The organism is Mesorhizobium sp. CNPSo 4661 (assembly GCF_057784215.1).
In genome coordinates this window covers 219,878-275,516 of record NZ_JBWGIO010000007.1, presented here as the reverse complement: position 1 = coordinate 275,516, position 55,639 = coordinate 219,878, and the positions used below count along the sequence as shown (strand labels likewise).

Genomic DNA, 55,639 nt, shown 5'->3' with positions numbered 1-55,639 from the left:
GGCCGACGTCGCCGAGCATCTCGGCTCTGTCAGTTATGTCTACGCCAATGCCGGACCCGAGGAGCTGATCGTCGAGCGCGAGGCCTCGCGCCAGCGCGCCAGCGGCGATCATTTCACGGTTTCGATCAAGGCGGAACGGGCGCTTCTCTTCGACAAGGCGGGCGCACGGATCCGCTGATCCGCAAGTTTCTTTGCCGGCACGCCAGGCGTGGCGGCGATCCATGGAGAATTCGACATGACATCCAAGAAAATCCGCTGGGGCATCCTTGGGCCCGGCAGCATCGCCAAATCCTTTGCCGGTGGCGTGGCGCAGTCGCGCACCGGCGAGCTGGCGGCGCTCGGCGCCCGCAATCCCGCCAAGCCGGGGCTTGCCGAGACCTTTCCGGGCGCGCGCATCCTCAACGGCTATGACGCGCTGCTCGCCGACAAGGACGTAGACGCCGTCTACATTTCGATTCCCCATCCCGGCCACGCCGAGTGGGCAATCAAGGCGGCGGAAGCCGGCAAGCATGTCCTATGCGAAAAGCCTCTGGCGCTGACCGCCTTCGAGGCCGACGCCATGATGCATGCGGCGCGCAAGGCCGGCACCTTTCTCGGCGAGGCCTTCATGTACCGGCTGCACCCGCAGACCATGCAGCTGGTCGAGCTGATCAGGTCCGGCGCCATCGGCGAGGTGCGCATGATCAAGTCGAGCTTCGGCTTCGCCATGCCGGGCTTCATGCCGGAGCACCGGCTCTATGCCAACGACATGGCCGGCGGCGGCATCCTCGATGTCGGCGGCTATCCGGTGTCGATGGCGCGGCTGATCGCGGGCGCAGCCGCGGGGCAGCCCTTCCTCGAGCCGGACAAGGTGGTGGGCGCCGCCCATCTCGGCCAGTCCGGCGTCGACGAATGGGCTTCCGCCTTGCTGCACTTCCCCGGTGGCATCGTCGCCGAAGTCTCCTGCAGCATCTCGCTCAATCAGGACAATGTGCTGCGCATTTTCGGCACCAAGGGTCAGATCGAGGTGCCCGATTTCTGGTTCGCCGGTGGCAACCGCGATGTCGGACCGGGCCGGATCGAGGTGATCCGGTCCGGGGCGGCTCGGGAGGTGATCAGCCTCGACGAGACCCGCCACCTCTATTCCTTCGAGGTCGATGCCGCCGGTGAGGCGATCCTCGCCGGACGGCAGGAATTCGCCTGGCCGGGCATGTCATGGGCCGACAGCCTCGGCACGCTGCGCGTGCTCGACAAATGGCGCGCCGCGGTCGGGCTGGAATATGAGATCGAGAAGCCGGCTAAGCGGGTCAACACGCTCTCCGGCCGGCCGCTGCGCATCGATGGCAAGGCCATTCCCAAGCGCGCCATTCCGGGCCTGCCGCGACAGGCCTCGGTTCTGGCGCTCGGCTTCGAGGATTTCCGCAGCTTCTCCTCCGGCTCGATCCTGCTCGACGCCTATTTCGAGGCCGGCGGCAATCTGTTCGACACCGGCTTTGTCTATGGCGCCGGCTACACCGAGACGCTGCTCGGCCAGTGGCTCAGGAACCGCGGCGTGCGCGAGCAGTCGGTGATCATCGGCAAGGGCGCGCATTCGCCGCTCTGCTATCCTGACGTCATCGGCAGGCAGCTGGCCCAATCGCTCGACCGGCTGCAGACCGACCATGTCGACATCTATTTCATGCATCGCGACAATCCGGGCGTGCCGGTCGGCGAATTTGTCGACGCCATGGACGCGGAGGCCAAGGCCGGCCGCATTCGCGGCCTGTTCGGCGGCTCCAACTGGACGATGGAGCGCATGGACGCGGCCATCGCCTATGCCGAGAAGAACGGCAGGCAGAAGCCCGGCGCGCTCTCCAACAATTTCTCGCTTGCCGAGATGCTGGAGCCGATCTGGGCCGGTTGCGTCACCTCGTCCACCGATGCGTGGAAGGCCTGGCTGGCGGCCAGGCAGATGCCCAACTTCGCCTGGTCGAGCCAGGGCCGCGGCTTCTTCACCGAGCGCGCCGGCCGCGACAAGCATGACAGCGAGGAGCTTGTGCGTGTCTGGTATTCGGAGAAGAATTTCGGTCGCCGCGACCGCGCGATCGAGCTGGCGCGCAAGCTCGACAAGAGCCCAATCCATGTCGCGCTGGCTTACGTGCTGGCCCAGCCCTTCCCCTCGGTGCCGCTGATCGGCCCGCGCACCCTGGACGAGCTGGAGGACAGCCTGAAGGCGCTGGATATCAAGCTGACACCGGAGGATGTGGCGTGGCTGGATGAGGGGCCGGAGAGGAGAAGGGCCTAGGGGGAGAAAACCATAGGCGTCGCGTTCCTTCGCCCCCCTCTCTGCCCTGCCGGGCATCTCCCCCTCAAGGGGGGAGATTGGCAGCTTCGATGCCGCCGCCTTTTCCGCAACATTGGTGATTGGCGAAAGCCGGCGTGACATCTGATCTCCCCCCTTGAGGGGGAGATGTCCGGTAGGACAGAGAGGGGGGCCTCGCGCCGACGTCTCGAACTGAGCAGCACCCCTCTACCGATCCACCCGCGTCGACAAAATAATCGACGACGAGGTCCGCTCCACCCCGTCCATCGCCCCGATCCGATCGAGCAGCGCGTCGAGATCGCGGATCGACGGCGCGTCGACGATGACGATCATGTCGAAATTGCCGCTCACCGAATGCACCGTCCGCACCGGCGGCATCGCCTCCAGGCTGCGCACCACCTTGTCGGCGAGTTTCGGCGTGACGGTGAGCAGCACATGCGCCTTGACCAGGCCCTGCTCATAGTCGGCCGACAGCCTCACCCCATAGCCGGCAATGATGCCGCGCTGCTCCAGCCGCTCGATGCGGCTCTGCACGGTCGTGCGCGACACGCCGAGCTGGCGCGCGAGCTCGGCGGTCGAGGCGCGTGCGTCGGCGCGCAGCAGGGTCAGCAGGGCTTGTTCGGCTTCAGTGATCATTTCGACGAAACCTTTCGGCAGATCGCTTAAAGTTGAGCTTCATATTGCCAGATTCCACGCTTCCTTTCGACAGGCAAGCTGCGAAGATTCCCGCCAAATCGAATTGACCCAAATCAGGATTGGCAGGGGAATTGATCATGAAGAACATCGTTGTCGTCGGCGCCGGCAAGATCGGCTCGACCATCGCCGAAATGCTGAGCGCCACGGGCGACTATCGCGTCACGTTGGTCGACCGCTCGGCCGCCCAGCTTGCGGCGGGCGAACTGCCGGCCGGCGTCGCGACCCAGGAGCTCGACATCGCCGCCACGGGTGAGCTCGAAAAAGTGCTCGCCGGCAAGTTCGCCGTGCTCAGCGCGGCGCCCTTCCACCTCACCACCCGCATCGCCGAGGCGGCCGCCGCCACCGGCGTGCATTATCTCGACCTCACCGAGGACGTCGTCTCGACCCGCCGCGTCAAGGAGCTGGCGCGTGACGCCGACAACGCCTTCATCCCGCAATGCGGCCTGGCGCCGGGCTTCATCTCGATCGTCGCCAACGACCTCGCCAGCCGTTTCGACACGCTGGAAAGCGTGCGCATGCGCGTCGGCGCGCTGCCGCAATATCCGTCCAACGCGCTGAACTATAACCTCACCTGGAGCACCGACGGCGTCATCAACGAATATTGCGAGCCCTGCGAGGCGATCGTCGAGGGCGAGCTGATCGAAGTGCCGCCGCTGGAAGAGCGCGAGGAATTCTCGCTCGACGGCGTCACCTATGAGGCCTTCAACACGTCAGGCGGCCTGGGCACCTTGGCCGAGACGCTCAAGGGCAAGGTGCGCACGCTGAACTACCGCACCATCCGCTATCCCGGCCACGCCGCGATCATGAAGGCGCTGCTCAACGACCTCGGCCTGCGCCACCGCCGCGACGTGCTGAAGGACATTTTCGAGAGCGCCCTGCCCTCGACGTTGCAGGACGTGGTCATCGTCTTCGTCACCGTCTCGGGCCGCCGCAACGGCCGCCTGCTGCAGGAGACCTACGCCAACAAGATCTATTCGCAGCGCGTCGGCAGCCTGGTGCGCAGCGCCATCCAGATCACCACCGCCTCCGGCATCTGCGCCGTGCTCGACATGCTGGCCGACGGCTCAATTCCGGCGAACGGCTTCGTGCGCCAGGAAGACATCGCGCTCGACGCCTTCCTCGCCAACCGCTTCGGCCGCGCCTACGCGCAGCACGAGATGGCGAGCCGCCTGGCGGGGTGAGGTGCGCCAGGCTCCCCCTTCCCCCCTTGTGGGGGAAGGTGTCGCCGAAGGCGACGGATGAGGGGTGCTCCAGGAAAAGCCGACGTCTCACTCCGCTGGAACACCCCTCATCCGTCTCGGCGCTTCGCGCCGATCCACCTTCTCCCACAAGGGGAGAAGGAAAGGCGCTCCCCTCAAATATGCAGCGCGTGGCCCAGCGCCTTCAGCGCCGCTTCCTGGAACCCTTCGCCTTGCGTCGGATGCGCATGGATGGTGCCGGCGATATCCTCCAGCCGCGCGCCCATCTCCAGCGCCAGGCCAAACGCGGCCGCCAGCTCCGACACGCCCTGCCCGACCGCCTGGATGCCCAGCACCAGGTGATTGTCCGCGCGTGCTACGACCCGCACGAACCCATCCTCGCCCTGCTTGGTCATGGCGCGGCCATTGGCGGCGAACGGGAACTGGCCGATCTTGATCTCGCCGGCGAGCGCCTTGGCCTCCTCCGGCGACAGGCCGGCGGTGACCAGCTCCGGATCGGTGAAGCAGATCGCCGGAATGGCGCGCTTGTCCCAGCTTCTCTTATGGCCGGCGGCGATCTCGGCCACCATCTCGCCCTGCGCCATGGCGCGATGCGCCAGCATCGGCTCGCCGGTGACGTCGCCGATGGCAAAGATGCCACGCATCGAGCTGCGGCACTGGTCGTCGATGCGGATGAATTTTCCGACACGGTCGAGGTCGATCTGCTCCAGTCCCCAACCCTCGGTGAGCGGCTTGCGGCCGACCGTCACCAGGATCTTGTCGGCGGCGACCTTGGCGTTCTTGCCGTCGGCCGTCTCGACCAGCAGCGCATCGCCCTTGCTCGACAATCCCTTGGCCTTGGCACCTAGCATCACTTCGACTCCAAGCTCGCCGAGCCGTTTGAGCACCGGCCTCGTCAGCTCGGCATCATATTGCGCCAGAATGCGCGGCAGCGCTTCGACCACAATGACTTCCGAACCCATCTTGGCGAAGGCCATGCCGAGCTCGAGCCCGATATAGCCGCCGCCGACGACCGCGAGCTTCTTCGGCACGTCGCTGAGCGCCAGCGCTTCGGTCGACGAGATGACCGGCCCGCCGAAGGGCAGGAACGGCAGCTCGACCGGCGCCGACCCGGTGGCGATCACGACGGTCTCGGCGCGGATGACCTGCGTGCCGGTCTCGGTTTCGACCTCGACGGTCTTGCCGTACCGGAATGTCGCCCAGCCGTGCACGGTCTTGACTTTAGCCTTCTTCAGCAATCCGGCGACACCGCTATTGAGCCGGCTAACAATAGCGTCCTTCCAGGCGACGGTGCGGGCCAGGTCGAGCGTCGGCGCGGCGATGTTGATGCCGAGCGGGCTCTTCCCGCCAGCCATATGCGCTACTTTCTCGAACTCGTCCGCGGCATGGATCAGCGCCTTGGAGGGGATACAGCCGACATTGAGGCAGGTGCCGCCCGGCTTGCCCGCCTCGACGATCACCGTGTCGACGCCGAGCTGGCCGGCGCGGATGGCACAGACATAACCGCCCGGACCGGCGCCGATGACGAGCAGCTTGCAGGAGATTTCTTTCATGGGCTTACGCTCTTCTTGATAGCGAAGGTCGCGGCGCGCCTTCTCCTTCTCCCCTTGTGGGAGAAGGTGGATCGGCGCGATAGCGCCGAGACGGATGAGGGGTGTTCCAGCGGAGTGAGGCGCTGACGTTCCAGCGGAGTGAGGCGCCGGCGTTCCCTGGAGCACCCCTCATCCGTCGCCTTCGGCGACACCTCCTCCCACAAGGGGAGAAGGGGGAGCGCGTATCCCGGCGCCGCGACGTTCGAGATCAACTCCATCCCTCTCTAATCCACGAAAATCAGCGCCGGCGTTTCCAGCAGCGCCTTGATCCGCTGGACGAAAACCGCGGCATCCCAGCCGTCGATGACGCGGTGGTCGAAGCTGGACGACAGGTTCATCATCTTGCGCGGGATAAACTGCGTGCCGTCCCACACCGGCCGCACCATGATCTTGTTGACGCCGACGATCGCCACTTCCGGGTAGTTGATGACCGGCGTGGTCGCCACGCCGCCCATGGCGCCGAGCGAGGTAATGGTGATGGTCGAGCCGGACAGCTCCTCGCGGCTCGCCGTGCCGGCCTTCGCCGCATCGGCCAGCCGGTTGACTTCGACCGCGCAGTCCCACAGGTCGCGCGCCTCGGCATGCTTCACCACCGGCACGACCAGCCCGTTCGGCGTCTGCGCGGCGATGCCGATATGGATGCCTTCATGCTGGTGGATGATGCCGGCATCGTCGTCGAACAGCGCGTTGAGATTGGGCTGCTCGCCGATCGCCTTGACCATCGCCCGCATCAGGAAAGGCAGCAGCGTCAGCTTCGGGCGATCGGTCCGCTTCTCCTTGTTCAGCGTCGCGCGCAATTCCTCCAATGCCGTGACGTCGATCTCCTCGACATAGGTGATGTGAGGGATGCGCGATTTGGCGAGCGACATCTTCTCGGCGATCTTGCGCCTGAGACCGACGACCTTGATGTCCTCGACGCCGTCCTTCTGCGCAAGCCCGGTGGCGCGGGCAAGTTGCGGACCGCGCGCGACGAACGCATCGATGTCCTCATGACTGATGCGCCCGGCCGGCCCGCTGCCCACGACCTGACGGAGATCGATGCCGGCCTCCCTGGCGCGCAGCCGCACGGCGGGCGAGGCCAGCGGCTTTTCGCCTTCCGCGCGCGGCGCGCCGGAAACGGAGGCAGGACGCGCGGCCTTCGGCGCGGCGGCAATCGTCTTCGGCGTCTCGGTCGGCTTTGGCGAGGCTTTCGGGGCAGCGGCCGGCGCCGGTTTTGCCTCGGCCGGCGCAGCCGGTGCTTTCACCTCGGGCGCTGCAGCGGCAGCGGCCTTCACATTGCCTTCGCCGGCCACCTTCAGCCGCACGATCGGCGAGCCGATCGCCACCGTGTCGCCGATCTCGGCGCCGAGCCAAAGAATCTCGCCGTCGACCGGCGAGGGGATCTCGACGGTTGCCTTGTCGGTCATAACGGCAGCGAGAACCGTATCCTCGCGCACGAGGTCGCCGACCTTGACGTGCCATTCGACGAGCTCGGCCTCGGCGACGCCTTCGCCGACATCGGGCAGCTTGATGACGTGCTCACCCATCTCAGGCCTCCCCCATTATGCTTCCAATGTCTCAATAAGCGCGCGCCCGACGCGCGCCGGGCCGGGGAAATAATCCCATTCCTGCGCGTGCGGGTAGGGCGTGTCCCAGCCGGCCACCCGCGCCACCGGCGCCTCCAGGTGGTAGAAGCAGTTCTCCTGCACCAGCGAGACCAGCTCGGCGCCGAAGCCGGAAGTGAGCGTCGCCTCATGCACGACGACGCAGCGCCCGGTCTTCGTCACCGAGGCGACGATGGTGTCGAGGTCGAGCGGCAGCAGCGTTCTGAGATCGATCACCTCGGCGTCGATGCCGGTCTCCTCGGCCGCGGCCTGCGCGACATAGACCATCGTGCCATAGGCAAGCACCGTGACCGCCGCGCCCGGCCGGCGGATCGCCGCCTTGCCGAGCGGGATCGTGTAGTGGCCGTCGGCGACTTCGCCCAGCGCATGCTTCGACCAGGGCGTCACCGGACGGTCGTGATGACCGTCGAACGGGCCGTTGTAGAGCCGCTTCGGTTCCAGGAAGATCACCGGGTCCGGATCCTCGATCGCCGCGATCAGCAGGCCCTTGGCGTCATGCGGGTTGGACGGCACCACCGTCTTCAGACCGGAGACATGGGTGAACAGCGCTTCCGGGCTCTGGCTGTGCGTCTGGCCGCCGAAGATGCCGCCGCCGGTCGGCATGCGCACCACGATCGGGCAGGTGAAATCGCCGTTCGAACGGTAGCGCAGCCGCGACGCTTCCTGCGTCAGCTGGTCGTAGGCCGGATACATGTAGTCGGCAAACTGTATCTCGACGCAGGGTTTCAGCCCGTATGCGGCCATGCCGATGGCCGAGCCGACGATGCCGGATTCGTTGATCGGCGCGTCGAAGCAGCGGCTCCTGCCGTATTTGGCCTGCAGGCCTTGCGTGGCGCGGAAGACGCCGCCGAAGAAACCGACATCCTCGCCATAGACGATGACGCGCTCGTCGCGCCCCATCGAGACGTCGAGCGCATCGCGGATCGCCTCGATCATGGTCTTCCTGGGCATGGTCAGACTCCCGCCTGCTGGCGCTGGCGCCTCAGATGCGGCGGCATTTCTTCATAGAGCCCCTCAAACATGTCGCGGGTCGACGGCTTGCCGCCGGCATGCAGCGTGCCGTGGCCCTCGGCCTCCTTCTGCGCCGCGATCACCGTCTCCAGGATCTCGGCTTCCGCCTGGGTGTGGCGGTCCTCGGACCAGATGCCTTTCTGGATGAGATGGTTCTTCAGCCGGATGACAGGATCGCCGAGCGGCCAGGCGTCCGACTCGGCCTTGGGACGGTAAGCGGACGGGTCGTCCGAACTCGAATGCGCGCCTGCGCGGTAGGTGACATATTCGACCAGCGTCGGCCCGAGATTGGCGCGCGCGCGTTCGGCCGCCCATTTGGCCACCGCGTGGACGGCGAGATAGTCATTGCCGTCGACGCGCAGCGCCGGAATGCCGAAGCCGAGGCCCCGCGCCGCGAACGTGCCGGAACCGCCGCGCGCAATGCCCTGGAAGGTCGAGATCGCCCATTGGTTGTTGACGACGTTGAGGATGACCGGCGCCTTGTAGGTCGAGGCAAACACCAGGGCGGAATGGAAATCGGACTCCGCCGTCGAGCCGTCGCCGATCCAGGCGGCGGCGATGCGGGAATCGTTTGAGATCGCCGAGGCCATCGCCCAGCCGACCGCCTGGATATATTGCGTCGCCAGATTGCCCGAGATCGAGAAGAAGCCGTGCTCCTTAGAAGAATACATCACCGGCAGCTGCCGACCCTTCAGCGGGTCGGCCTCGTTGGAATAGATCTGGTTCATCATCGTGACCATCGGATAGCCGTCGGCGATCAAAAGACCGGCTTGCCGGTAGGTCGGGAAATTCATGTCGCCCGGCTTGAGCGCCTTGCGGAAAGCGCAGCTCACCGCCTCTTCGCCCAGATGCTGCATGTAGAAGGAGGTCTTGCCCTGGCGCTGCGCCATCTGCATGCGCGCGTCGAAGGTCCTGAGCGTCATCATGTTGCGCAGGCCTTCGAGCAGCTCTTCGTCGGTCAGTAGCCCGGCCCATGGCCCGACGGCTTCACCGGCGCGGTTCAGCACCCGGATGATGGAAAAGGCCATGTCGCGGATGGTGCGCGGATCGACGTCGATCTCGGGACGCGGCACCGAGCCCGCCTTGGGAATGGTCACATTCGAGAAGTCGGGCGTGCCGCCGGGCCGCACCTCCGGCTCGGGCACATGAAAGCGCAACATTCCAGCATCGGCCATGAGCTCACATCCTCCAATGTTGCCGGTGCGATCTTTGCACATCCGCGCCGCCAGACCAGTGCCATTTCGCCGAGTCTCGGCGCGGCCGTCCTCCCCGGTCGTCGGCCTTTGGGAGCCGATGCGGCACGTAGGCGCCAAGATGCAGATATGGCGGCGAAATTTCTTGTCGATGTTTTTGGCTCACGAGCAATTTGGCGGAAGTTTGCGCGGCGATTGCCGCCAGATAATGCAATTAACGGGTAGCGAGGGCGCAGCGCAGTCTTCCCTTCTCCCCTTGTGGGAGAAGGTGGCCGCGAAGCGGTCGGATGAGGGGTGCTCCAGGAAAAGCCAGCGTCTCACTCCGCTGGAACACTCCTCATCCGTCTCGGCGCTGCGCGCCGATCCACCTTCTCCCACAAGGGGAGAAGGAAAGGACGCTGGCGCCGCTTCGCCGTTCACTCGGCCCCCGCCTCATGCTAACTCACCCCGCATGGCACAGAAGAAAGGATACGAGGTCGATTCGTGGCTGGCGAGGCCCGATCCCTCCATGGCAATCGTCCTGCTTTACGGCCCCGACCGCGGCCTTGTCGCCGAGCGTGCAAAAGCCTTCGCGGCGAAAACCGGCCTGCCGCTCGACGACCCCTTCTCCGTGGTGAAGCTGGACGGCGCGGAAGTCGACCGCGACGACGGCCGGCTGCTCGACGAAGCCCGCACCGTGCCGATGTTTTCCGACCGGCGGCTGCTTTGGGTACGCAATGCCAGCGGCCAGAAAGCGCTGGCCGACGACATCAAGGCGCTGACTGCCGAGCCCGCGCGCGACGCCATCATCCTCATCGAGGCGGGCGACCTGAAGAAAGGCACAGGCCTCAGGGCCATCGTCGAGGCCGCCGGCAACGCCATCGCCCTGCCCTGCTATGCCGACGAGGCGCGCGACCTGGATACGGTGATCGACGACGAGCTGCGCAAGGCCGGCATGTCGATGACCTTGGACGCCAGGCAGGCATTGCGCCGCAATCTCGGCGGCGACCGCCTCGCCTCGCGCGGCGAGATCGAGAAGCTGGTGCTTTATGCGCATGGCCGCAACGAGATCGACGTCGACGACGTCAACGCCCTGTCGGGCGATGTCTCCGGCGCGTCGTTCGACGCCGCGGTCGACGCCATGCTGGAGGGCAAGGTCGGCGACTTCGACATCGCCTTCAACCGCCACTGCCAGTCCGGCGGCCATCCCTTCCTGGTGCTGTCATCGGCGATGCGTCAGTTGCAGGCGATCCAGGTGATGCGCGGCCAGATGGAGAGCGGCGGCCGAAACGCCGCCTCGGTCGTCGCCGGCGCCCGCCCGCCCGTCTTTTTCTCACGCCGCAAGCTGGTGGAAAAGACGCTGGAGCGCTGGAACGTCGAGGCGCTTGGACGTGCCCTCGGCCGGCTGCAGACGGCGGTGCTGCAGACCCGCAAGCGGCCTGACCTGTCGGAGGCGCTGGCCAGGCAGGCGCTGCTCGGCATCGCGATCGAGAGCGCGCGGCTGGGGCAGCGGTAGGCTGATCTCCCCTCGAGGGGGATGTCGCGGCAGAGGGGCCTCGCGCGCGAAGTGGCGGCTTCGTCATTCTAGGGCGGAGCAAGGAGCGAAGCGACGCGCGCAGACCCTAGAATCCATGCCGTGACATTGGCCGTAGAATGCAACGGTCGAGAATAGCCGTTGGCAATGGTGCCAACTGAGATCGCCACATGACAGGCTACGTCTACATGACCGCGAGCCAGAAAGGCGGCACGATCTATATCGGTGTCACCAACGACCTTGCTCGCCGGATGCCCGAGAACAAGACAGGCCAAGCGTCTCGTCTGGTACGAGGAGTATTTCGACATCACCGACGCCATCCAGCGTGAGACGTCATTGAAGCGCTGGCCGCGGCAATGGAAGATTGATTTGATCGAGAAGACCAATCCGGAATGGTTCGAACTGTTTCGCGGCATCGGCTGGTGAGCGTTCTTCACCGTGGCGGCTCTCAACCATCGCGGCATGGATTCTAGGGTCTGTGCGCGTCGCTTCGCTCCTTGCTCCGCCCTAGAATGACGAAGAATAGGAGCGCGTCCGGATGCCTTCATCGCTCAATTCATCATCATTCCACCCACCGCTTGGAAGGTCGGCAGCGCCTGTGGAAAGACCAGCACCGCCGCGCCGTAAAGCAGCAGAGCCACTCCCGACACCTTGGCTATCCGATCTCCGGCCGGGAGGGTCTTTTCCGCAAAGATCAGCAGGGTGACCACGGCCATCGCGGCGACATTCATCAACCCGAGAGGAAAAAGGGCGAGAAACAGCAGCCAGCAGCAGCCAAGACAAAAGGCTCCATGCTGGATGCCCATGCGTGCCGCGCCCCAGCGACCGTCGCGCCATGAGGTCAGGATGAACCCGACCGGCGTGCGGCATTTGGCCAGGCAAAGATCCTTCAACGGGGAGAGCTGGTAAGCGCCCGCAACGATCAGCAGCGCACCGCCGATACGCGCGGCGGTGGCGGTGGACATTCCCATCCGCTCGCCGAGCATCTCCGCGCCTGCCGCGCCGGCAAAGGCGAGAACGCCGATCGCGCTCCAGACCAGCATGTAGCCGGCCACGAACACCCAGGTGGAGACGAAGGTCCCGCCGCGCCCTCGCTTGGCCGCTTGGACCTGGTGAAACGTCAGGATCATGGGCGCGGCCGTCGGAAACATCATGGCAATCATCATGATTATCCAGACGGCAAGAAAGAGCGGCGCCGTCATGCCCATGGTGGGTGAGTGCATTTCCATGCCCGGATCTATGCCGACCTGCTGCCGGATGAGCACGGTCCACGACACCGCGGCGCTCGCAAACAGCAGCGCGAGAATGATGTTTCGCTGTAGTGTCAGCGTCATGGACGAGCCCGTCCGGCCATGCGGGCAGGGACTATTGCTGCCCGGACCAATTGATCGGAGCGTAGTGCGCGTTTCGACGGGAATTATCCCAACTCATGCCATGGTCGCTGAAAGTGTTGCCTTCCACCCCCACCGCCAGGCCGAGCCAGTCGGGATTGACGGGATGGCCGGTGGCCGCCCACATCTCGCCGTCCTCGCGCATGGTCGGCAACGGTTCGACCGCCAGCTTCATCACGCCGGCAACCTCCGCCGACCGCTTCTTGTCGTTGACCTGGTATCTGATCGGTACCTTCTTGGCCCCGAGATTGGTGCTGATCATCGGCGCGAAGGCAGCCATCGGCCCACCCGCGGCGCCGGTGAAGATGGCGCCTAGCGCTTCCGTTTGCGGGTCATCCGCACGGTCGTCGATATAGGCGGCCGCCGTCCAATTGCCTTCCGCCATCGGACCTGGCGTCTGAGCGACCATCGCGACGCTTAGGCCATCCAGGCGAACGTCGCCGAAATTGCCCTTATCGATATGAAAAACCAAAGCGACGTCGCAAATGCCTTTCGTCGGCTTCGATGTCAGCTGCGGATTGGTGGACAGCAGACAGGGACATACGACATCGCAGCTGCAATTCTCGAAGTAACTGCCGGATAACTGCCAACGGACTGCCATTTGCGCCTCCCATTGTGTCGGACGCGTCGGCATGTCGCTTTGGCGAGGTAGCGCCGTTCGCATCATACAAACGGCATATAGCCCGACATTGCGACTGCTCGGCACGCCAGGGCATATATAGTTTAGCTGTATCTAATGCAGGTTACGCCGATGCCCGGCACTGTCAAGTTGCAGGCATCGCGTGAAGGAATGCCGACCTATCCTTCGTCATTCTAGGGTCTGCGCGCGTCGCTTCGCTCCTTGCTCCGCCCTAGAATGACGAAGGAAATGTTGGCCTTCGCAACCACTATGCCTTGCCGGCATCTTTCCCGAGAGAGAAGTCGCCACCTTCACCATCGCCAAACAAAAAAAGGCCGGCGCATCGCCAGCCCTTCATTGTCTATCACCGATATATCAGGCGTATCCAACCTTAAGCCGAAACCTCATATACCAGCCGAATACCGTTACCCCAACCGCCTACCGCTCGTCCTTCAATCGCCGGCAGAGCTCATCGAGCTGGTCGAGCGAGCGATAGCTAACCTTCAGCGAGCCGCCCTTGGCCTTATGCTCGATGCTGACGATCATGCCGAGCGTGTCGGTCATCAGCTTCTCGAGCGCCAGCGTGTCGGGGTCCTTGTCCGGCGCGCCTGCCGCGGTCTTGGTCTTGGCCGGCGTCGGGCCGGCGGGCATCTGCGCCAGCGCTTCCGCCTGGCGCACCGAAAGCCCTTCCTTGACGATACGCTTGGCTAGCCCGGCCGGGTCTTGCGCCGTCACCAGCGTGCGGGCATGACCGGCCGACAGATCGCCGTCGACCAGCATGTCGTGGATGACATTGGGCAGCTTCAACAGCCGCAGCGTGTTGGCGACATGGCTGCGGCTCTTGCCGATCACCTGGCCGAGATCGGCCTGCGTGTAGCCATGCTCGTCGATCAGCTGCTGATAGCCTTGCGCTTCCTCGACCGGATTGAGATCGGCGCGCTGCACGTTTTCGATGATCGCCAGTTCCAGCGCGGTGCGGTCGTTGACGTCGCGCACGATCAGCGGGATCTCGGTCAGGCCGGCGCGCTGCGCCGCCCGCCAGCGCCGCTCGCCGGCGATGATCTCGTAGCGGCCGGGTTGCGACGGCGAGGGGCGCGCCACCACCGGCTGCACCACGCCATGCTCGCGGATCGACTGCGCGAGATCGGTGAGCTCGGCATCGCCGAAATGCCGGCGCGGGTTCTTCGGGTTCGGGCTGACGAACTCGATCGGCACCTTGCCGTCCGCCGCTACCACGGCGCTCGGCTTTTCCGGCGCCGCCGGACGGTCGATTTCCCCGATCAGCGCCGCGAGGCCGCGGCCCAGTCTTTTTCTTGATTGGTCTTCGCTCATTATATTGTCCAGATCGTTTCGGAATCGAATCGGCTAGTTAACCAGGCTGCCGCAAAGGGCGTGGCTCAGGCGGCGCGCAGCTTGCGCTCGCGGCGGATCACCTCGGAGGCGAGCTGCAGATAGGCCTGGCTGCCCGAGCACTTCAGGTCATAGAGGATCGCCGGCTTGCCATAGGACGGCGCCTCGGAAACCCGCACATTGCGCGGGATGATCGTCTCGTACACCTTGTCGCCCATATGGGTGCGCACATCCTGCACCACCTGGTTGGCGAGGTTGTTGCGTCCGTCATACATGGTGAGCACGATGCCCTGGATGGTGAGATCCGGATTGATCGTATTGCGCACCTGCTCGACCGTCTCGAGCAACTGGCTGAGGCCTTCGAGCGCGAAGAACTCGCATTGCAGCGGCACGAGAACGGAATCGGCCGCCGCCATTGAATTCAAAGTCAAAAGGTTGAGCGAGGGCGGGCAGTCGATCAGCACATAGCCGAACGGCGCCGAACGCTCGGCCGCGGCGCGCAGCGCGTTGCGCAGCTTGAGCACGCGGTCGGGCGCCGAGGCGATTTCCATCTCGATGCCGAGCAGGTCGAGCGTCGAGGGTATGATGGACAAGCCCGGCACCGCCGTCGGCACCGCGGCCTGCTCCAACTCAAGCTCGCCGGTCAGCACGTCATAGGACGAGACGGTGCGGTCCTTGCGATCGATTCCCAGCCCGGTGCTGGCATTGCCTTGCGGGTCGAGGTCGACGATCAGCACGCGCTCGCCAATGGCCGCCAATGCCGTAGCCAGGTTGATGGCCGTCGTCGTCTTGCCGACACCGCCTTTCTGGTTGGCAACAGTGATGATACGCGGTGCTGTGCTCATGGGCCTATGCCAGTAATTCATTTGCGGGTCGCCGGGCGCAATTCGGTGATTTCGAGGATGACGCCTTCGGCGTCGGTCACGCTCGAATGTTCTACCAGATCGAAACCCCAGCGGTGAGTGCTTTCTTCCACTTCGGCACGGTAATCCCGGCCTTTGTGGAACAGCGCGCGCGCCCCCTCGGTCAGCCAGGGCGCCGATAGATCGAGCAGGTCCGGCAGCGCCGCCAGCGCCCTCGCCGTGACGATTTCCGGTGTGGAAACAAGCCCATAGCTGTCATCGATGCGCTTGGCTACGACACGCGCCGGTAAATCGAACTGGCCTATGATGGATTGCAGGAACGAAGCCTTCTTGCGGTTGCTTTCAACCAGGGCAATCGACGCGCCCGGACGCTCCGCCAGCAGGAAACCCAGCACCAATCCGGGAAAACCGCCGCCCGAGCCGAGGTCGACCCAGCGTGTTGCCGCAGGCGCGATTCGCGCAAGCTGGGCGCTGTCCAGGATGTGGCGGCGCCAGACGTCGTCCAGCGTCGACGGCGCCGCCAGATTGATGCTGCGATTCCATTTCAGGAACAGCTGTTCGAAGGCCTGCAGCCGCTCGAATGTTTCACGTGAAACCGGACCCGCCGCCTTTTGCAGATCTTCCCAGGTGCTCACGCCACGTCCCTTCGCGCGGCGAGCTCGGCATTGCGGACATGTGCCACGATGATGGCAAGCGCCGCCGGCGTCATGCCTTCCATGCGCTGCGCATCGGCGATCGAACGCGGCTGGCGCGTCTTCATCTTCTGCTTCAACTCGTTCGAAAGTCCCGGGACATCCGAAAAATCGATGGTCTGGGGTATGAGCCGCGACTCCTCGTGCCTGATCTGCGCGACGTCGGCTTGCTGGCGATCGAGGTAAACCGAATATTTCGCTTCCGTTTCGAGCCGCTCCGCCGTCTTGGCGTCGAGCCCAGCAAAACGCGGCTCGACACGTGCCAGCCAAGCCATGTCGACGCCAGGGTGCGCGAGCAGCTCGTAAGCCGAGCGGCGCACGCCGTCCTTGTTGATCTCCAACCCATGCCGCCCCGCTTCGTTCGGCGTCAGCGTCACCGATTTTGCCAGCGCGCGGGCCTGATCGAGTTTCAGTGCGATCTCGCCGAACCGCTGCATCCGCGTTGAGGCCACGATGCCGAGCCAGTCGGCCAAGGGTGTGAGCCGCTCGTCGGCATTGTCGGCGCGTAGCGACAGCCGGAACTCGGCACGCGAGGTGAACATCCGGTACGGCTCGGCGATGCCCCGACTGGTCAGGTCGTCGACCATCACACCGATATAGGCTTCCGTGCGGCTGAGCACGACTTCTTCACCGGCTGAGGCCTTCCGCGCCGCGTTGATGCCGGCGAGCAGGCCTTGCGCGCCGGCCTCTTCATAACCGGTGGTGCCGTTGATCTGCCCGGCCAGGAACAGGCCGGCGACGCGCTTCGTCTCCAGTGTCGTCTTCAATTCGCGCGGATCGACATGGTCATATTCGATGGCGTAACCAGGCTGCAGCATGGTCGCTTTTTCCAGCCCGGGAATGGTCTTCAGAATGTCGAGCTGCACGTCTTCCGGCAGCGAGGTCGAGATCCCGTTCGGATAGACGGTGTCGTCGTCGAGACCTTCCGGCTCGAGGAAGATCTGATGGCCCTCGCGATCGCCAAACTTGACGATCTTGTCCTCGATCGACGGGCAGTAGCGTGGCCCGACGCCTTCGATCGAGCCCGAATACATGGCCGAGCGGCCGAGATTGGCGCGGATCAACTCATGCGTCGCCGGCATGGTGCGGGTGATGCCGCAATGGATCTGCGGATTGACGATGGCGTCCGTCATCAGCGAGAACGGCACCGGATCTTCGTCGGCCGCCTGGCTTTCCAGGGAGGCCCAGTCGATGGTGCGGCCATCGAGGCGAGGGGGGGTGCCGGTCTTCAGGCGTCCGAGCTTGAAACCCGCGCGGCTCATAGTCGCCGACAACCCCATGCTTGCCTGCTCGTTCATGCGGCCGGCGACGATCCTCCTCTCGCCGATATGGATGAGACCGCGCAGAAAGGTGCCGGTGGTCAGCACCACCGCGCCGCAGGCCAGCCGCCGATCGCCGGAAACCAGCACGGCGGCCACGCGGCCGTCTTCGATCTCGAGATCGAGAACCTCACCCTCGACCACGTCGAGATTGTTCTGCTGCCGAATCGCTTCCTGCATGGCCAAGCGATAAAGCTTGCGATCGGCTTGGGTGCGGGGACCGCGCACGGCCGGGCCCTTGCGGCGGTTGAGCAGCCGGAACTGGATGCCGGCGGCATCGGCGATGCGGCCCATCAGCCCGTCCATGGCGTCGATCTCGCGCACGAGGTGTCCCTTGCCGAGACCGCCGATCGCCGGATTGCAGGACATGACGCCGATCGTGTCGAAGCGCAGCGTGACCAGCGCGGTCCTGGCGCCGGCCCGCGCGGCCGCACTTGCCGCCTCGCAGCCGGCATGGCCGCCGCCCACCACCACCACGTCATAGTGATTGGTCATTTTCCAAGAATCCGCTTTCAGAGATGCCGACACATGTCCCCGCGACATCTCTCTGTCAAGGACGAAGACCCGGCTCGTTTCACGTGAAACATAAATCGCGCATCCGTGGGTGTTTCACGTGAGTCACTCCCCGGGCAGGGGACAGCTGTGTTTCACGTGAATCATTTACCGATGCAGAACTGCGAAAAGATGACGTCGAGCAGATCCTCGACGTCGACCGCGCCGATGATCCGGCCGAGCCGGTCCGCGGCCAGCCGCAACTCCTCGGCCCGCAATTCCTGGCTACGCCCGGCCAGCGCCGCTCGCAGGAAGCCCGTCGCCTCCTTGAGAAGCTCGACGTGGCGGAGCCTTGACGGAAGGACTTCACTTGCATCGCCGGCTGCCGCGGCGGCGCGCTGGCCGATCTCGGCGAGCAGGGAACCTATCCCCGTACCGTCCCTGGAAGAGATCACCAGGTCATATTCGCCAGCCCCGGCTCTGGCGATATCCGACTTCGTCCCGACCCTGAGCAGCGGAGCCCCGCTCGAAACCTCGCCGACGGGGACCGGGTCGGCCATGTCCTCCAAAAGCAGGATCAGGTCCGTTTCACCGGCCTTGGCCCTGGCCCGTTCGATACCGATCGACTCGACCTTGCCCGCGGCCTCCCGCAACCCAGCCGTATCGACGATCCGAACCTTCAGCCCGTTGAGGTCCATGACGACCTCGAGCAGATCGCGCGTCGTGCCCGGTTCGTCGGTAACGATTGCCGCCTCGCGCCTAGCCAGCGTGTTGAACAGGCTGGACTTGCCGGCATTCGGCGCACCGAGGATGACGACCTCAAAGCCGTCGCGGATGATCTCCGCCGCCTTGAACCCTTCGACATGCCGCTCGATCTCGCCGATCATCACCGCCACGTCCGACCAGACCGCATCCGAAACGGAGCCTGGCACATCCTCTTCGTCGGCGAAGTCGATCTCCGCCTCGATCATGGCGCGCGCATGGATCAGCCGGCGGCGCCAGCTTGAATAAAGCTTGCTCTGCGCGCCTTCCGCGTTGCGCAAGGCAAAGCGGCGCTGCGCTTCCGTCTCGGCATTGACCAGATCGGCCAATGCCTCCGTCTCCACGAGGTCGAGCTTGCCGTTGAGAAAGGCACGACGCGTGAACTCGCCGGGCTCGGCATGCCTGACGCCCTCAAAACGGGTGATTGTCTCCAGCATCCTTGCCGCGACGGCCCGGCTGCCGTGAACATGGAATTCGGCAACATCCTCGCCGGTGAAGCTGCCGGGCCCTGGAAAGAACAGGACAAGGCCATGGTCGATCGTCGAACCGTCGGCCGCCCTGAGCCTCCGCAACGTGGTAAACCGATCCTTAACGGCACCTGCAATCGTTTCGACCACGAATCGAGTCTTCGAACCGGAAATACGGATGACGGCAAGGCCGGCGGGCAGCCTGCCGCTTGACAGCGCAACAATTGAATCCTTGGAAATCATTTGCCGGACCTACCGAACCGCCCTAGCCTTTAACTTGCCAAACCCGAGAGCCGAGCCCGCCCATCTTGACCCTGCCCGCGCGAAACCTGCTTGCCGAAGAGGCCAGCCCCTATCTGCAGCAGCACAGCGACAATCCCGTGCATTGGCGCGGCTGGTCGCCCGCGGCCCTTGCCGAAGCGAAGGAGCTCCAGCGGCCGATCCTGCTCTCCATCGGTTACGCCGCCTGCCACTGGTGCCATGTCATGGCGCATGAAAGCTTCGAGAACGATGCCGTGGCGGCCGTCATGAACCGGCTCTACGTGAATATCAAGGTCGATCGCGAGGAGCGGCCGGACATCGACCAGATCTATATGGCCGCGCTGCACGCCATGGGCGAGCAGGGCGGCTGGCCATTGACCATGTTCCTGACGCCCGACGGCAAGCCTTTCTGGGGCGGGACCTATTTCCCGCGCGAGGCGCGTTACGGGAGGCCTGGCTTCATCCAGGTGCTTGAGGCGATCGACAAGGCCTGGCGCGAAAAGCAGCAGAGCCTCGCGGAAAGCGCCGACGGGCTGACCGCCCATGTCGAGCAGCGGCTGGCCGGCACGAAGGGCAAGGCTGTTCTCGACCGCGACGGGCCCGCCGATCTTGCCAGCCGGATCGACGGCATGATCGACCGCGATCTCGGCGGCTTGAAGGGCGCGCCAAAGTTTCCCAACGCGCCGTTCATGCACGCGCTTTGGCTGTCCTGGCTGCGCGACGGCCAGGCCGCGCATCGCGACGCGGTGCTCCTCAGCCTTGAAAAAATGCTCGCCGGCGGCATCTACGATCATGTCGGTGGCGGCCTCAGCCGCTACTCGACCGACGCCGAATGGCTGGTGCCGCATTTCGAGAAAATGCTTTACGACAACGCCCAGCTCATCCGCCTGTGCAACTGGGCCTATGCCGCCACGGGCAACGACTTGTTCCGGGTGCGAATCGAAGAGACCGTCGGCTGGCTGCTGCGCGAGATGCTGGTCGAAGGCGGCGCCTTCGCCGCCAGCCTCGACGCCGACAGCGACGGCGAAGAGGGGCTTTTTTACACCTGGAGCCGCGAGGAGATCGAAACCGCGCTCGGCGGCGATGCCCCCATCTTCTTCCGCTATTTCGAGCTCGCCGCGCCGCACGGCTGGGAAGGCAAGCCGATCATTCGCCAGAGCGCGGCGCAGCAAAGCCAAGGCATCGCCGACTATGGTCAGCTCGCGCCGCTGAAGGCAAGGCTGCTGGCCGTCCGCGAACAGCGCGTCAGGCCGGGCCGCGACGGCAAGGCGCTTACCGACTGGAACGGGCTGACGATCGCCGCACTTGCCGAGGCGGGCCGCGCGCTTGGCAGGCGCGACTGGATCGACGCCGCCGCAAGAGCCTTCGCCTATATTGTTGGGGCGAGCCAGGGCGGCCGCTTGCCGCATTCCATGCTTGGCGCCAAGAAACTCTTTCCGGCGCTGTCGAGCGATTACGCCGCCATGACCAACGCGGCGATCGCGCTGTTCGAGGCGACCGGCGATCCGGCCTATTCCGATCGCGCCCTGGAGTTCATCGGCGAACTCGACCGCTGGCACCAGGACGGCGACAAGACCGGCTACTGGCTGACGGCGTCGGACAGCGGCGACGTTCCGATCCGCATCCGCGGCGATGTCGATGAGGCAATTCCCTCGGCGACCGGCCAGATCGTCGAGGCGCTGGTGCGGCTGTCGTCCCTCACCGGCGACCTCGATCTCTGGGAAAAAGCCTGGACGACCGCCGAGCATGCGATGGGCCGCGCATCACAGCAGGCCTATGGCCAGGCCGGCATCGTCAATGCCTGCGCGCTGGCGCTCGAACCACTGAAGCTCGTCATTGTCGACAAACCAGAGTTGTCAAGCCTCGTTCCGGTTGCGAATCGGAATCCGGACCCGCGCCGTGTCGATATTGTCGTGGCGATCGGTACGGAAGCGAATCGACCGCTGTTGCCGGGCGGCGTGCTGCCGCCGACGGACAAGCCAGGCGCCTGGTTCTGCAGCGGGCAGGTATGCCTGCCGGTGGTGACGGAACCGAAGGAATTGGAAAAGCTGTTGCGGCGGGAATGACAGCTTCGTCATCCTCGGGCTTGACCCGAGGATCCATGCCGGGACGCTTGCCGTAGAAAGCACGGTGCAGAATTCTGGACCGCTGCAAAGCTCAAAGGTAACGGCATGGATTCTAGGGTCTGCGCGCGTCGCTCCGCTCCTTGCTTCGCCCTAGAATGACGACCGAACGGCTACCGCGGCAAGTCGCCAAGGTCGTGAAAACAAAAAGCCTGTGGCTGAAGATGGCGATGGGTCGAGCGGCCGCTTCTGGCGCCGAGGCTGGAAATTAGCCGAGGCCTCCCGCGACGTCGTCATACTCGGGCTTGACCCGAGTATCCATGCCGTGACCTTTGTCTCAGAATGAGACGGTGCAGAATTCTGCACCGCAGCAACGCCCTGGCCTAACCGCATAGATTCCGCGCGTCGCTACGCTCTTTGCTCCGTCCTGGAATGACGAAGAGGAGGGGCGCTTGGCCCCTCCAATCACGTATTCATCGAATCGAAGAAATCCGCGTTGGTCTTGGTCTGCTTGAGCTTGTCGATGAGGAACTCGATCGCGTCGGTCGTGCCCATCGGCGCGAGGATGCGGCGCAGCACGAAGATCTTCTGCAGGTCCGCGCGCGGCACCAGCAGGTCTTCCTTGCGGGTGCCCGACTTGAGGATGTCCATCGCCGGGTAGATGCGCTTGTCGGCCACCTTGCGGTCGAGCTGGATTTCACAGTTGCCGGTGCCCTTGAACTCTTCGAAGATGACTTCGTCCATGCGGCTGCCGGTATCGATCAGCGCGGTTGCGATGATGGTCAGCGAACCGCCTTCCTCGATGTTGCGGGCGGCGCCGAAGAAGCGCTTCGGGCGCTGCAGCGCGTTGGCGTCGACACCGCCGGTCAGCACCTTGCCGGATGACGGCACCACGGTGTTGTAGGCGCGGCCGAGGCGCGTGATCGAATCGAGCAGGATGACGACGTCGCGGCCATGCTCGACCAGGCGCTTGGCTTTCTCGATCACCATTTCGGCGACCTGCACGTGGCGCGCCGCCGGCTCGTCGAAGGTCGAGGAGATCACCTCGCCCTTCACCGAGCGCTGCATGTCGGTCACTTCCTCCGGACGCTCATCGATCAGGAGCACGATTAGGTAGCATTCCGGATGGTTGGCGGTGATCGAATGGGCGATGTTCTGCATCAGCACCGTCTTGCCGGTGCGTGGCTGCGCGTTGATCAGCGCGCGCTGTCCCTTGCCGATCGGCGCGACCAGATCGATCACGCGCGGCGAGATGTCCTTGGAGGTCGAATTGTCGATCTCCATCTTCAGCCGCTTGGTCGGGTAGAGCGGCGTCAGATTGTCGAAGTGGATCTTGTGACGGATCTTTTCGGGATCGTCGAAATTGATGGTGTTGACCTTGAGCAGCGCAAAATAGCGCTCGCCCTCTTTCGGGCTGCGGATCGGTCCTTCGACCGTATCGCCGGTCTTGAGCGAAAAGCGCCTGATCTGCGACGGCGAGATATAGATGTCGTCGGGACCCGGCAGGTAGTTGGCGTTGGCCGAGCGCAGGAAGCCGAAGCCGTCCTGCAGCACCTCGACCACACCGTCGCCGATGATTTCGATGTCCTGGGCGGCGAGCTTCTTCAGGATCGCGAACATCAGCTCCTGCTTGCGCATGACGCTGGCGTTCTCCACCTCGAGCGTCTCGGCATAAGCGATCAGCTCTGGCGGCTTCTTGTTCTTGAACTCTGCGAGTTTCATTTCTTGCATTAGATAGACTCTGGGTAGGCTTTGGGGAGAAAATCGGCTGAATACGACAAATGCCGGGCGCGGCCGAAAGCGAGTAAAGGGGCGGCGCATGACGGGAAGGAAGACCCGTCTTTTATCGTCGGTCGTCTGAAAGAGCAAGCCGCCTTTTGCGGGGTCCCAGCCTGACGGGGAAGCCTAAAGCATGATCCCGAACCGAAGGTCAGCGTAAGCAAAAAGTGGGAACCGGTTTTCGGAAAAGATCATGCTCGCGATCTAGAACGGCTTCACGACGACCAGGATGACGATGGCGATCATCAGCAATGTGGGGATCTCGTTGATGATCCGCCAGTGCCGCGCCGGTTTTTCATTCTTGTCCTCGGCAAATTTCCTGACCGCGGCGGCGAGATAGCCGTGCAGACCCGACAAGACGAGCACCAGGGCGATCTTGGCATGCAGCCAGCCGCCTTCGAAATGGAAGATCTTCCAGGCCATCCACAGGCCGAACACCCAGGTCACGATCATCGCCGGATTGATGATGCCCCTGAGCAGCCGGCGCTCCATCACCTTGAAGGTCTCGGATTGCACCGAGCCTTTCACGGCATCGACGTGATAGACGAAGAGCCGCGGCAGATAGAGCATGCCGGCCATCCAGGCGATGACGGCAATCACATGGATCGCCTTGGCCCAGGGATAGAAGCCGTCACCCGCCACGAAATAGAGCAGCGCCGTCAGCACGACGAGCACGACAATGCCGACCACCATGCGCATCATCGCCTGGCCGGTGCTATTCTCGTTGCCCACATTGCTCATCGCCGGCTCCTCACCATTTTCACGATCGCCTCGACATGCGCCACCGGCGTTTCCGGCGTGATGCCGTGGCCGAGGTTGAAGATCAGCGGCCCACCACCCAAAGTCCTCAAGATCGCATCGACGCCGTCGGCCAGCGCCTTGCCGCCGGCAACCAGGCGCAGCGGATCGAGATTGCCTTGCACCGCTCCGTCGCGCTGCAGTTCCTTCGCCATCGACAGCGGCACGGTCCAGTCGAGGCCGAGGCCGGTGATGCCGGTCTTTGCCCTATAGTCGCGATAACGCTCACCGGCGCCCTTCGGAAAACCGATCACCGGCACGCCGGGGTGAACCGCCTTCACCTGCCGCACGATCTCGGCCACCGGCTCGACGCAGAAGGCCTCGAAGGACGGCTGGTCCAGCACGCCCGACCAGGAATCGAAAATCTGCACCGCATCGGCGCCGGCTTCGATCTGGCGGATGAGATAGGCAGCCGAATGGTCGGCCAGAATCTTCAGAAGCTGTCCGAAGGCCTCGGGCTCGCGATAGGCGAAAAGCCGGGCAGGGCCCTGGTCGGGCGTGCCGTGCCCAGCAATCATATAGGTCGCCACTGTCCAGGGCGCACCGCAGAAGCCGAGCAGCGTGGTCTCGTCGGGCAGTTTGGCGCGCAGCCGGCGCACGGTCTCGTAGACCGGTTGGAGATTCACGTGAAACATGTCGCCGTTCAGCGCCGGAATCTCCGATGCCGAGATCGGCTTCAGGATCGGTCCGCGGCCCTCTTCGAAGCGAACATCCCGCCCCAAGGCATTGGGCACGACAAGGATATCGGAAAACAGGATCGAGGCGTCGAAGCCGAAGCGCTCGATCGGCTGCAGCGTCACCTCGACCGCGAGGTCCGGATCGTAGCAGAGATCGAGGAAGGATCCCGCTCGCTTCCTTGTCTCACGATATTCCGGAAGATAGCGGCCCGCCTGGCGCATCATCCAGAGCGGCGGCGGTGAAACCGCTTCGCCCTTGAGGACGTCCAGCATGATCCGTTTCCCAGCCATCCAGCGCTGCCCTCTCCAGTCCCTCTAAATCAAATATCTATTTTAAAAGAGTCTTCTGATTCTAAGAGTCTGTTGGTTGTGATGATTGCGACCTGTCCAGCCTGCGGGCCGAAAAGGCCAGTCAGCATATTGTCGCGTACTCGCTTTCGCAATTTGGAGGGATCTGGGGACGAAGCGGATTCTAGCTTTGGAGTCAAAAGCTTGAGCTTTTCGTTCCAAACTCCGTGCTGTGGATGAAACCGGCCAGGAAAAGTTGATCCCCAGTTTTGTCCCCAGCGCCGCGACAAAGCCTACAGCGGGTCGAATTGTGGACAAGCGGCCATCTGATACAGTCGCCTCCCGACCCAAGGCCTGCTCACCCAGCCTTGTCCACAATTGCCCACAGCCTGGACCCATCCCCTGTGAACAAACCTCAGAGCTTCTTCCATCTGCATCTGATCTCCGACGCTACCGGCGAGACGCTGCTGGCGGCCGGCCGCGCTGCATCCGCCCAGTACAAGGATGCACGTGCCATCGAGCACATCTATCCGCTGATCCGCACGGAAAAGCAGATCGCCAAGGTCTTCGAGGATATCGAGGAGGAGCCCGGCATTATTCTCTATACGGTGGTCGACCAGAAGCTGGCGCGCTCGATCGACGAGCGCTGCGCGGCGATGGGCCTGCCTTGCGTCTCGGTGCTGGAACCGGTGCTTACCGTCTTCCAGTCCTATCTCGGCACGCCGGCCGGCCGCCGCGTCGGCGCCCAGCACGTGCTCGACGCCGAATATTTCCGCCGCATCGATGCGTTGAACTTCACCATGGAGCATGATGACGGCCAACTGCCGGCCAATATGGACGATGCCGACATCGTGCTGATCGGCATTTCGCGCACCTCGAAGACGCCGACCTCAATCTATCTCGCCAATCGCGGCATCAAGACCGCCAACATCCCGATCGTGCTCGGCGTGCCGCTGCCCGAAAGCCTGATCGCCGCCAAGACGCCCTTGGTCGTCGGCCTGATCGCCACGGCCGAGCGCATCTCTCATGTGAGGCAAAACCGCATCCTCGGCAACACCGCCCCCTATGTGTCGACCGACTATGTCGATCGTGCCGCGATCAACGAGGAGCTCGCCTATGCGCGCCAACTCTGCACGAGACATGGCTGGCCGATGATCGACGTCAGCCGCCGCTCCATCGAGGAAACGGCGGCCGCGATCGTTGCCCTGCGGGGAAAGACACGGTAACTGGGATTGGCCGAGACGCCAGCCACTTCGTCATCCTAGGGCGGAGCAAGGAGCGAAGCGACGCGGCATAGACCCTAGGATCCATGCCGTGACGTCGAAGTGTTGCGACGGTGTAGAATTCTGCTCCGCTGCGCCCCTCGGTTGAGGTTATGGCATGGATCCTAGGGTCTTCGCGACGGAGCTTCGCTCCTGCTTTGCCCTAGGATGACGAAGTTCGTAAGGCTTTGGCCATTCTTCAAAGTTTGTGCTGGACCCCCGGAGAAACGATAGGTCAACAGCGTCAGGGAGCTAGTTGGGCGAAGAACATGCCGGAAAAAATCATCCTCGCTTCGGGCAGTCCCTACCGCAACGCGATGCTCGTCAATGCCGGCCTCGACATCGAGGCGGTGCCGGCAAATGTCGATGAGCGCGCGCTCGAGGCTCCGCTGAAGGACAGCGGCGTCTCGCCGGAGGATGTCGCGTCGATCCTGGCGGAGGCCAAGGCGACCGAGGTCAGCGAGCGCAGGCCGGGCGCGCTGGTGCTCGGCTGCGACCAGACGCTGTCGTTGGGCGACGAGATCTTCCATAAGCCCGCCGACATGGAAGGCGCGCGTCGCCATCTGCTCGCGCTTTCGGGCAAGACGCATCAGCTGAACAGCGCCGCCGTGCTTTGCCGCGACGGCGCAGTGCTGTGGCGCCATGTCGGCGTCGTGAGCCTCACCATGCGCAAGCTCGATCCCGCTTTCATCGGCCGGTATCTGGCGCTGGTCGGCGCCAAGGCGCTGACCAGCGTCGGCGCCTACCAGATCGAGGGCGAAGGTATCCAGCTGTTCGAGAAGATCGAGGGCGACTACTTCACCATCGTCGGCCTGCCGCTCCTCGCGGTGCTTAAGGAGCTGCGCGAACTGGGGGCCATCGATGGCTGAGAAAAAGGCCTTCGTGACCGGACATCCGATCGCCCATTCGCGCTCGCCTCAGATCCACGGCTACTGGTTGGCGCAATACGGCATCGATGGCAGCTATGAAGCGATCGACGTCGCGCCGGATGATTTCGCGTCCTTCCTGAAGGCGCTTGGCGATAATGGTTTTCGCGGCGGCAATGTCACCATCCCGCACAAGGAGGCGGCCTTCGCCGGCGTCGCCCGTCGCGATCACGCGGCCGACGCGATCGGCGCGGTCAACACATTGTGGTTCGAGGATGGGGTCCTGTGGGGTGGCAACACCGACGGCTACGGCTTTGCCGCCAACCTCGACCAATATGCGCCGGGCTGGGCGGCCAACGGTCCGGCCGTGGTGCTCGGCGCCGGCGGCGCTTCCCGCGCGGTCATCCATGCGCTGAAGGAGCGCGCGGTGAGGGACATCCGCATCGTCAACCGGACGCTCGGCCGCGCCGAAGAACTCGGGCGCCATTTTGGCGCCTCGGCGCATGGCGGAGATGCGCTCGGTGAGCTGCTCGGCGATGCCGGCCTGCTCATCAACACCACCTCGCTCGGCATGCATGGCAATGAGACCCTGTCCGCCGATCCGGGCGCGTTGCCGGACCACGCCATCGTCACCGACATTGTCTATGTGCCGTTGGAGACGCCTTTGCTCGCCGCCGCCAGGGCGCGGGGCCTAAAAACGGTCGACGGGCTCGGCATGCTGCTGCATCAGGCGGTGCCTGGCTTCGAGCGCTGGTTCGGCAGGAAGCCCGACGTCACGCCCGAGCTGCGAAGCATGATCGTCGCCGACATCGAGGGCCGTTGATGATCGTCCTCGGCCTAACCGGATCGATCGGCATGGGCAAGTCGGCGACGGCCAAGATGTTCGCCGAGGCTGGCGTGCCGGTGCATGATTCCGACGAGACCGTGCACCGCCTCTATTCGGGCGAGGCAGCCCCCTTGGTCGAGGCGGCATTCCCGGGCACGACGCTGGCGGGTGTGGTCGATCGCGTCAAGCTCGCCGGAAAAGTGCTCGGCGATCCCGCCGCGCTGAGAAAGCTCGAGGCCATCATTCACCCGTTGGTACGCGCCGATGCCGATGCGTTCCTGGCCAAGCACCGCGCCGCCGGCGCGCGGCTCGCCGTGCTCGACATCCCGCTGCTGTTCGAAACGGGAGGGCGCAGCCGCGTCGACAAGGTCGTGGTCGTCACCGCGTCGCCCGACATCCAGCGGGAGCGCGTGCTCGCCAGGCCGGGCATGAGTGAGGAGAAGTTTTCGTCGATCCTCGCCAAGCAGGTACCCGACGCTGAAAAGCGCCGCCAGGCCGATTTCATCATCGACACCGGAAATGGCTTCGAGGCGGCGCGGAAGTCGGTCGAGGCCGTCATTGGCGAATTGTTAGTACGCTAACACAGAAGTTCTGACCGGTTGGTTCGTGTGCGTTGGTAGATACCATGGCTTGGCGATTGGCCGAGACGCCTATCGCGGTCGTCATCCACGGGCGGAGCAAGGAGCGAAGCGACGCGCGTAGACCCGAGGATCCATGCCGTGACTTGGAAGCGCCGCGGCGGTCCAGAATTCTGTGCCGTTGCACACTTCGGTCCAGGTCACGGCATGGATTCCAGGGTCTGCGCGCGTCGCTTCGCTCCTTGCTCCGCCCTGGAATGACGAGGTTCAGAGCCTTCAGCTCATCGCCAGCGTTTGCGCTGACTACCCCAAACCGACGTTGATGGCCTAACCCGACAAGTCTGCAATCTTTCAAAATCACTGTGTTGAGGAAGCATGATGTTGTCCGAAAACCGCTTCACACTTTTCGGCATCATGCTCTGGGGATAAGGCGGACACACCGTCCTCCTGACTCTTGCTGTCAGCAGCCGGCATTGCCATTTTTCGCCGAAGCACGATGCTACCCGTGCCAAAAACAACTGATTCGCCAAGACCTGCTGATTCGAATGCGTGAGATCATCTTCGATACGGAAACCACCGGCCTTGATTTGCGCGACGACCGCATCATCGAGCTCGGCGGCGTCGAACTGGTCAACCGCTTCCCGACCGGCCGCACCTTCCACAAATTCATCAATCCGCAGGGGCGCGCCATCCACGCCGAGGCGCAGGCCGTGCACGGCATCAGCGCCGCCGACCTTGTCGGCAAGCCGACCTTCGCCGAAATCGCCCAGGAATGGCTGGACTTCACCGACGGCGCCAAGCTGATCGCCCACAACGCCACTTTCGATATCGGCTTCCTCAACCTCGAATTCAGCCGGCTCGAGCAGGCCGCCATCGATCCCGGCCGCGTGGTCGACACGCTGGCGCTGGCGCGCCGCAAGCATCCGATGGGGCCGAATTCGCTGGACGCGCTCTGCCGGCGCTACGGCATCGACAACACCCGCCGCACCAAGCACGGCGCGCTGCTCGACTCCGAACTGCTGGCCGAGGTCTATATCGAGCTCATCGGCGGCAAGCAGGCGGCGCTGGTGCTGGAGGCCGTGGCGGTGCAAATGAACGGCAACGGCGAGGTGGCCGATATCGACATCTCGATCGGCGCAAGGCCGATCGCCCTGCCGCCACGGTTGAGCGAAACGGACCGCGCGGCGCATGCCGGGCTGGTTACGACGCTGGGCGAAAAGGCGCTGTGGCTGAAGGTGGCGACCGCGGGCTGAGCGGGGTGCTGAAGCGCCGACGTTGGAGAATGGCAGAACCCCTCGTGACGTCGTCATACTCGGGCTTGACCGAGTATCCATGCCGCGACCTCTGCCATAGAGCGCAGCGGTACAGAATTCTGTAACCGTTGCAACGCCTTGGCATCACGGCATGGATTCTAGGGTCTGCGCGCGTCGCTTCGCTCCTTGCTCCGCCCTAGAATGACTACGGCACGGAGGCCTTCACTAATCTCAGACGTCGCCAACAAAAAAGCCCGGCGCGAAGCCGGGCTCTCGATGCGTAGCGGTGCGCCCTCTCAGCTCACCTGGACCTTGCCAGCCGCCGCCTGGTCCTCGGCGATGCGCTGCTGGAACATCTGCGCGAAATCGATCGGGTCGAGCATCAGCGGCGGGAAGCCGCCATTGCGGGTGGCGTCGGCGATGATCTGGCGGGCGAAGGGGAACAGGAGCCGCGGGCATTCGATGAAGAGCAGCGGCAGCATGTGCTCCTGCGGGAAGCCCGAGATGGCGAAGACGCCGCCATAGACCAGCTCGACATTGAACAGCACTTCCTGGTCGAAGGAGGCTTTGGCGTTCAGCGTCAGATTGACATCGAACTGCTTGTCCGAGAGCGGATTGGCGTTGACGTTGACGTTGATGGCGATGCCCGGCGCCTTGTCGCGGCCGCGCAGCGAATTCGGCGCGCCAGGGCTCTCGAAGGACAGGTCCTTCACATACTGGGCAAGCACATTGAGCGAGGGCTGGTTCTGGGTGCCGTTGCCGTTGGCGGCGCCGGTCGCCGCGTCGTCGTTGCTGGCCATGAGCCTTAAAGTCCTTTTGCCTGGGCAGCATTGCTGACCGGATTGAAATCGCGGGTTCGCTACCATGGTCGGCCGGACAAAACAAGTTTTGCCGCCTGTGCGGGACAGTGGGCTGCGATTAGTCGTTCTTCAGCCGCCGCCAGGGTGAATTGTGGTCCGGCCGGTTCGGATAGTCGTCGCGCGAATAGTCTGTGTCGTCGAGGTCGATGACGTTGTCGCGCCGGCGGGCCGAAAAGCCGCTCGAGAAGCTTGTCGCCATGACGATGCGGTTCTTGAGCAGGCGCCAGGCGAGGTCGCGCACCGGCGGCAGCAACAGAAGAATGGCGAAGATGTCGGTGATGAAGCCCGGGATGATCAAAAGGATCGCCGCGAGCACGATCATCGCGCCATGCGCGAGCTGTCGGCTGGGGTCGCGCCCGGCATCCATCTCCGTCCGCACCCGCGTCATGACGCCAAAACCCTGATGCCGGAGCAGCAGGCTGCCCGCGACGCTGGACAGGATCACCAGCCCGACCGTCGCCAAAGCGCCGATTTCGCGGCCGACGACGACGAAGCCGGCGATCTCCAGCAGCGGCAGCAGGAGCAGGAACAACGGGATGAACGAGATGCGCAAGTCTTTGACCGATCGCTTTCTTCTTTTGCGGCGCTCGCGGCAATCGCCGCTGGCCTTGGCGCCCTTAGATAGGTATGGCTGCCTTTGATTTGAATGATTGCGCCTGCCGTTCTATATGCTTTGAGTGTTGAACGCTATGCGACCGCGGTCCCCCGAGGGGGCTATGCCGGTCCGGCAAGGACAGGATCGGGTTGGCGGAAAATATGGGTTTCTTCGACTTCGGCACGATTTTCTTCCTGATTGCGGCGGTTGTGATCTTTTTCCAGCTGCGCAACGTGCTTGGTCGTCGCACCGGAAACGAGCGTCCGCCCTTCGATCCCTATTCGGCGAGCCGTACCCGCGAGGCCGATGCGGCGCAGAAGCCTGAAAATGTCGTGTCGCTGCCGCGCAAGCGCGCGCCGGGCGAAACAGCGCCCGAGACCTACGCCGACATCGACGCCTTCGCCAAGCCCGACACCGATCTCAACAAGGGCCTGCGCACCATCAAGGACAATGACGCGTCCTTCGAGCCGAAGGGCTTCGTCGACGGCGCCAAGATGGCCTATGAGATGATCGTCATGGCCTATGCCGACGGCGACCGTAAGACGCTGAAGAACCTGTTGTCGCGCGAAGTCTATGACGGTTTTGTCGCCGCGATCGGCGAACGCGAGGCCAAATCGGAGAAGATCCAGTCGTCCTTCGTCGGCATCGACAAGGCCGACATCGTCGCCGCCGAAATGAAGGGCTCGGAAGCGCACATCACGCTGCGCGTCGTCTCCGAGCTGATCTCGGCGACCCGCGACAAGGCCGGCGCCGTCATCGACGGCGACCCGGAGACGGTGGCCGAGGTCAAGGATGTCTGGACCTTCGCCCGCGACACCCGCTCGCGCGACCCGAACTGGAAGCTCGTCGCCACCGAAGAAGAAGATTGATCTAGAGCATGATGCCGAAAAGTGTGGGGCGGTTTTCGGATCACATCATGCTCCATCTCTTTGAATTAGAGGCGGATTCAGATTTCAGGTCGGTTCGACCTGAAATCATCCGGCTCTAAGCGGCGGGGCTCGGTCGTGCCGCTCTCTCCCACATTCAGCCAAAAGTCGTTCAGGGACCTGCCCGGATGGGCCGGGGATGACCACCGCGCGGCTTTTGCGGCGTTCCGCCGCTCGGCCTTTCACGCCCCGATAAAGCCTTACCGCACAGGATCGCTCGGCGTCGATTTCAACGCTTTTGCCGAGGCCTATGCCGAGGCGCGTGCCATTTCGGAGCCGAATCGGTTGGAAGCGCGCTCCTTCTTCGAACGGCATTTCGTTCCGATGCTGGTGAAAGGTGAAGGTGGCAGCGCCGGTCTCGTTACCGGTTTTTACGAGCCGGAGGTCGAGGCCTCGCCGGTCAGGACGGAGCGGTTCACCGTGCCGCTGCTGTCCCGCCCCGCCGACCTGATCGACATTGACGACGGCAACCGGCCGGCCGGCATGGACCCCTATCTGGCCTTCGCCCGCCGGACGAATGCTGCTCCCGTCGAATATTTCGACCGCGGCGAAATCGAGCGCGGCGCGCTTGCCGGCCGGAACCTGGAAATCGCCTGGCTCGCCGAAAAGGTCGATGCCTTCTTCATCCATGTGCAGGGTGCGGCGCGGCTGAAGATGACCGATGGCAGGCTCGCCCGCGTCACTTACGCCGCCAAGTCCGGCCAACGCTTCACCGGCCCGGGCAAGACCTTGAGCGAGCTCGGCGAGATACCGCTCGAAAAGGTGACGATGCAGTCGATCCGTGCCTGGTTCAAGGCGCATCCCGACCGCGTCGACGAGATCCTGTGGCAAAACCGCTCCTACATATTCTTCCGCGAAGCCGAAGTCGACGATGTCAGGCTCGGTCCGATCGCCGCCGCCAAGGTGCCGCTGACGCCGGGACGCTCCGTCGCGGTCGACCGCCTGCTGCATACATTCGGCACGCCCTTCTATATCGACGCGCCGACGCTCACCGCCTTCGACCAAAAACCGTTCCGGCGGCTGATGATCGCCCAGGACACCGGCTCGGCCATCACCGGACCCGCGCGCGGCGATCTCTTCGCCGGCTCGGGCGACGCCGCCGGCGAGATCGCCGGCGTGGTCCGCAACGCGGCGGATTTTTATGCCCTGGTCCCCCGCGGCCTGTTCGGCAGAGCGCGCCGGTGAGCCGCCGCGACGATCATCTCAGCGATGACGACCGCATCCTGTGGAACCTGGTGGCGCGTTCGGCCCGGCCGCTGAAAGGCAAGGCCGCCGTCGAGCCCCCCGACATCGTCGAGCCCAAGCCCGAGCCGCCGCGCCCTGCCGCCAATGGCGTTGCGGCCGTGGCGGCAAAGCCGAAGACGCCGCACGTCTCGCATGCGCTTGACGATCAGACATTGCAAAAACTGAAAAAAGGCCGGCTGCCGATCGAAGGCCGTGTCGACCTGCACGGCATGACGCAGGACGAGGCCTATTCGCTGCTGCTCACCTTCCTCAACCGGGCGCATGCCGGCGGCATCCGTTACGTGCTGATCATCACCGGCAAGGGCTCGTCCTCCGGCGGCGACGGCATCCTGCGCCGCGCCGTGCCGGCCTGGCTGTCGACGCCGGCTTTCCGCCATCTTGTGTCCAGCCACGATCACGCGGCCCGCAACCATGGCGGCTCGGGCGCGCTCTATGTACGGCTGCGGCGGATACGCTCATGAGCCGGCCGGCATGACCCCGTTCGGCGAGAAGCTCCGGGCGCTGCGTGCCGAGCGCGGCGTCAGCCAGAAGGCGATGGCCGAGGCCATCGGCGTTAGCGCCGCCTATCTGTCGGCGCTCGAGCACGGCCGCCGCGGCGCCCCGACCTGGACGCTGATCCAGAAGATCATCGGCTATTTCAACATCATCTGGGACGATGCCGAGGATCTTGTCCGTCTCGCCGAAAGCTCGCACCCCAGAGTCAGGATCGACACGTCTGGCCTGTCGCCGGCGGCCACCGAGCTGGCCAATCTTTTGGCTGAAAGCATCGAGAGGCTCGATGAGACGGAATTGCGGAAAATCACCGCGTCGGTCCGGGCTGCGCTGAGGGGATAGTTGCCCTTATGACAACGGGTGGGTTAGCCGAAGCGCCCGAGCTTCGTCATCCACGGGCGGAGCGGGCGCGAAGCGGACGCGCAGACCCGAGGATCCATTCCGTGATCTCGCGCGAAGGGCAAAGGCGGTGCAGAACAGAGTTCGTTCTGCACCGCGGCGACGCCTATAGGTAACGGAATGGATTCTAGGGTCTGCACTGCGTCGCTGCGCTCCTCGCTTCGCCCTAGAATGGCGAAGCCGCGAGGGCCGAGGCTCTTGCCTACCACGCCGCAGGCAGCCTTCTCGATCTCACTTTGAGATCAGTTCTTGCCGTTGGTGCTGCCGCGGCCGCCATTGTTGCCGTGATGGTCGCGGCCGCCGTTTCCGCCGCCCAGGCAATTGACGCTGCTGACGCCGCAGCAGCGGCCGCTCCAGAGGTCGTTGAGATTGGTCTTGGCGCAGCTTTTGACGGTGTCGTCGGCCAGGGCCGAACCGGTCAGGGCCGACACGGCAATGGCGGCAAGCAAGGTGTTTCGCAAAAAGGCAGTCATTGAAATTCTCCACGGTTGGGTTTGTCGTCTACGGCTGTGTGTCGCCGGCCGAACGGAAACGGTTCATGGAGTCGCCTGAAAATTTTCGGAGGCGGTTACGGGTTTTTTGTTGTCATCGGCCTTTGCAATGTGAGGCTACGACAGCTCGGTCGTCATTCTAGGGCGGAGCAAGGAGCGAAGCGACGCGCGCAGACCCTAGAATCCATGCCGTTACGCCAACGCTTTGCAACGGTTACAGAATTCTGCACCGTTGCACTCCACGGTAAGCGTCACGGCATGGATACTCGGGTCAAGCCCGAGTATGACGACGTCACGTAGGGATTCGGCCAATCTCCAAGGTTGGCGCCAGAAGCTCAACACACCTCCACCTTCAGCCACGGGGAGCTTTTCGCCCAGCGTCGAAACCGGCCCGGCATGCGCCGCGCGGTTCACCCACCGCGCAGGGAGGTAGAGCGCCTCGCGAAGAAAAGCAGGCGTCCGGTTTCTACTGCACCGAGCCGACAAGCACCGGCTGGCCGTCGCGGATCGAGACCCAGCGGCCGGTGTTGTCGATCGCCTGCCGCTTGAGGAAACGATAGCCGGTCGCGTCCCAGGCCTTGACCTTGTCGGTCAGGTTGTCGAGCACGTAATCGCCCCTGTCGGTGCGCACCGTCAGCACCGAATGGCCTTCGCCGTCCGGCTTGCGCACGACGGTGATCAAGAGGTCGGCCAGCGACATGCCCATGCGATAGAGCTGGCGACGCTTTTCCAGCACATAGTCCTCGCAGTCGCCATAGCCATCGTCCGGATAGGCCCAGACCTCGTCCTTGCCGTAGTGATCGAGATCGCTCAACGGCTTGACGGCGGCATTCACCTTGGCGCTCACGCTGACCAGCCTGCGCCACAGGCTGTCCGTCATCTTTGCAGGCTCGAGATCGGCAGGGTGGATGTTGCATTCGTTCGGGCGCGCTTTGCAGAAATCGTAATGGCCGATCGGCTGCGAGGTCAGGCCGCTCGTGGCCATCGCGCCCGCCGCCCAGGCGGGCGCCGCCCAGTGAGCCGAAATCGCCAGCCCTGCGACCGAACACAAACGCAGAATCCGCGCCATCGCTGAGGAAGTCATTGTCCCCGCCGCCCTGTTCTTTATTAACGAAACGTTAAAGGCGATTTACAGTCCGTGTCAATTAGAGACGACGGCCAGTTTGACGGCATGGTTACCTGGACGATCCCATAGCGGCACTTTCGCAACAGAGGCATGGGCGCAACACCGCCGGCCGCCGGATGGCGGCAGTCCGCTCCGAAGCGGCTTTACGACGTTCAGCTCTTGGCGGAACGGACCAGCTTCGGCTTCGTCGCCACGCGGTGCTGGCGGCCATAGCTGGAAATGAAGTCGGCGATGCGCGGCACGATTTCGGAGCGGAAGCGCGAGCCGTTGAAGACGCCGTAATGGCCGACGGCCGGTTGCATGTAATGCGCCTGTCTGTCGGCCGGGATGTTGACGCACAAATCGTGCGCGGCCTGGGTCTGGCCGAGGCCGGAAATATCGTCGTTCTCGCCTTCGATGGTCAGCAACGCGACATTGCGGATCGCCTTCGGATCGACCGACTCGCCGCGATGCTTCATCTCGCCCTTCGGCAGGGCGTGGCGCACGAACACGGTGTCGACCGTCTGCAGGTAGAACTCCGCCGTCAGGTCCATCACCGCCAGGTACTCGTCATAGAAGTCGCGGTGCTTCTCGGCATTGTCGCCGTCGTTCTTCACAAGGTGCATGAAGAAGTCCTTGTGGGCGATGATGTGGCGGTCGAGATTCATGCTCATGAAACCCGAAAGCTGCAGGAAGCCGGGATAGACCACGCGGCCGAAGCCCGGCACCGGCCAGGGCGCCTGCATGATGACATTGTCGCGGAACCAGTCGATGCCCTTTTCCTCGGCCAGAAGATTGACCGCGGTCGGATTGCGGCGCGTGTCGATCGGGCCGCCCATCAGCGTCATGGTGGAGGGCACGAAGGGATCGCCGCGCTTTTCCATCAGCGCCACCGCCGCCAGCACCGGCACCGAAGGCTGGCACACGGCCATCACATGGGTGTCGGGACCGAGCGCATGGAACATGTCGATGACATAGTCGATATAGTCGTCCAGATCGAAGCTGCCTTGCGCCACCGGCACCATGCGGGCATCGACCCAGTCGGTGATGTGCACGTCGGCATGGGGCAGCATCGCCTCGACCGTGCCGCGCAGCAGCGTCGCGTAATGGCCCGACATCGGCGCCACGATGAGCAGCTTGGGGTCGGGCTTGCGGCCGGCGGGCAGCGCACGCTCGAAACGGACGAGGTTGCAGAACGGCTTCGACCAGACCGTCCTTTCCGTGACGTCGACGCTTTTCCAGTCGACGACGGCCTTGTCCAGGCCGAATAGCGGCTTGCCGTAGCGGCGCGTGGTCCGCTCGAAGAGCTCCGCGGTCGCCGCGACCGAGCGGCCGAAGGGGGTGTGGGAAATCGGATTGAGCGGGTTGGAGTAGAACAGCCGCACCGCGTCGGCATAGAGGCGGGCCGGCTGCAGCGCCGCATGGTTCATTTCGTAGAGCTGGTAGAACATCGAGAACCCCGCTGCCGTCCGACGACCAAAGGGACGACGGACAGCGCCGAGCCTTGAATGTCTCGCGCGGAGGTTAACAAGATATTGTTGCGATGCAATACGTCATTTTGTCTGACGAATGCATCTTTCGTTCAACCTGTTGAAAATCAGCCTTGCGCGGACGAGCCGGCTCAATGTGCACTGCGGAAATGTGAAAGATATGTGAGGGCTCGCATCGGATCGTGGTGCGACGGCCGCCCAACCTCGTCATTCTATGGCGGAGCAAGGAGCGAAGCGACGCGGCGCAGACCATAGAATCCATGCCGTGACTTGGAAGCGCCGCCACGGTGCGGAATTTTGCTCCGTTGCACTCCTGGCGAAGGTAGCGGCATGGATTCTAGGGTCTTCGCGACGGAGCTTCGCTCCTGCTCCGCCCTAGAAATGACGATCACGATAGGCGTTTCGGCCGATCTCCAAGGCATGCCGCCTGCCAATGCAAACAGAGCCGACCGGTCAAATCCCTGTGCAGTGTATCAGACGCGCGCCATGCAGACGGCGGTATGGCCAGAACCGATGAAGCCGAGCTCGCCGGCTGCGCCGCGCGACAGATCGAGCATGCGTCCCTTCACGAACGGGCCGCGATCGTTGATGCGCACGACGACGCTGCGGCCGTTGTTCTTGTTGGTGACCCGGAGCTTGGTGCCGAAGGGCAAGGTGCGATGGGCGGCAGTCAGTGCCGAGGGGTTCATGCGTTCCCCTGAGGCGGTTCTGGAATGCAGCGCATACCAGGAAGCGCGGCCGCACTGAGCGGCGGCGGAGGAAGCGGACGAGGCGCCGGCCATCAGGCCAGCCGCGATCGTTGCCGCGACAAGCGCGGTCTGGTTGGATTTCTTCATGCTTTGGGGGTGGCTCCGTTAAAGGTAGGCCCCGCCGATATGTGCCGAATGAGGCACGAAATGCGGCATTGATCTGGCGGTTCCATGGCGACGGCACACGTTTGGAGTCGCCGCGAAACAGTTTGTCATGATATTTCCAGCACCAGGAAGGCGTATTCTCAATGAATATCGGGTCGGCTCCGGGGACATTCCGGGCAACATCGGCCCTCAAGATTTGAAGTACGGAGGAGCCGAACTGTTTCGATTCCTCCGCATCTTTTGTTGCGTCCCCATTGCCGTTCAGGATCGACTTCCGGAGAGGGTCAAGCCGATGCGATTGATCAGGTTTGTGCTGGCGCTGATTGTGCTGGGGCTGGGTGCGTTGTGGTCGCTGCAAGGCCTCGGCTTCGTCAAGGGCAGCTTCATGACCGGCCAGACGCAATGGCTCTATATCGGGCTCGTCACCATGCTGGTCGGCGTGGTCGGGCTGCGCTGGGCAAGCCGCACCCGCGTCTGACCGGCATTGATGGCAAGCAGTGGCGTGCGTGCCGTACGATCAAGCCCGGCCGAACAGATGGTCCAGGATGGTCCCCTCGATATGGGCGAGCTCCGCCGAGCCATGCCGGCGGGGCCGCGCCACCGGCACGTCGAGATCGAGGGCGATCCTGCCGGCGCCGATCACCACGACGCGGTCGGCGAGCGCCACGGCCTCGCCGACATCGTGCGTCACCAGCACGGCGGTGAACTTCTGGTCGAGCCATATCCGTTCCAGGAGCTGCTGCATCTCGATACGGGTCAATGCGTCCAGCGCGCCAAGCGGCTCGTCGAGCGCCAGGATCTGCGGCTGGCCGACCAGGGCGCGGGCAAGCGCCACGCGCTGCTTCTGACCGCCAGACAGCACCGAAGGCCACTCGTCGGCGCGATCGGCCAGCCCGACCTCGTCAAGCATGGCAAGTGCCCGCTGCCTGGCCTCGATGCCGCCGGCAATGCCGGTGAGGCCGATCTCGATATTTTTCACCACGCTCATCCACGGCAGCAGGCGCGGTTCCTGGAACATGAAGCGCGTGCGGCTGTGGCCTTCCTCGCCTGAGAAGGTCAGCGAACCGCTGCTCGGGCGGTCGAGCCCGGCCAGCAGCCGAAGCAGCGTGCTCTTGCCGCAGCCGCTCTTGCCGATGATGGCCACGAATTGTCCGGCCCGCACGTCGAGGCTGATGCCGTCCAGCACGATCTTGTCGCCGAAGCGTTTTCCCACCTCCTTGAACGCGAAGGCCCGCCGGCCCTCGACCGAGCCGATCGTCCGGGCTTGCGCCGGCGTGGAGACGAGGGAACGTGCGGCGGTTAAGGTGGCGGCTGGCATCTTGTTCTCACCCTTTCTGGAAGGCGGGATGCCAGCCGAGCGACAGGCGCTCGAGCAGGCGGGCCAGGCTGTCGGCGAGCTTGCCGAGCAGCGCGTAGATCAGGATCGACAGCACCACGACGTCGATCAGCAGGAACTCGCGCGCCTGCATGGCCATGTAGCCGAGGCCGGAACTCGCCGAGATCGTCTCGGCGACGATCAGCGTCAGCCACATGATGCCCAGCGCGTAGCGCAGGCCGACGAAGATCGACGGCAGCGCGCCGGGCAGGATCACCCGGAAGAACAGCGCGCGCCGGTCGAGGCCGTAGACGCGGCCCATCTCGACCAGATGTGGATCGACGCTCTGGATGCCGAGCAGCGTGTTGACGTAGATCGGGAAGAAAACGCCGAGCGCCACCAGGAACAGCTTCGCCTCCTCGTCGATGCCGAACCACAATATGACCAGCGGGATCAGCGCCAGATGCGGGATGTTGCGGATCATCTGCAGCGTCGTGTCGGTCAGGCCCCGGCTCAGCGCCGACAATCCGTTGGCGAGGCCGAGCGCGAACCCGATCGCGCCGCCGATGGCGAAGCCGGACAGCGCGCGCAGGGTGGAGACGCCGATGTTGCGGATCAGTTCGCCCGACAGTGTCAGCCGCCAGAAGGCCTCGGCCACCGCGCTCGGCGCCGGTAGCACATTGGCCGGGATCAAGCCCGCGCGCGCCGCGGCTTCCCAGCCGGGGATGATTGCCGCCGGCAGCAGCCAGCCGGCCGCGCCGCTGCGGGCAAGGCGGGCGGCCAGGCTCATGACGCCGCCTGCAGGCGCCCGGCGCCGTGGAAGCCGACGGAGAACTCGTTGGCGATGTCCTTGTGCGCCCGCTGCCGCTGCGTGCCGAGGCCAAGGGGTGGGAACAGGAGCTCGGCGACGCGGTAGGCTTCTTCCAGATGCGGGTAGCCGGAGCCGATGATGGTGTCGATGCCGATCGCCTGGTATTCGCGGATGCGCTCGACGACCTGCTCGGGCGTGCCGACCAGCGCCGTGCCGGCGCCGCCGCGCACCAGGCCGACGCCGGCCCAGAGGTTTGGCGAGACCACGAGCCGGTCGCGCCGGCCGCCATGCAGTTCGGCCATGCGCCGCTGCCCGACCGAATCCATCTCCTTGAGGAAACGGGCCTGGGCATTTTCGATCTGCGCGTCGGTGACATGGCTGATCAGCCGCTCGGCGGCGCGCCAGGCCTCGTCCTCGGTTTCGCGCACGATGAAATGCAGCCTGATGCCGAAACGCATCTTGCGGCCGCGCCGCGCCGCCTTCTCGCGCGCCGATGCGATCTTTGCGGCAACCTGCGCCGGCGGCTCGCCCCAGGTCAGGTACATGTCGACGAGGTCGGCCGCGAGCTCCTGGCCGGCATCGGAAGAGCCGCCGAAATAAAGCGGCGGCCGCTCCTGCAGCGGCAACAGGTCGAGGCGGCCGTTCTCGACGCGGTAATATTTGCCTTCGAAATTCACCCGCTCGCCAGAGACCAGCCCGCGCCAGATGCTGAGGAACTCCTGCGCCTGCGCATAGCGTTCGTCATGCGGCAGGAACACGCCGTCGCCGGCAAGCTCGGTCGGGTTGCCGCCGACCACGACATTGAGCAGCAGCCGGCCGTTGCTCAGCCGGTCGAGCGCCGCGGTCTGGCGCGCCGCGAAGGTCGGCAGCGTCACGCCGGGTCTCAGCGCGACCAGGAATTTCAGCCTTTCGGTCAGCGTCGCAAGGCCGGTGGCGGTGATCCAGGAATCCTCGCAGTTCTGTCCGGTGGGCAAGAGCACGCCGGGGAAACCAAGCCTGTCGACCGCCTGCGCGATCTCCTTGAAGTAGCCGAACTCGGGCGGACGCTGCTGCTTCTCGGTGCCGAGATAGGAGCCGTCGCCATGCGTCGGGATGAACCAGAAGAAATCGAGCGGGCTGGCTGATGCGGTCATGGCTGATACCCTGGAGAAGGCAGGAGAAAACGCGGCGGCGCCGGGCGTTCGCCGCCAGGCGCGTCAAGGAAAATCAGTTGCCCGGCGCGGTCCAGATGGCGTCGGAAATCCGGACCGCTTTCGGGATCAGGCCGAGCTTGAAGAAGCGATCGGCCGTCGCCTGCTGGCCGGCGACGATCTCGTCGGTGATCGGGAAGATGCCGAACTTGGTCCGGTTGGCGGCGATCGTCTGCGCGTCGAGCGGCACGCCGGTCACCTCATGCAGCGCCTCGGCCACCTTGTCGCGGTTCTGGTCGGCCCATTTCGCCGCGTCGCCGAGCGCGGCGATCGTCGTCGAGACGACATCCGGATGCGCCTTGGCGAAATCCTTGTTGGCGAGGAAATAGGTGTTGACCTTCAGCACGTCGCTGGAGCGGACGAGCACGCGCGGCTGGTAACGGGTCTCGGCGATGGCGAAGAACGGATCCCACACCGCCCAGGCGTCGATCTGGTCGCTGGCGAAGGCGGCCGCCGCGTCGGCCGGGCTGAGATAGACCGGCGTGACCTGATCGAAGGCGATGCCGGCTTTCTCCAGCGCCGCGACCAGGAGATTATGCGCGCTGGTGCCCTTGCCGACGCCGATGCGCTTGCCTTTGAGATCGGCCAGCGACTGGATCGGCGAGGCCGGCTTGACGAAGATCGCCTCGCCGTCGCCATTCGACGGCAGCGCCGCCGCATAGACGATGTTGGCCCCGGCCGCCTGGCCGAAGATCGGCGGCGCGTCGCCCGTCCAGCCGACGTCGATGGCGCCGACATTCAAGGCCTCCACCAGCGGCGGGCCGGCGGTGAACTCGACCCATTTCACCGTGACGCCCTTGTCGGCCAGCGCCTTTTCGATGATCTGCCGCTGCCTGGCGATGACCGGCAGGCCGGTCTTCTGGTAGCCGATGTTGAACGCCTTGAGCTCTTGCGCCGCGGCGCCGAAGGATGTCTTCGCGATGGATGTGGCAAAGGCCGCCGCTGCCAGCAGGCCGGTACCGAAAACGCGTCTCGTCAGATTGAACATGACCCTCTCCTTCGATGGCCCGGGGCTGCCGGGGGTTTGGAATGGGGTCAGGCTAGGTAAATCTATAAAGTTAGTAGAGAAACGATCTTGCGAGTTCGGCGGAGTGGATGGAATTATTTTCTGCGTGTAACCTGGGGTCGTTATTCTAGTTGACACCGCACAGGGATTTTGACCGGTCGGCGCTGTTTGCTTTGGCAGGCGGCATGCCTTGGAGATTGGCCGAAACGCCCATCGCGATCGTCATTCCAGGGCGGAGCAGCCGCGAAGCGGCGTCGCGTAGACCCTAGAATCCATGCCGCTACCTTCGCCAGGAGTGCAACGGAGCAAAATTCCGCACCGTGGCGGCGCTTCCAAGTCACGGCATGGATTCTATGGTCTGCGCCGCGTCGCTTCGCTCCTTGCTCCGCCATAGAATGACGAGGTTGGGGCGGCTTCAGCCAATTGGCGAGGCACAGACCCGAGGATGACGAAGACTTGGGGGCCAGCGCAAAGCTGAGCCCCTCATTGCGACCAGCACTGCCAGGCCCAGTAGAAGCTCTCGTCGCGCGGCGGCAGGCGGTCGCGTTCGCCGGCAAGCAGCACCGGCGTCGGCGATTTCGGCTCCTCCGCGGGCCGCGTGTCGCTCGGTGGTAGACGAAGCAGCCACGTGCCGACCTGCGCGAACAGCACCGCGGTGGAATGGGTCATCGTCCTTCTCCTTCGCTTCCGTTCATTCCCGACCCGCCCATGGCACCAGCACCCGCTCGATCCGGCGGATGATGAATTCCAGGGCAAAAGCGATGATCGCGATCACCAGGATGCCCATCACCACCACGTCGGTGACCAGGAACTGCGCCGCCGACTGGATCATGAAGCCGAGCCCGCGCGTCGCCGCGACCAGCTCGGCCGCCACCAGCGTCGACCAGCCGGCGCCAAGCGCGATGCGCAGGCCGGTGAGGATCGAGGGCAGCGCGCTGGGCAGGATCACGTGGCGGATGACCTGGGCGCGGGTGGCGCCGAGCGATCGCGCCGCGTCGACGCGCTCGCGCGAGACGCCGCGCACGCCGGCGGCGGTCGACAGCGCGACCGGCGCCAGCATGGCGATGGCGATCACCAGGATCTTCGACGGCTCGCCGATGCCGAACCAGATGATGATCAGCGGCAGATAGGCGAGCGGCGGGATCGGCCGCAGGAACTCGAGCAGCGGATCGAACACGCCGCGCCCGATCCGGCTGATGCCGATGGCGAGGCCGACCGGGACGCCGACGACGATCGCGGCGATCAGCGCCGCGAAGACGCGCCAAAGCGACGCCAGGATATGCTGGAGCAGCGTCGCATCGACGAACCCGTCGCGGGCAACGACGACGAACTTGGTCCAGACCGCGGCCGGCGAGGGCAGGAAGACCGGCGACACCAGCTGCAGCGAGGCTGCCGCCGTCCAGGCGGCCAGCAGCACGAGGATGGTGATCGCGCTGACCAGCCGGGCCGAAACCGCCCGTCTCGGCTTCGGCGCGGGCCGCGACCATGGCACGGAGAAGCCGTCATTCTCGCCGGCTTTCGCTCTCGCGCGTTCGCTATAGGCGCCGACGCTCATGCCGCCTCTCCTTCGAAGATCGCATCTGTCAGCTCCGCGCGGGAAGCGGCGAAGGCGGGATCCGCCTTGATCGCGCGGATCGGCTCGCCGGCCGCATAGCGGCGGCCGAAATCAGTCTCGAATGTCCGCACCACATGGCCGGGCCCGGGCGCCAGCACGACGATGCGGGTCGCCAGCACCAGCGCCTCCTCGATGCCATGCGTCACCATCAGCACACCGACCTGGGCCGCCGCCCACAGATCGAGCAGCGTCGTCTGCATGCGCTCGCGCGTCAGCGCATCGAGCGCGCCGAGCGGCTCGTCCAGCAGAAGGAATTCGGGTTCGGCGGCGAGCGCCCGGGCAAGGCCGACGCGCTGGCGCATGCCGCCGGAAAGCTCCCAGATGCGCTTGTCGCCGGCGCCGCCGAGCTTGACCAGCGCCAGCAATTCGTCGGCGCGCCGCGCCCGCCTGCCGGCCGGCACGCCGCGCAGCCTGAGCGCGAAGGCGACATTTTCCCGCGCCGTCAGCCAGGGAAACAACGCATCGCTCTGGAAGACCACGGCGCGGTTCGGCCCGGGCCCGGTGATCGGCCGGCCGCCGACCGTGGCCAGGCCGCCCACGGGCTCGACCAGGCCGGCGGCGACGTTGAGCAGCGAGGTCTTGCCGCAGCCGGAACGGCCGACCAGCACGACGAAATCGCCCTTACCGACGTCGAGCGAAACGCGCTCGACCGCGGGCGCTTTCTGGCCGCCATAAAGAACGCTGACTTTGTCGAGGATGAGATGCGACATCGGCGTTTTGGCCTCTGTTGGATTAGGGCCTGCCCCGAAGCCGCGCCTCGTAAGCGGCTTCGGGGCAGGCAAGCGCAAGGCCAGGGAAGAAGGCGCCGCGCTTCCGAACAATCCCCGGAAAGGCGGTCATCCTTCCGGGGATTGCATTGAGAAAAGCTCAGTTCGAGGCAAGCGCCTCGCTGGCATATTTCGCCGTCACATATTTCGAATAGTCCGGCAGCACGGCGTCGACCTTGCCCTGCTCCTTGAGGAAGGCGGACGTCGCCGCGACGGCCTGCACGGTCGCGCCGCCAAGGAACTTGTCCGAAGCCTGCTCCTCGAGCGAGGGGAAGACATAGCCCTTGAGCAGCTCCGGCACCTCTTCCAGCTTGGCGCCGGTGAGCTTGGCGATCTTGCCGGCTTCCGGCGAGGACACCGACCAGGCGTCCGGCTTGGCGAGGAACTGGGCATAGGCCTCGCCGGTCACCTTGACGAAGTCGCGCACGGCCTCGGGGTGCTTGTCGGCAAAGTCGGTGCGCACGATCCAGGCGTCGAAGGTCGGCGCGCCCCAGGCGGCCACTTGCGAGGAGTCCAGCACCACCTTGCCGGTTGTCTTGATCTGGCCAAGCGCCGGATCCCAGACATAGGCCGCGTCGATGTCGCCGCGCGCGAAGGCGGCGGCGATCTCCGGCGGCCTCAGATTAAGGATCTGCACCGACTTCGGATCGACATTCTCATGCTTTAGCGCCGCGAGCAGGCTGTAATGCGTGGTCGAAACGAACGGCACGGCGACTTTCTTGCCGGCCAGATCGGCGAGCTTCTCGATGCCGGCGCCGTTGCGGGCGACCAGCGCTTCCGACGGGCCGATAAGGCCGACGACGAAGATGGTCTGGATCGGCAGCTCGCGGCTGGCGGCCGCCGCCAGCGGGCTCGAGCCGACATAGCCGATATCGACCGACCCGGAAGCGATGGCGGCGATGACGTCGGCGCCGGAATCGAACTTGCGCCAGTCGATCGTGGCCTTGGTCGCTTTTTCATAGGCGCCGTCGGCCTGCGGCACTTTCGATGGCTCGACCGCCGTCTGGTAGCCGATGGTGATCTTGAGATCCTCGGCGCTGGCCGGGCCGAGCAAGGCGGCGGCCGTAAGCGCCGCCGATGAGAAAAGCAGGATGCGTCGTGAAAGGATTGACATTGAAAGGCTCCATAAACCCCGACAAACTGGATTGCCTTTCTATCGTCCGTTAATTCTATCGGGTTTGTAGAGTTAAATCCTTCCAACGAAGGCCGCTTTGTTGGAAAAGTGTCGCCGGGTACCGGCGGAAAGGGCGCAAAAGGACGGTCGCGGCGGGGCGCGGGTGGGCGTGAGCGCAGGCCGCGCTCTCGGGTGCCCTGGGTGGTTGGCGGAGCCATCCGTCCGGTCGTCATTCCAGGGCGGAGCAAGGAGCGAAGCGACGCGCGCAGACCCTGGAATCCATGCCGTGACATGGACACGATGCTGCGGTGCAGTGGGGTTGGACAAGGTTCCATTCTCGTCCGTCGCATCTCTCGCGAAGGTCACGGCATGGATTCCAGGGTCTATGCGCCGCTTCGCGTCGCTCCGCCCTGGAATGACGAAGGTAGGTAGGCAGCCGCTCTCAGCTGAAGGAGTTTCCATGCCCTGACATAGAAGCGATGCTGCGGTGCAGACCTATCTTTCAGTGGGGTTGGACAAGGTTCCATTCTTTACCGCTGCATCTCTCACGAAGGTCGCGGCATGGATTCCAGGGTCTACGCGCCGCTTCGCGTCGCTCCGCCCTGGAATGACGACCGCGCGGGTGCGGCCCTCTCTCCAGCACCTCCGGCCGAACGAAAATCCTTCTGCCATCCTATCTCGGCAAATCCATGCTTCAAAAGGCAGTCGAATTGGAACCCGGGTTTCCTGCCCAGCGTGGTTAGTATAGTAATCTTATCAACATTGGGAGTGAGAGAACGATGCGCGACCTTCTGAAAACCGTTCCGGCGATCGTTCGTGGCTTGCGGCCGAAGCCGTCCGCGGCGGCGGCCGCGCGCTGATCGCCGCGTCAGGTTCCCGGCTCGCAACCATGGTTGGACGCGGCAACTCCATCATCATTGTCGGCGGCGGCGCCAGCGGCGTCGTGCTCGCCGCGCATCTGCTCAAATCGCCCAATCCGGACCTGCGCGTCACGCTGATCGAGAAGCGGCCGCATTTCGGCCAGGGCATGGCCTATTCGACGCTGCTTTCGGCGCATGTTCTCAACGTCAACGCCTCCGGCATGAGCGCCTATGCCGACGACCCGACGCATTTCGCGCGCTGGGTGCTGGATCGCGGTCTGGCGAAACCCGACCAGGGACCGTTCTATGCGCCGCGCAGCCTCTATGCCCGCTACCTGCAGGACCTGCTCGACGGCCTGATGGAGCGCGAGCGCGAGACCGGTCGTCTGCGGCTGATCCGCGAGGAGAGCCTGTCGATCGCGCCGACGCCGGCGGGCGTCGAGGTGGTACTCGCCAACGGCACCAGCGTCGTCGCGCATCTTGCCGTCCTGGCCACCGGTCACGACGAGCAACCCGGCGCCTTCCAGGGCCACGCCGTCCGCATGGGAGCGGAGGCCGACACCACGCTCGATCCGCAGGCCCAAGTGCTGCTGCTCGGCACGGGGCTGAGCATGGTCGACGCGTTTCTCTCGCTGGAACAGCGCGGCCATCGCGGCGCCATCGTCGCGGTGTCGCGGCGCGGGCTGCTGCCGTCGCCGCACCGCAAGGGCAACCCGATCAAGCTCGATATCGCCGACATTCCGCTCGGCACCCAGCTTTCCTATTTCGTCGGCTGGTTCCGCAACCTGATCCGCGAGACCCAGAAGGCCGGCGGCGACTGGCGCGACGTGGTTGATGGGCTCAGGCCCTTCAACCAGACGATCTGGCAGAACTGGCCGTCCTCGGCCAAGCGCCGCTTCGTCGAGCACACCAAGGCCTGGTGGGACATCCACCGCCACCGCATGGCGCCGGAAGTCTACGCGCGTGTCACCGAGGCGGTCAGGTCTGGCCGCATCCGCCTCGTCGCAGGCAGGGTCGTGAACGTCGAGGCGAACGGCGGCTTCGTCGTGAAAATCCAGCCGCGCGGCACGCAGGCTGTTGAGACCCTGGACGTCGCCCGCCTCTATGATTGCATGGGCATCGCCCGCGACATTTCGCGGACGTCGAACGGCGTCGTGCGCTCGCTGCTCGAGCGCGGCGTGGCGCGTCCCGATCCGCTGCGCCTCGGCCTCGACGTCACCGGCAAATGCGAGCTGATCGCGGCCGACGGCGCGGTGTCGTCGAAGCTGCTCGCCGTCGGCCCGCTGACGCGCGGCACCTTCTTCGAGATCGACGCTATTCCGGATATCCGCGTGCAATGCGCCAAGCTCGGCAAGCTGCTGCTGGGGTGAGGCGTTCGTTCTTGTAGTTGCCGAATCTGGCACTCTACGGCGCCCCCCTCTGGCCTGCCGGCCATCTCCCCCTCTTGGGGGGAGATCAGCAGTTCCGCTGACGGCGCTATTTCTGCGGCGTTGGTGATAGGCGAAAGCCGAGGTGTCTATCCAATCTCCCCCCAAGAGGGGGAGATGTCCGGCAGGACAGAGGGGGGGCGCCTCGCGCCGGCTTCAACATTGAGAACCGGGTGCGCAGCCCTCCGCGAAATTCCATTCCCCCTCTCCCCGCCGGATTGGCACGATCTATCTTCTTTCCAGATGAAAAGGGCTGGAAAAGACACCTCGCGCCATCCGCGAAACCGGAATGGATTCCGGCGGTTCGGTGCGCGAGATTGCGGCTACCCGCATCGAACTGCTTCCACGGAGCATTTGAGATGAGCGAGCAGAAGAAAGCAGCGCCCGACGGCGCGGAAGGCGCCCTCTCCCGTTTGCGTCCGCCTTACGCCTCGGTGCTCGACCTGATCGGCCAGACGCCGGTCGTCGAGCTGACCAAGTTCGACACCGGCAAGTGCCGGCTGTTCATCAAGCTCGAAAGCCAGAATCCCGGCGGCTCGATCAAGGACCGCATCGCGCTGTCGATGATCGCGGCGGCGGAGAAATCCGGCGCGCTGAAGCGCGGCGGCACGATCGTCGAGGCCACCGCCGGCAACACCGGCCTCGGCCTTGCTCAGGTCGGCATCCCGAAAGGCTACCGCATCATCCTCGTCGTGCCCGACAAGATGTCGCGCGAAAAGATCCAGCACCTGCGCGCTTTGGGCGCCGAGGTGCGCATGACCCGCTCCGATGTCGGCAAGGGCCATCCCGAATATTACCAGGACATGGCCGAGAAGATCGCCGCCGAGCTGCCCGGCGCCTTCTATGCCAACCAGTTCGCCAACCCGGCCAATCCGCTGGCGCATGAGACCACCACCGGCCCGGAAATCTTTTCGCAGCTTGAGGGCGATGTCGACGCGGTGGTGGTCGGCGTCGGCTCCGGCGGCACGCTCACCGGTCTCGGCCGCTATTTCGCGGAACACTCGCCCAAAACCGAGATGGTGCTGGCCGACCCGGCCGGCTCGGTGCTGGCGCCGCTGATCAAGACCGGCAAGATGGAAGAGGCCGGCTCATGGACCGTTGAAGGCATCGGCGAGGATTTCGTGCCGCCCAATGCCGACCTCTCGCTGGTGAAAAAGGCCTATTCCATCACCGACAAGCAGAGCATGCTGGCGGTGCGCGATCTGTTGTCGCGCGAAGGCATCCTCGCCGGCTCGTCCTCGGGCACGCTGTTGTCGGCGGCCCTTCGCTACTGCCGCGAGCAGACGGCGCTCAAGCGGGTCGTCACCTTCGTCTGCGACAGCGGCAACAAATATCTGTCGAAGGTCTTCGACGATATCTGGCTGGCCGAGCAGGGCCTTGCCGACCAGGCCCAGCATGGCGATCTGCGCGACCTCGTCATGCGCTCGCCGCGTACCGGCGACATCGTCACCGTCGGCCCGGACGAAAGCCTGCTCAACGCCTATGGCCGCATGCGCCGCTCCGACGTCTCGCAACTGCCGGTGCTGGACGATGGCAAGCTGATCGGCATCGTCGACGAAAGCGATATCCTGGCCAAGGTCGACGGCCCCTATGACGGCCGCTGGGACCGCTTCAACGGCCCGGTGCGCTCGGCCATGAGCTCGAACCTGCATACGCTGCAGGCCAGCCAGACGCTCGACGCGCTTTTGCCTGTCTTCGACCGCAACGAGGTGGCCATCGTCTTCGATGGCGACGAGTTCGTCGGCCTGATAACCCGTATCGACCTGATCAACCATCTGAGGCGCCGCGCAAAATGACTTCGAACGGCAAGAACCGCCTGGCCTTTTCCACCCGCGCCATCCATGGCGGCCAGAGCCACGACCCGCTGACCGGCGCGGTGATGGTGCCGATCTACGCCACCTCTACCTACGGCCAGCAGTCGCCCGGCGTGCACAAGGGCTTTGAATATGCCCGCAGCCAGAACCCGACGCGCTTCGCCTTCGAGCGTGCCGTGGCCGATCTCGAAAGCGGCTCGGCCGCCTTCGCCTTCGCCTCCGGCCTGGCGGCGATCGGCACGGTGCTGGAGCTGCTCGACGCCGGCGCCCACATCGTCGCCACCGACGACATCTATGGCGGTTCGTTCCGGCTGATGGAACGGGTGCGCAAGCGCTCCGCCGGCCTGCAGGTCAGCTTTGCCGATTTCACCGACCTTGCCGCGGTCGAGGCGGCGATCCGTCCCGAAACAAAGCTGCTCTGGGTCGAGACGCCGACCAACCCGCTGCTGCGCATCGTCGATCTCGAAGGCCTTGCCGCGCTGGCGAAGCGCAAGGGCCTGCTCACCGTCGCCGACAACACTTTTGCCAGCCCTTACATCCAGCGGCCGCTGGAGCTCGGCATCGACATCGTCGTTCATTCGACGACGAAATATTTGAACGGCCATTCCGACATGGTCGGCGGCGTGGCGGTCGTCGGCGACAACAAGGACCTCGCCGCGCAACTGAAATTCCTGCAGAACGCCATCGGCGGCATCTCCGGCCCGTTCGACAGCTTTCTCGCGCTGCGCGGCATCAAGACCCTGGCGCTCAGGATGGAGCGCCACTCGGCCAACGGGCTGAAAATCGCGCAATGGCTGGAAACGCGAAAAGATGTCCGCCGGGTCATCTATCCCGGCCTCGCCAGCCACCCGCAGCACGCTATCGCCGTCCAGCAGATGCACGCCTTCGGCGGCATGATTTCCGTCGACCTCGACCGCGACCTGGCGGGGACGAAACGCTTCCTCGAACGCACGCAGCTCTTCACCTTGGCCGAAAGCCTGGGCGGCGTCGAAAGCCTGATCGAGCACCCGGCGCTGATGACGCACGGCTCGATCCCGGCGGAAAAGCGCGGCGCGATCGGCATTACGGATTCGCTGGTGCGGCTGTCCTGCGGGATCGAGGACGGCGACGATCTGATCGCGGATCTGGAGCAGGCGCTGGGCGGGTGAATGGGCTTCGTCATTCTAGGGCGGAGCAAGGAGCGAAGCGACGCGCGCAGACCCTAGAATCCATTCCGTGACGCTAAGGCGTTGCTGCGGTTGCAGAATTCTGCACCGTTGCACCCTACGGCAGAGGTCATGGCATGGATACTCGGGTCAAGCCCGAGTATGACGACGTCATGGAGGCCTCGGGCTAATCTCCAACGTCGTCGCCAGAAGCGCTCACTACCCCACCGGCGCCTTCAACCAGAGCGCCTTTTTCGCCCAGCGTCGAGACGTCAGGGATTAGCGACGACATTCGTTCGATGCGCCATTTGCGATCGTCCTGCCGACGAGCGGCGCTGTCCCGCCGACATCTCCGCATGTGTGCCATTGCACACTGCAGTCCACACTCTAAACTGCCCCCAACTTGCGATCTCCGGAGGCGCCATGCGCGTGATCGTGTTGGGTGGCGGCGTGGTCGGCGTCACCACCGCCTATCAGCTGCAGAAGGACGGGCACGAGGTCGTCATCCTCGAGCGCCAGCAACAGGTCGCCGCCGAGACCAGCTGGGGCAATGCCGGCATGATCGCGCCGGGGCATTCCTTCGTCTGGTCGTCGCCCAGGGCGCCAATGATCCTGCTTAAATCGCTGGTGTTGAAGGATCAGGCGCTGCGCTTCAGGCTCTCGGCCGATCCCCGGCTCTACAGCTGGTCGTGGCTGTTCCTGATGGAATGCACGGCGCAGAAGGCCCGACGCAACACGCTGCTCAAGCATCGCCTCGCCGTCTACTCGCAATCGATCCTGCACGAGGTCGTCGCCGATGAGGCGATCGACTACGACCGCAACGATCGCGGCATCCTCTATTTCTACCGCAGCCAGCAGGCGCTCGACAAAGGCGTCGAACATATGCGGCTGCTCGAATCCGATGGACAGCTGATCAAGGTGCTCGACCGCGACGCCATCGTTGCGCTCGATCCGTCGCTGGCCTCCGCACGTGAAAAGATCGCCGGCGGCATCCATTGCCCGACCGACGAGACCGGCGACCCGGCGAAATTCACCCGGGCGCTTGCGGCAAAGGTGGTCGAGCGCGGCGGGGAGATCCGCACCGGCACGACCATCACCGGCATCGAGACGTCCGGCAACGGCGTCGCCCAGGTGATGACCGACAAGGGCGGGGTCAAGGGCGACGCCTATGTGCTGGCGCTCGGCTCCTACAGCCCGCTGATAGCCAAGACGGTCGGCATCAGCCTGCCGATCTATCCGATCAAGGGCTATTCGCTGACCATTCCTGTCGGCAATTGCCCGGCGCCGCCGACCATCGCGGCCATCGACGAGCACAATCTGGTCGCCGTGTCGCGCTTCGGCGACCGGCTGCGCGTCACCGCCACCGCCGAGTTCGCCGGCTACGACACCAGCCACAAGCCAGCCGATTTCGCCTTCATGAAGGGCGTGACCGAGGAGCTTTATCCCGAAGGCGCCGATTACGACCGCGCCGAAATGTGGGCGGGCCTGCGGCCGATGACGCCCAACAACCTGCCCGAGTTCGGCCAGCGGCGCCTGCGCAACCTCTATTTCAACACCGGGCACGGCCATATCGGCTGGACCATGTCGCACGGCTCGGCCCGCATCACCGCCGACCTGATCGCCGGCCGCAAGCCGGCGATCTCGATGGACGGACTTTTGAACTGAGAACATGATCCCGACGGGGTCGACCAGGAAAGGGAATGCCATGTCTGTCAGCGCGGCTGCCACCCGCCCTCAATCTTCGGGGCCTGTCGATTTGGGCGTGCTTCCATCCGAGATCGACGGCGGCCTCGCCTCGCGCGCGGCGATCGGGCTCGCGATCCTCGCCACCGACCAGACGCTGGAGCATGAGTTCCGTGCGCTGGTGCGCATTCCGGGCGTCGCCTTCTACGAGGCGCGCCTCTTCAACGACAACGACATCACGCCGGAAACACTGCGCGCCATGGGCCCACGCATCGCGCCGACCGTCGACCTCATCCTGCCCAGCATCCCGCTCGACGTCGTCGGTTTCGGCTGCACCTCGGCGACCATGACGCTCGGCGAGGAAGCCGTCTTCGCCGAGATCAGGAAGGCGCGGCCCGGCGTCGCCTGCACCACGCCGGTCACCGGCGCCTTGGCAGCCTTCAAGGCGCTCGGCGTCAAGGGCATCGGCCTGCTGACCCCCTATGCGCCCGAGATCAACCAGGGCCTTGTCCGCTATTTCACCGGCCGCGGCCTCGACATATCAGCCGTCGCCACCTTCGACCGACGCGACGACCGCGAGGCGGCCCGCATCTCGCTCGCCTCGATCGAGGCGGCGGCCGAGCGCATGGCTGAAGTGCCGGGCGTCGAAGCGATCTTCATCTCCTGCACCAGCCTGCGCGTCGCCGAGGCGGTGGCGGAACTGGAGCGGCGCATCGGCATTCCCGTCACCTCCTCCAATCACGCCATGGCCTGGCACTGCCTGCGCCTTGCCGGCATCGACGACGTCGTGCCGTCCGGCGGCCGGTTGTTTGCGCTGAACGCCAGTTGATCGGCTACTTGGCCGGCCGCGCGCCGATCCCTTCGGCCACGACCCGGACAAGCCGGCGAGCGCCGAAAGCATCGCCTGGCCATGTCATGGCCGGTCGAGAATGTGGTGATGGCGCATGGCGAGCCAGTGCGGGAAAACGGCGGTGCGTTTTTGCAGCGGGCGTTTGGATGGCTGGATGTCTGATGCCGTCCCTCACTCGGTAATCGTCTCACGCAGATCCGCCAACGAGACCATCAGTGTCATCGGATTTAGTGGCGAAGGGCTGAAACCCAGCGCGGTGTAGAAAGTCTGCGCCTCATTCGAGATTGCGTGAACCAGAATCCCGCGAATGCCAAGCGATTGCGCCGCGTTCATCACCCGGCGAGCCGCGTCCTGCACCAGCGCCCGGCCGAGGCCCCGGCGTTGATGGGAAGCATCGATTGCAAGACGCGCAAGGATGGCAACTGGAATGGGGTCCGGCATGTTGCGCCGGAAGCGACCTGATACCTGGCTGCCGGTGATGCTGCCGGAAGCGAGTGCATAATAGGCAACGATCCTTGCATCCTGGCAGAGGACGAAAGTCCTTGTCGCGCCGCTATCCTGATTGGCAAGCGCCCGACGCTTGAGCCAGTCATCGAGAACTGGAACGCCGGATGAGAAAGAGGATAGATCATGGCTGCGGTCCAGCGGCACCGGCGGCTGGAGCGTCACTGGCTCTTCCAAGGCAACGGCGCGTTCATCAGCCGAGAGAGCCTCTCGTTGGATTTGGCCGGCGCATCGAGCAAGGCTAGAAATTCCGCATAAGCCTCCGGCGAGACTTTGATGAGTGTCCGGTCAAGCAATGTGTCCTCGGCCATACGCCGAGCAGCATCGAGGATGAAATCCGTCCTGGTCTTGCCAAGCGCACGCGCAGCCTCGTCGATTAGGCCCCGCTCCTCAGGCTTGATGCGGATATTGAGAGTGCTCCTCTTGGAAGCCTCGTCTGGAGATTCGTGTTTCATGGCGCAAGAATAACAGATCGTAATGACGGTGTCATTACCTTGCCTTCATCGCCGCCTATGAGTTCGAAATCCGCCCGTTAACCGAATCGGAAGGAGATGTTTAACGCTTCGTCTCTATGTCCCCTGCCCGGGGAGGCACCACAGAGCGAGCATGATGAACGACGAAAAGCGAAACGAATGGCGTGCCATCTTCTACGTGCAGGCGCGCGTCGCCATCCTGTTTGTGCCGGTCGTGCTCAGCCTTCTCCTAATCGGCATCCTTGCCGGCAATGAGCGCAAATCCGTGCCCGACGCCGTCGATCCGACCGTGACGAGCTCGGTGCGCTAAACCGGACGCTTGGCCGCGCCGGCTTGCCCTGCACGCTCAAACAAACTTCGGGATCGGGCCGTTCTGCGGCGTCGTATCGCCTTCGAGGTCGATGAACACCTCGTCGACGAAGCACCAGGCCCAGCCTTCCGGCGGGTCGTAGCCTTCGATGATCGGATGCTGCGTGGCATGGAAATGCTTTGTCGCATGGCGGTTGGGCGAGTCGTCGCAGCAGCCGACATGGCCGCAGGTCCGGCAGAGCCGCAGATGCACCCACCAGGACCCGCTCTTCAGGCATTCCTCGCAGCCGAGCGCGCTCGGCGTGACCTTTTTGATGTCCTTGGTATGCCTGCATTCGTCCATCACGCTCTCCTCGCCGGTTCACCGTTTCGCGCCAGATAGGCATGCAGCGCCGCGACCACCTGCGCGCCTTCGCCGACGGCGGCCGCGACGCGCTTGGTCGAGCCGCAACGCACGTCGCCAATGGCGAACACGCCGCGTCGGCTCGTCTCCATCAGTCCGTGCCCCGGTGTCGTGTCGGGTCCGGTGCGCACGAAACCCTTGGCGTCCAGCGCCACGTTGCAATTCGCCAGCCAGTCGGTGTTCGGATCGGCGCCGATGAAC

54 protein-coding genes and 1 pseudogene (2 of these 55 cut by a window edge) are annotated in these 55,639 nt (G+C 64.6%); 22 read left to right on the top strand and 33 right to left on the bottom strand.

Going from position 1 to position 55,639, the window contains the following annotated elements:
- On the top strand, nt 1-178 hold the end of the coding sequence (locus AC0YKC_RS13045; RefSeq protein ID WP_488511321.1) for an ABC transporter ATP-binding protein. The gene continues 908 nt to the left of window position 1, outside the view; the window shows 178 of its 1,086 coding nt (coding positions 909-1,086); its start codon lies beyond the left edge, outside the window; it ends in the stop codon at nt 176-178.
- Nucleotides 179-235: 57 nt separating this feature from the next.
- Entirely contained in the window at nt 236-2,263 is a 2,028-nt protein-coding gene (locus AC0YKC_RS13040) for an aldo/keto reductase (protein ID WP_488511320.1), read from the top strand.
- Between the two features lie 225 nt (nt 2,264-2,488).
- Here AC0YKC_RS13040 and AC0YKC_RS13035 read toward each other — a convergent pair whose 3' ends face one another.
- Nucleotides 2,489-2,917: an Lrp/AsnC family transcriptional regulator gene (locus tag AC0YKC_RS13035; protein ID WP_434724593.1), complete on the bottom strand. Its 429-nt coding sequence runs from the start codon at nt 2,915-2,917 to the stop codon at nt 2,489-2,491.
- A 137-nt stretch (nt 2,918-3,054) separates the two neighbouring features.
- On the opposite strand from AC0YKC_RS13035, the gene AC0YKC_RS13030 reads away from it, so the two are divergent.
- Nucleotides 3,055-4,158 carry a saccharopine dehydrogenase family protein gene (locus AC0YKC_RS13030; protein ID WP_488511319.1) on the top strand — a complete coding sequence of 368 codons (1,104 nt, stop codon included), beginning with the start codon at nt 3,055-3,057 and terminating at the stop codon, nt 4,156-4,158.
- Nucleotides 4,159-4,331: 173 nt separating this feature from the next.
- On the opposite strand, the gene lpdA is transcribed toward AC0YKC_RS13030, so the two are convergent.
- The 4 genes from lpdA to AC0YKC_RS13010 form a co-directional block, all read right to left on the bottom strand.
- A complete protein-coding gene (gene lpdA / locus AC0YKC_RS13025) occupies nt 4,332-5,729 on the bottom strand; it encodes a dihydrolipoyl dehydrogenase (RefSeq protein WP_488511317.1) in 1,398 nt (465 codons plus the stop codon).
- Nucleotides 5,730-5,992: 263 nt separating this feature from the next.
- Nucleotides 5,993-7,294, bottom strand: coding sequence for a dihydrolipoamide acetyltransferase family protein (locus AC0YKC_RS13020; RefSeq protein WP_488511316.1), 1,302 nt, complete (start codon nt 7,292-7,294; stop codon nt 5,993-5,995).
- 15 nt (nt 7,295-7,309) lie between these two features.
- A complete protein-coding gene (locus tag AC0YKC_RS13015) occupies nt 7,310-8,323 on the bottom strand; it encodes an alpha-ketoacid dehydrogenase subunit beta (RefSeq protein ID WP_488511315.1) in 1,014 nt (337 codons plus the stop codon).
- A gap of 2 nt (nt 8,324-8,325) precedes the next feature.
- Nucleotides 8,326-9,558: a thiamine pyrophosphate-dependent enzyme gene (locus tag AC0YKC_RS13010; protein ID WP_488511314.1), complete on the bottom strand. Its 1,233-nt coding sequence runs from the start codon at nt 9,556-9,558 to the stop codon at nt 8,326-8,328.
- 469 nt (nt 9,559-10,027) lie between these two features.
- On the opposite strand from AC0YKC_RS13010, the gene holA reads away from it, so the two are divergent.
- Together holA and AC0YKC_RS13000 are read left to right on the top strand one after the other, a co-directional pair.
- On the top strand, nt 10,028-11,071 hold the full coding sequence (holA, locus tag AC0YKC_RS13005) for a DNA polymerase III subunit delta (protein ID WP_488511313.1): 1,044 nt from the start codon (nt 10,028-10,030) through the stop codon (nt 11,069-11,071).
- A gap of 188 nt (nt 11,072-11,259) precedes the next feature.
- A pseudogene (locus tag AC0YKC_RS13000) lies at nt 11,260-11,515 on the top strand (GIY-YIG nuclease family protein).
- A gap of 125 nt (nt 11,516-11,640) precedes the next feature.
- Here AC0YKC_RS13000 and AC0YKC_RS12995 read toward each other — a convergent pair.
- The 7 genes from AC0YKC_RS12995 to mnmE form a co-directional block, all read right to left on the bottom strand.
- Nucleotides 11,641-12,423, bottom strand: coding sequence for a DUF2182 domain-containing protein (locus AC0YKC_RS12995; protein ID WP_488511312.1), 783 nt, complete (start codon nt 12,421-12,423; stop codon nt 11,641-11,643).
- 31 nt (nt 12,424-12,454) lie between these two features.
- A complete protein-coding gene (locus AC0YKC_RS12990; RefSeq protein ID WP_430699296.1) occupies nt 12,455-13,114 on the bottom strand; it encodes a DUF1326 domain-containing protein in 660 nt (219 codons plus the stop codon).
- A 423-nt stretch (nt 13,115-13,537) separates the two neighbouring features.
- Entirely contained in the window at nt 13,538-14,431 is an 894-nt protein-coding gene (locus tag AC0YKC_RS12985) for a ParB/RepB/Spo0J family partition protein (RefSeq protein WP_320298218.1), read from the bottom strand.
- 65 nt (nt 14,432-14,496) lie between these two features.
- The gene (locus tag AC0YKC_RS12980) at nt 14,497-15,294 is read right to left on the bottom strand and encodes a ParA family protein (RefSeq protein ID WP_320298219.1); all 798 of its coding nucleotides are present in this window, start codon (nt 15,292-15,294) and stop codon (nt 14,497-14,499) included.
- A gap of 17 nt (nt 15,295-15,311) precedes the next feature.
- Nucleotides 15,312-15,947: a 16S rRNA (guanine(527)-N(7))-methyltransferase RsmG gene (rsmG, locus tag AC0YKC_RS12975; RefSeq protein ID WP_488511311.1), complete on the bottom strand. Its 636-nt coding sequence runs from the start codon at nt 15,945-15,947 to the stop codon at nt 15,312-15,314.
- Nucleotides 15,944-17,818, bottom strand: a complete 1,875-nt coding sequence (gene mnmG, locus AC0YKC_RS12970; RefSeq protein WP_488511310.1) for a tRNA uridine-5-carboxymethylaminomethyl(34) synthesis enzyme MnmG — start codon at nt 17,816-17,818, stop codon at nt 15,944-15,946. Before mnmG ends, rsmG begins: the two co-directional genes overlap by 4 nt.
- 161 nt (nt 17,819-17,979) lie before the next feature.
- Nucleotides 17,980-19,287, bottom strand: a complete 1,308-nt coding sequence (mnmE, locus tag AC0YKC_RS12965) for a tRNA uridine-5-carboxymethylaminomethyl(34) synthesis GTPase MnmE (RefSeq protein ID WP_488511309.1) — start codon at nt 19,285-19,287, stop codon at nt 17,980-17,982.
- A gap of 65 nt (nt 19,288-19,352) precedes the next feature.
- Between mnmE and AC0YKC_RS12960 the strand changes: the two genes are divergently transcribed.
- Nucleotides 19,353-21,371: a thioredoxin domain-containing protein gene (locus AC0YKC_RS12960; protein WP_488511308.1), complete on the top strand. Its 2,019-nt coding sequence runs from the start codon at nt 19,353-19,355 to the stop codon at nt 21,369-21,371.
- Nucleotides 21,372-21,833: 462 nt separating this feature from the next.
- Here the strand turns inward: AC0YKC_RS12960 and rho are convergent, their stop codons facing one another.
- The 3 genes from rho to hemE form a co-directional block, all read right to left on the bottom strand.
- Nucleotides 21,834-23,099 (bottom strand): transcription termination factor Rho, encoded by a 1,266-nt coding sequence (rho, locus tag AC0YKC_RS12955; RefSeq protein WP_140783138.1) that lies wholly within the window; start codon nt 23,097-23,099, stop codon nt 21,834-21,836.
- Between the two features lie 252 nt (nt 23,100-23,351).
- A complete protein-coding gene (gene hemJ / locus AC0YKC_RS12950; RefSeq protein ID WP_488511307.1) occupies nt 23,352-23,888 on the bottom strand; it encodes a protoporphyrinogen oxidase HemJ in 537 nt (178 codons plus the stop codon).
- A complete protein-coding gene (hemE, locus tag AC0YKC_RS12945) occupies nt 23,885-24,913 on the bottom strand; it encodes a uroporphyrinogen decarboxylase (RefSeq protein WP_488511306.1) in 1,029 nt (342 codons plus the stop codon). Before hemE ends, hemJ begins: the two co-directional genes overlap by 4 nt.
- A gap of 401 nt (nt 24,914-25,314) precedes the next feature.
- Between hemE and AC0YKC_RS12940 the strand changes: the two genes are divergently transcribed.
- The 5 genes from AC0YKC_RS12940 to dnaQ all read left to right on the top strand — a co-directional run bounded on the left by AC0YKC_RS12940 (nt 25,315) and on the right by dnaQ (nt 29,695).
- Nucleotides 25,315-26,136, top strand: coding sequence for a pyruvate, water dikinase regulatory protein (locus tag AC0YKC_RS12940; protein ID WP_320298227.1), 822 nt, complete (start codon nt 25,315-25,317; stop codon nt 26,134-26,136).
- Between the two features lie 305 nt (nt 26,137-26,441).
- The gene (locus AC0YKC_RS12935) at nt 26,442-27,041 is read left to right on the top strand and encodes a Maf-like protein (RefSeq protein WP_488511305.1); all 600 of its coding nucleotides are present in this window, start codon (nt 26,442-26,444) and stop codon (nt 27,039-27,041) included.
- On the top strand, nt 27,034-27,861 hold the full coding sequence (locus AC0YKC_RS12930) for a shikimate dehydrogenase (protein WP_488511304.1): 828 nt from the start codon (nt 27,034-27,036) through the stop codon (nt 27,859-27,861). The genes AC0YKC_RS12935 and AC0YKC_RS12930 overlap by 8 nt, the downstream gene beginning before the upstream one ends.
- The gene (gene coaE / locus AC0YKC_RS12925) at nt 27,861-28,445 is read left to right on the top strand and encodes a dephospho-CoA kinase (protein ID WP_488511303.1); all 585 of its coding nucleotides are present in this window, start codon (nt 27,861-27,863) and stop codon (nt 28,443-28,445) included. The genes AC0YKC_RS12930 and coaE overlap by 1 nt, the downstream gene beginning before the upstream one ends.
- Before the next feature lie 542 nt (nt 28,446-28,987).
- Nucleotides 28,988-29,695: a DNA polymerase III subunit epsilon gene (gene dnaQ / locus AC0YKC_RS12920; protein WP_320298231.1), complete on the top strand. Its 708-nt coding sequence runs from the start codon at nt 28,988-28,990 to the stop codon at nt 29,693-29,695.
- Between the two features lie 296 nt (nt 29,696-29,991).
- Here dnaQ and secB read toward each other — a convergent pair whose 3' ends face one another.
- Both secB and AC0YKC_RS12910 read right to left on the bottom strand, forming a co-directional pair.
- Entirely contained in the window at nt 29,992-30,495 is a 504-nt protein-coding gene (gene secB / locus AC0YKC_RS12915) for a protein-export chaperone SecB (RefSeq protein ID WP_320298232.1), read from the bottom strand.
- 118 nt (nt 30,496-30,613) lie between these two features.
- A complete protein-coding gene (locus tag AC0YKC_RS12910) occupies nt 30,614-31,108 on the bottom strand; it encodes an FxsA family protein (RefSeq protein ID WP_320298233.1) in 495 nt (164 codons plus the stop codon).
- Between the two features lie 203 nt (nt 31,109-31,311).
- Between AC0YKC_RS12910 and AC0YKC_RS12905 the strand changes: the two genes are divergently transcribed.
- From AC0YKC_RS12905 to AC0YKC_RS12890, 4 genes are all read left to right on the top strand, one after another.
- Entirely contained in the window at nt 31,312-32,019 is a 708-nt protein-coding gene (locus AC0YKC_RS12905; protein WP_320298234.1) for a Tim44/TimA family putative adaptor protein, read from the top strand.
- A gap of 135 nt (nt 32,020-32,154) precedes the next feature.
- On the top strand, nt 32,155-33,261 hold the full coding sequence (gene mltA, locus AC0YKC_RS12900) for a murein transglycosylase A (RefSeq protein WP_488511301.1): 1,107 nt from the start codon (nt 32,155-32,157) through the stop codon (nt 33,259-33,261).
- Entirely contained in the window at nt 33,258-33,782 is a 525-nt protein-coding gene (locus AC0YKC_RS12895) for a Smr/MutS family protein (RefSeq protein WP_488511300.1), read from the top strand. Before mltA ends, AC0YKC_RS12895 begins: the two co-directional genes overlap by 4 nt.
- A 10-nt stretch (nt 33,783-33,792) precedes the next feature.
- A complete protein-coding gene (locus AC0YKC_RS12890) occupies nt 33,793-34,155 on the top strand; it encodes a helix-turn-helix domain-containing protein (RefSeq protein WP_320298237.1) in 363 nt (120 codons plus the stop codon).
- Nucleotides 34,156-34,454: 299 nt separating this feature from the next.
- Here AC0YKC_RS12890 and AC0YKC_RS12885 read toward each other — a convergent pair whose 3' ends face one another.
- The 4 genes from AC0YKC_RS12885 to AC0YKC_RS12870 all read right to left on the bottom strand — a co-directional run bounded on the left by AC0YKC_RS12885 (nt 34,455) and on the right by AC0YKC_RS12870 (nt 38,134).
- Nucleotides 34,455-34,685 carry a hypothetical protein gene (locus AC0YKC_RS12885; RefSeq protein WP_488511299.1) on the bottom strand — a complete coding sequence of 77 codons (231 nt, stop codon included), beginning with the start codon at nt 34,683-34,685 and terminating at the stop codon, nt 34,455-34,457.
- Between the two features lie 484 nt (nt 34,686-35,169).
- Nucleotides 35,170-35,787 carry a transglutaminase-like cysteine peptidase gene (locus AC0YKC_RS12880; RefSeq protein WP_320298239.1) on the bottom strand — a complete coding sequence of 206 codons (618 nt, stop codon included), beginning with the start codon at nt 35,785-35,787 and terminating at the stop codon, nt 35,170-35,172.
- 194 nt (nt 35,788-35,981) lie between these two features.
- Nucleotides 35,982-37,259: a polyhydroxyalkanoate depolymerase gene (locus AC0YKC_RS12875; RefSeq protein ID WP_488511298.1), complete on the bottom strand. Its 1,278-nt coding sequence runs from the start codon at nt 37,257-37,259 to the stop codon at nt 35,982-35,984.
- A gap of 512 nt (nt 37,260-37,771) precedes the next feature.
- On the bottom strand, nt 37,772-38,134 hold the full coding sequence (locus tag AC0YKC_RS12870) for a septal ring lytic transglycosylase RlpA family protein (protein ID WP_320298241.1): 363 nt from the start codon (nt 38,132-38,134) through the stop codon (nt 37,772-37,774).
- 310 nt (nt 38,135-38,444) lie between these two features.
- Between AC0YKC_RS12870 and AC0YKC_RS12865 the strand changes: the two genes are divergently transcribed.
- Complete coding sequence (locus tag AC0YKC_RS12865) at nt 38,445-38,630, top strand: hypothetical protein (RefSeq protein ID WP_320298242.1); 186 nt, start codon at nt 38,445-38,447, stop codon at nt 38,628-38,630.
- 39 nt (nt 38,631-38,669) lie between these two features.
- On the opposite strand, the gene AC0YKC_RS12860 is transcribed toward AC0YKC_RS12865, so the two are convergent.
- The 8 genes from AC0YKC_RS12860 to tauA form a co-directional block, all read right to left on the bottom strand.
- A complete protein-coding gene (locus tag AC0YKC_RS12860; protein ID WP_488511297.1) occupies nt 38,670-39,470 on the bottom strand; it encodes an ABC transporter ATP-binding protein in 801 nt (266 codons plus the stop codon).
- A gap of 7 nt (nt 39,471-39,477) precedes the next feature.
- Complete coding sequence (locus tag AC0YKC_RS12855) at nt 39,478-40,257, bottom strand: ABC transporter permease subunit (RefSeq protein ID WP_488511296.1); 780 nt, start codon at nt 40,255-40,257, stop codon at nt 39,478-39,480.
- Nucleotides 40,254-41,411, bottom strand: a complete 1,158-nt coding sequence (gene ssuD / locus AC0YKC_RS12850; RefSeq protein ID WP_488511295.1) for an FMNH2-dependent alkanesulfonate monooxygenase — start codon at nt 41,409-41,411, stop codon at nt 40,254-40,256. Before ssuD ends, AC0YKC_RS12855 begins: the two co-directional genes overlap by 4 nt.
- A 73-nt stretch (nt 41,412-41,484) precedes the next feature.
- Nucleotides 41,485-42,456, bottom strand: coding sequence for a sulfonate ABC transporter substrate-binding protein (locus AC0YKC_RS12845; protein ID WP_488511294.1), 972 nt, complete (start codon nt 42,454-42,456; stop codon nt 41,485-41,487).
- Nucleotides 42,457-42,957: 501 nt separating this feature from the next.
- A complete protein-coding gene (locus tag AC0YKC_RS12840; protein ID WP_488511293.1) occupies nt 42,958-43,143 on the bottom strand; it encodes a hypothetical protein in 186 nt (61 codons plus the stop codon).
- A gap of 22 nt (nt 43,144-43,165) precedes the next feature.
- A complete protein-coding gene (locus AC0YKC_RS12835; RefSeq protein WP_488511292.1) occupies nt 43,166-44,029 on the bottom strand; it encodes an ABC transporter permease subunit in 864 nt (287 codons plus the stop codon).
- On the bottom strand, nt 44,026-44,799 hold the full coding sequence (locus AC0YKC_RS12830) for a taurine ABC transporter ATP-binding protein (RefSeq protein ID WP_488511291.1): 774 nt from the start codon (nt 44,797-44,799) through the stop codon (nt 44,026-44,028). Before AC0YKC_RS12830 ends, AC0YKC_RS12835 begins: the two co-directional genes overlap by 4 nt.
- Nucleotides 44,800-44,956: 157 nt before the next feature.
- A complete protein-coding gene (gene tauA, locus AC0YKC_RS12825) occupies nt 44,957-45,970 on the bottom strand; it encodes a taurine ABC transporter substrate-binding protein (protein ID WP_488511290.1) in 1,014 nt (337 codons plus the stop codon).
- 889 nt (nt 45,971-46,859) lie between these two features.
- Here tauA and AC0YKC_RS12820 point away from each other — a divergent pair.
- From AC0YKC_RS12820 to AC0YKC_RS12800, 5 genes are all read left to right on the top strand, one after another.
- On the top strand, nt 46,860-48,200 hold the full coding sequence (locus AC0YKC_RS12820) for an FAD/NAD(P)-binding protein (RefSeq protein ID WP_488511289.1): 1,341 nt from the start codon (nt 46,860-46,862) through the stop codon (nt 48,198-48,200).
- Between the two features lie 416 nt (nt 48,201-48,616).
- Entirely contained in the window at nt 48,617-50,053 is a 1,437-nt protein-coding gene (locus AC0YKC_RS12815) for a pyridoxal-phosphate dependent enzyme (RefSeq protein ID WP_488511288.1), read from the top strand.
- The gene (locus AC0YKC_RS12810) at nt 50,050-51,219 is read left to right on the top strand and encodes a trans-sulfuration enzyme family protein (RefSeq protein WP_488511287.1); all 1,170 of its coding nucleotides are present in this window, start codon (nt 50,050-50,052) and stop codon (nt 51,217-51,219) included. The genes AC0YKC_RS12815 and AC0YKC_RS12810 overlap by 4 nt, the downstream gene beginning before the upstream one ends.
- Nucleotides 51,220-51,639: 420 nt before the next feature.
- Nucleotides 51,640-52,881 (top strand): D-amino acid dehydrogenase, encoded by a 1,242-nt coding sequence (locus AC0YKC_RS12805; RefSeq protein ID WP_488511286.1) that lies wholly within the window; start codon nt 51,640-51,642, stop codon nt 52,879-52,881.
- A 97-nt stretch (nt 52,882-52,978) separates the two neighbouring features.
- Nucleotides 52,979-53,728 carry a maleate cis-trans isomerase family protein gene (locus AC0YKC_RS12800; protein WP_488511328.1) on the top strand — a complete coding sequence of 250 codons (750 nt, stop codon included), beginning with the start codon at nt 52,979-52,981 and terminating at the stop codon, nt 53,726-53,728.
- A 192-nt stretch (nt 53,729-53,920) separates the two neighbouring features.
- Here AC0YKC_RS12800 and AC0YKC_RS12795 read toward each other — a convergent pair whose 3' ends face one another.
- Both AC0YKC_RS12795 and AC0YKC_RS12790 read right to left on the bottom strand, forming a co-directional pair.
- Nucleotides 53,921-54,418 (bottom strand): GNAT family N-acetyltransferase, encoded by a 498-nt coding sequence (locus AC0YKC_RS12795; RefSeq protein WP_488511285.1) that lies wholly within the window; start codon nt 54,416-54,418, stop codon nt 53,921-53,923.
- Nucleotides 54,415-54,708 carry a type II toxin-antitoxin system TacA family antitoxin gene (locus AC0YKC_RS12790; protein ID WP_488511284.1) on the bottom strand — a complete coding sequence of 98 codons (294 nt, stop codon included), beginning with the start codon at nt 54,706-54,708 and terminating at the stop codon, nt 54,415-54,417. Before AC0YKC_RS12790 ends, AC0YKC_RS12795 begins: the two co-directional genes overlap by 4 nt.
- A 151-nt stretch (nt 54,709-54,859) precedes the next feature.
- On the opposite strand from AC0YKC_RS12790, the gene AC0YKC_RS12785 reads away from it, so the two are divergent.
- Entirely contained in the window at nt 54,860-55,036 is a 177-nt protein-coding gene (locus tag AC0YKC_RS12785; RefSeq protein ID WP_140542936.1) for a hypothetical protein, read from the top strand.
- 36 nt (nt 55,037-55,072) lie between these two features.
- Here the strand turns inward: AC0YKC_RS12785 and AC0YKC_RS12780 are convergent, their stop codons facing one another.
- Both AC0YKC_RS12780 and AC0YKC_RS12775 read right to left on the bottom strand, forming a co-directional pair.
- Nucleotides 55,073-55,378 carry a UBP-type zinc finger domain-containing protein gene (locus tag AC0YKC_RS12780; protein WP_320293788.1) on the bottom strand — a complete coding sequence of 102 codons (306 nt, stop codon included), beginning with the start codon at nt 55,376-55,378 and terminating at the stop codon, nt 55,073-55,075.
- Nucleotides 55,378-55,639: the 3' portion of an FAD-dependent oxidoreductase gene (locus AC0YKC_RS12775; RefSeq protein WP_488511283.1), read on the bottom strand. It continues 1,412 nt past the right edge of the window; 262 of the gene's 1,674 nt are visible here — the last part of the coding sequence; the start codon falls outside the window, past its right edge; the stop codon is at nt 55,378-55,380. Before AC0YKC_RS12775 ends, AC0YKC_RS12780 begins: the two co-directional genes overlap by 1 nt.

Bases quoted from the DNA above. Each gene is read 5' to 3' on its own strand.
- AC0YKC_RS12880 (WP_320298239.1), bottom strand. From the start codon at position 35,787: ATGACTTCCTCAGCGATGGCGCGGATTCTGCGTTTGTGTTCGGTCGCA.
- AC0YKC_RS13040 (WP_488511320.1), top strand. From the start codon at position 236: ATGACATCCAAGAAAATCCGCTGGGGCATCCTTGGGCCCGGCAGCATC.
- AC0YKC_RS12985 (WP_320298218.1), bottom strand. From the start codon at position 14,431: ATGAGCGAAGACCAATCAAGAAAAAGACTGGGCCGCGGCCTCGCGGCG.
- AC0YKC_RS13010 (WP_488511314.1), bottom strand. From the start codon at position 9,558: ATGGCCGATGCTGGAATGTTGCGCTTTCATGTGCCCGAGCCGGAGGTG.
- dnaQ (WP_320298231.1), top strand. From the start codon at position 28,988: ATGCGTGAGATCATCTTCGATACGGAAACCACCGGCCTTGATTTGCGC.
- AC0YKC_RS12780 (WP_320293788.1), bottom strand. From the start codon at position 55,378: ATGGACGAATGCAGGCATACCAAGGACATCAAAAAGGTCACGCCGAGC.
- coaE (WP_488511303.1), top strand. From the start codon at position 27,861: ATGATCGTCCTCGGCCTAACCGGATCGATCGGCATGGGCAAGTCGGCG.
- AC0YKC_RS12905 (WP_320298234.1), top strand. From the start codon at position 31,312: ATGGGTTTCTTCGACTTCGGCACGATTTTCTTCCTGATTGCGGCGGTT.
- AC0YKC_RS12930 (WP_488511304.1), top strand. From the start codon at position 27,034: ATGGCTGAGAAAAAGGCCTTCGTGACCGGACATCCGATCGCCCATTCG.
- AC0YKC_RS13020 (WP_488511316.1), bottom strand. From the start codon at position 7,294: ATGGGTGAGCACGTCATCAAGCTGCCCGATGTCGGCGAAGGCGTCGCC.
- AC0YKC_RS12865 (WP_320298242.1), top strand. From the start codon at position 38,445: ATGCGATTGATCAGGTTTGTGCTGGCGCTGATTGTGCTGGGGCTGGGT.
- AC0YKC_RS12990 (WP_430699296.1), bottom strand. From the start codon at position 13,114: ATGCCGACGCGTCCGACACAATGGGAGGCGCAAATGGCAGTCCGTTGG.
- AC0YKC_RS12805 (WP_488511286.1), top strand. From the start codon at position 51,640: ATGCGCGTGATCGTGTTGGGTGGCGGCGTGGTCGGCGTCACCACCGCC.
- AC0YKC_RS12860 (WP_488511297.1), bottom strand. From the start codon at position 39,470: ATGCCAGCCGCCACCTTAACCGCCGCACGTTCCCTCGTCTCCACGCCG.
- mnmE (WP_488511309.1), bottom strand. From the start codon at position 19,287: ATGATTTCCAAGGATTCAATTGTTGCGCTGTCAAGCGGCAGGCTGCCC.
- AC0YKC_RS12890 (WP_320298237.1), top strand. From the start codon at position 33,793: ATGACCCCGTTCGGCGAGAAGCTCCGGGCGCTGCGTGCCGAGCGCGGC.
- AC0YKC_RS12810 (WP_488511287.1), top strand. From the start codon at position 50,050: ATGACTTCGAACGGCAAGAACCGCCTGGCCTTTTCCACCCGCGCCATC.
- AC0YKC_RS13035 (WP_434724593.1), bottom strand. From the start codon at position 2,917: ATGATCACTGAAGCCGAACAAGCCCTGCTGACCCTGCTGCGCGCCGAC.
- AC0YKC_RS12995 (WP_488511312.1), bottom strand. From the start codon at position 12,423: ATGACGCTGACACTACAGCGAAACATCATTCTCGCGCTGCTGTTTGCG.
- AC0YKC_RS12855 (WP_488511296.1), bottom strand. From the start codon at position 40,257: ATGAGCCTGGCCGCCCGCCTTGCCCGCAGCGGCGCGGCCGGCTGGCTG.
- holA (WP_488511313.1), top strand. From the start codon at position 10,028: ATGGCACAGAAGAAAGGATACGAGGTCGATTCGTGGCTGGCGAGGCCC.
- ssuD (WP_488511295.1), bottom strand. From the start codon at position 41,411: ATGACCGCATCAGCCAGCCCGCTCGATTTCTTCTGGTTCATCCCGACG.
- AC0YKC_RS13030 (WP_488511319.1), top strand. From the start codon at position 3,055: ATGAAGAACATCGTTGTCGTCGGCGCCGGCAAGATCGGCTCGACCATC.
- AC0YKC_RS12815 (WP_488511288.1), top strand. From the start codon at position 48,617: ATGAGCGAGCAGAAGAAAGCAGCGCCCGACGGCGCGGAAGGCGCCCTC.
- mnmG (WP_488511310.1), bottom strand. From the start codon at position 17,818: ATGACCAATCACTATGACGTGGTGGTGGTGGGCGGCGGCCATGCCGGC.
- AC0YKC_RS12790 (WP_488511284.1), bottom strand. From the start codon at position 54,708: ATGAAACACGAATCTCCAGACGAGGCTTCCAAGAGGAGCACTCTCAAT.
- tauA (WP_488511290.1), bottom strand. From the start codon at position 45,970: ATGTCAATCCTTTCACGACGCATCCTGCTTTTCTCATCGGCGGCGCTT.
- hemJ (WP_488511307.1), bottom strand. From the start codon at position 23,888: ATGAGCAATGTGGGCAACGAGAATAGCACCGGCCAGGCGATGATGCGC.
- AC0YKC_RS12830 (WP_488511291.1), bottom strand. From the start codon at position 44,799: ATGTCGCATCTCATCCTCGACAAAGTCAGCGTTCTTTATGGCGGCCAG.
- AC0YKC_RS12935 (WP_488511305.1), top strand. From the start codon at position 26,442: ATGCCGGAAAAAATCATCCTCGCTTCGGGCAGTCCCTACCGCAACGCG.
- AC0YKC_RS12980 (WP_320298219.1), bottom strand. From the start codon at position 15,294: ATGAGCACAGCACCGCGTATCATCACTGTTGCCAACCAGAAAGGCGGT.
- lpdA (WP_488511317.1), bottom strand. From the start codon at position 5,729: ATGAAAGAAATCTCCTGCAAGCTGCTCGTCATCGGCGCCGGTCCGGGC.
- AC0YKC_RS12785 (WP_140542936.1), top strand. From the start codon at position 54,860: ATGATGAACGACGAAAAGCGAAACGAATGGCGTGCCATCTTCTACGTG.
- AC0YKC_RS12845 (WP_488511294.1), bottom strand. From the start codon at position 42,456: ATGTTCAATCTGACGAGACGCGTTTTCGGTACCGGCCTGCTGGCAGCG.
- AC0YKC_RS12885 (WP_488511299.1), bottom strand. From the start codon at position 34,685: ATGACTGCCTTTTTGCGAAACACCTTGCTTGCCGCCATTGCCGTGTCG.
- AC0YKC_RS12870 (WP_320298241.1), bottom strand. From the start codon at position 38,134: ATGAAGAAATCCAACCAGACCGCGCTTGTCGCGGCAACGATCGCGGCT.
- AC0YKC_RS12840 (WP_488511293.1), bottom strand. From the start codon at position 43,143: ATGACCCATTCCACCGCGGTGCTGTTCGCGCAGGTCGGCACGTGGCTG.
- secB (WP_320298232.1), bottom strand. From the start codon at position 30,495: ATGGCCAGCAACGACGACGCGGCGACCGGCGCCGCCAACGGCAACGGC.
- AC0YKC_RS12835 (WP_488511292.1), bottom strand. From the start codon at position 44,029: ATGAGCGTCGGCGCCTATAGCGAACGCGCGAGAGCGAAAGCCGGCGAG.
- AC0YKC_RS12820 (WP_488511289.1), top strand. From the start codon at position 46,860: ATGGTTGGACGCGGCAACTCCATCATCATTGTCGGCGGCGGCGCCAGC.
- AC0YKC_RS13015 (WP_488511315.1), bottom strand. From the start codon at position 8,323: ATGCCCAGGAAGACCATGATCGAGGCGATCCGCGATGCGCTCGACGTC.
- AC0YKC_RS12875 (WP_488511298.1), bottom strand. From the start codon at position 37,259: ATGTTCTACCAGCTCTACGAAATGAACCATGCGGCGCTGCAGCCGGCC.
- hemE (WP_488511306.1), bottom strand. From the start codon at position 24,913: ATGGCTGGGAAACGGATCATGCTGGACGTCCTCAAGGGCGAAGCGGTT.
- rho (WP_140783138.1), bottom strand. From the start codon at position 23,099: ATGCAAGAAATGAAACTCGCAGAGTTCAAGAACAAGAAGCCGCCAGAG.